Here is a 56,120-nt window from a genome sequence, read left to right as displayed (position 1 = left end):
CATCTGCGGACCGCGGTGTCCGGTGCTTCTCTCCCGACCGCGCCCCCGGTGGCCGGCGAGGTCACTGTCACGGTCCCGTGCGGACATGCCGACGCCCGGGCCGCGAGATGCGGCCCGGGCGTCTGCGGTGTGTGTTCAGTGTTCCTTCGGCGTCCAGAAGTCCAGCAGCGTCCCGACCCCGTGCTCCACGCTCTTCCAGGAGCCGGTGAAGGAGACGATGGCGAGTGCCGCGGTCGGGAAGCCGGTACGGGTCATCCGTGCCAGCGTGTCGCCCTCGGCCCGGCCGGAGAGGGCGTCGGCGAGGGCGTGCATGCCGGGATTGTGTCCGACGACGATGAGGTCGGACACCTCGTCGGACGTCTCGTTGAGCAGGGCGATGAGCTCGCCCAGCGAGGCGTCGTAGAGCCGCTCCTCGTACGAGGTCTTCGGCCGGTGCGGGAGTTCCTGGACGGCGAGCTTCCAGGTCTCGCGGGTGCGGGCGGCGGTGGAGCAGAGGGCCAGGTCGAAGGCGATGCCGGTCTCGGCCAGCTTCAGGCCGACGGCCGGCGCGTCCTTTCGGCCGCGTTCCGCCAGCGGGCGTTCGTGGTCGGACACCGGGGGCCAGTCGGCCTTGGCGTGCCGGAGGAGTGCGATCCTGCGGGTCGTGTCGGCGCTCATGGCTCCCAGCTTCGCATGAAATGTGCGGTGGGGCGCAGGGTGTTGAAGGGGCCTGCCCCCGGGGTCGGGGCGCACCCCGGCGCGCGGGTCAGCCGACGGCGCGCAGCAGCTGCTGGGTGACCTGGACGAGGCCCGAGGCTTCGCCGGTGGCCGCCTGGGCGTCGCCGGAGCCGGCGAGGAGGAGCAGGAGGAGGCCGAAGGCGAGTGCGGGCAGGGCCAGGGCCCACCAGTGCAGCCGGGCGGTCGTGCCGGTGCCGGCCGCGGCGCGGCGGCGACCGCCGGCCGGGGCGGCGAAGGACGGGGTGTGCGTGGGGGCCGACATGGCCGCCTCCGTGGGTGTGCGGGTGGGACTGGCTCGCTGCTTCGAATCTATGGATTCGCGGCAGCGGCTCCCATCCGGGGCGCACCCCAGTCGACCCTGGACCTGGCCCCCTAGGGGATGGTGGGGCTAGCCCCACCCCCACCGGCGGTCAGGCGGCGTCAAGCGGCGTTCCTGGACGTTTCAGGGCGACGCGAGCGTCGCGATGACGGCGATGATCACGGTCACGGCGAGCATCGCGCCGAGCACGAGGCCGAGCTTCTTGTGGCCGTTCTGGGGGTTCGGTTCGAGTACGGGCGACATGCCGTTCAGTTTCGCATGCCGCATTCGTCCTCGATCGTGCGGTCCCGTCCGGCCAGGACGCCGAGGGCGATCTGCGGGACGAGCAGGCCGGCCATCAGCGCGAGGGGCAGGTCCCAGCCTCCGCTGTGCTGGTAGAGGGTGCCGATGAGGAGCGGTCCGGGGATCGAGATGAGGTAGCCGGTGCTCTGGGCGAAGGCGGAGAGCTTGACGACTCCGGCCGGGGACTTGGCGCGCAGCCCGATCAGGGTGATGACGAGGGGGAAGGCGCAGTTGGAGACGCCGAGCAGCAGGGCCCAGGCCCAGGCTCCGGCGGCGGGGGCGAACCAGAGGCCGGCGTAGCCCGCGAAGCCGAAGAGGCCGAGGGTGGCGGCGATGGCGCCCTGGTTCTTCATCCGGCCGGCGAGGCGGGGGATGACGAAGGCCAGGGGGACGCCCATGACCATGGTGACGGCGAGCAGTGCGCCGGCGGCCGACGGGGAGACCCCGGCGTCGCGGAAGATCTGCGGGAGCCAGCCCATGGTGACGTAGGCGCCGGTGGCCTGGAGGCCGAAGTAGCAGGCGAGGGCCCAGGCGGTGCGGCTGCGGACGACGGACGGGCCGGCGTCCTCGCGTACGGCGGCGGGTGCGGCGGCCTTCTCCCGGCGGCTCGCGGCGGCGACGGGCAGCCAGGGCAGTACGGCCGCCAGGGCGAGGACGGCCCAGATCAGCAGCCCGGTGCGCCAGCTGCCGCCGAGGGCGGTGGTCAGCGGGACGGTCGCGGCGGCGGCGAGGGAGGTGCCGGCGGCCAGGGCCATGGAGTAGAGGCCGGTCATGGTGCCGACGCGGTCGGGGAACCAGCGCTTGACGATGACCGGGAGCAGCACGTTGGTCAGGGCTATGCCGGCCAGGGAGAGGGCGCTGGCGGCGAGGAAGCCTGCGGCGCCGGTCGCGAACGGCCGGATCAGCAGGCCCGCGGCGACGGCTGCCATGCCCGCGCAGACGACGGTGGCCGGCCCGAAGCGGCGGGAGAGCCGGGGCGCGGTGACGCCGAAGACGGCGAAGCAGAGGGCGGGGACGGAGGTGATCAGTCCGGCGACGACGCCGCTCATGTGGAGGCCGGTACGGGTCTCCTCGAAGAGGGCGCCGAGGCTGGTGATGGCGGGCCGCAGGTTGAGGGCGGCCAGCACGATGGCGACGATGAGCACCGGACCGAGCCAGCTGGGGGCGGCGTGGGCCGCGTCCGGTCGGGGCTGCCCGGCGGAGCTTCGTACGGTGGCCGGGGGGCGGTTCTGGGTCTGGACGTCTTCGTCGGGCATTGGACCATCATAGAATCATGGGATGATTGATTGTCCAGTCGCTCCGTCGCGCCTCGAGAGGAAACCATGCCGCTGACCTCGCCCCGGAGATCCGCGCTCGTCGACCAGGTGATCGCCCAGCTGCGGAACCAGATCACTTCCGGCGAGTGGCCGGTCGGATCCCGCATCCCCACCGAGCCGGAGCTGGTGGAGCTGCTGGGCGTCGCCCGCAACACCGTACGGGAGGCCGTCCGGGCCCTCGCGCACAACGGGCTCCTCGACATCCGGCAGGGTTCGGGCACCTACGTGATCGCCACGAGCGAGCTGGCCGGGGTGATGCACCGGCGTTTCGCCGGGGCCGACCCGCGCCACATCGCGGAGCTGCGCTCGACGCTGGAATCCTCGGCGGCGCGGCTGGCCGCGGAGCGGCGGACCGAGCGGGACCTCGTGCAGCTGGACGCGCTGCTGGCGCGGCGCGAGGAGGCCTGGGAGGGCGGGGACGCGGAGCTGTTCGTGGCGGCGGACCTGAGCCTGCACATGGCGGTGGTGACGGCCTCGCACAACGAGGTGCTGGTCGAGCTGTACGCGGACCTCGGCGAACTGGTGGCCGACTGGCTGCGGGCGGACGTCGGCACCGAGCTGCGTCCCGCCGACCACGTGGACCACGCGCGGCTGATCGAGGCGATCCGGCGCGGGGACGCGGACGCGGCCGCTTCGGAGGCGGCGGGCTACCCCTTCGTCTGCCTGGGGAAGCAGTAGCGGAAGCCGGAGCGGCGCTCAGGCCCGCCGGTGGCTCACCCAGGCCGAGCGGACTTCCTTCCAGCAGCGGCCGGTGAGCTGCGTACGGCCGGCCGGGCCCAGGGCGACGGCGGCGCCGTCGCCGTCCAGGTCCCACCAGCGGTCGCACTCCACGTGCAGCCGCAGCAGGTCGGTCTCGGGGTAGCCGTTGTGGCAGTACGCCGTCACCTGTGAGCCCTCGATCCCGACGGCGCAGTCGGCGCCGAACAGTTCCGGCGTGGGGGTCGGCGCGGGCCGTACGGGTGGCTCGGCGGGGATCTCGGCGAGGTCGACGACGGCCGGGGCGCCCGCTTCGGGGCCGGGGGCCGGTTCGTGGCCTCCGGGCTGCGCGGCGGCCGGGGGGATCAGCAGTCCGGTCAGGACCACCGAGGTGACCAGCAGCGATACCGCTCGGCTCGGCCTCGCGCGCACGCTCGTACCTCCTCCCCGTAGCCGTCGGGCAGGTCCCGACGTGGTCAGTTTGCAGGCATCTGTCCTGGTTTTCGACTCGGGAAGATCCGGTCAGCCGCCGAAAATCCGATCGAACGGGGCCCGCAGACGAAAACGGCGGTGGCCGCGCCTCCCCGGGGGAAGACGCGGCCACCGCCGTACGGGGCGGGATGCCGGTCAGGCACCCATCGCGTGCAGACCGCCGTCCACGTGGACGATCTCGCCGGTGGTCTTCGGGAACCAGTCCGACAGCAGGGCCACGATGGCCTTGCCCGTCGGCTCCGGGTCGCTCATGTCCCACTCCATCGGGGAGCGCTGGTTCCAGACGTCCGCCAGGCCGGAGAACCCCGGGATGGACTTCGCGGCCATGGAGCCGAGCGGACCGGCCGAGACCAGGTTGCAGCGGATGTTCTGCTTGCCCAGGTCACGGGCGATGTAGCGGCTGGTGGCCTCCAGCGCGGCCTTGGCCGGGCCCATCCAGTCGTACTGCGGCCAGGCGAACTGCGCGTCGAAGGTGAGGCCGACGACCGCACCTCCCCGGCCCTCGGGGAACAGCGGCAGGCAGGCCATGGTCAGCGACTTCAGCGAGAACGCCGAGACGTGCATCGCGGTCGCGACCGACTCGAACGGCGTCTTCAGGAAGTTGCCGCCGAGGGCGTCCTGCGGGGCGAAGCCGATGGAGTGCAGGACGCCGTCGAGGCCGCCGAGCTCGTCGCGGACGAGGCCCTCCAGGCGGTCGAGGTGCTCCTGGTTGGTGACGTCGAGCTCGATCACCTTCACGGGCTTCGGCAGCTTGCGCGCGATGCGCTCGGTCAGCGTCGGGCGCGGCCACGCGGTGAGGATGACCTCGGCGCCCTGCTCCTGGGCCAGCTTGGCGGCGTGGAAGGCGATGGACGACTCCATCAGCACCCCGGTGATGAGGATGCGCTTGCCGTCGAGAATTCCGCTCATGTGATCAGTGACCCATGCCCAATCCGCCGTCAACGGGAATGACGGCTCCGGTGATGTACGCGGCGTCGTCGGACGCCAGGAAGCTCACGGCCGCCGCGATCTCCTCGGGCTGCGCGTAGCGGCCCAGGGGTACCTGGCCGACGATGCCGGCACGCTGCTCGTCGGTGAGCACCTTCGTCATGTCGGTGTCCACGAAGCCGGGCGCGACCACGTTGAAGGTGATGTTGCGCGAGCCCAGCTCACGGGCGAGCGAGCGGGCGAAGCCCACGAGCGCGGCCTTCGAGGCCGCGTAGTTCGCCTGTCCGGCCGATCCCAGCAGTCCGACGACCGAGGAGATCAGGACCACACGGCCCTTCTTGGCGCGGAGCATGCCGCGGTTGGCGCGCTTGACGACACGGAAGGTGCCGGTGAGGTTGGTGTCGACGACGGACGCGAAGTCCTCCTCCGACATCCGCATCAGCAGCGTGTCCTTGGTGATGCCGGCGTTGGCCACCAGCACCTCGACCGCGCCGTGCTTGTCCTCGATCTCCTTGTAGGCCTGCTCCACCTGATCGGAGTCGGTGATGTCGCAGCGCACCGCCAGGACGCCCAGCGAGGTGAGTGCCTCCGGCGGCTCGCCCGACCGGTACGTGATCGCGACCTTGTCGCCGGCCTGCGCGAACGCTCGGGCGATGGCGAGGCCGATGCCCCGGTTTCCTCCGGTGACGAGAACCGAGCGGCTCAACGGATCACCCTTTCGCTAGCAGTCTTGAATAGCGAAAACCTATAGGCCCCGTCCGGCATCCGGAGAATCGGGCTCCGACAGCGCCTTGCGACGGGCTCTGTCGGATCCCTACAGAAGCCGCGCGGACGCCAGGCGGACGGCGTGCGGACGTCGTTCCGAAGTCATGCCGTTCAAGGCCGCCTGCGGTCCGCCTTCGACAGTTCGCCGCACAGCTCGCGCAGCCTCGTGTCGCTGAGCACGCCCCGGTGCGCGAGGGTGTTCCGGCTGTGGACGAGAAGCCTCAGCAGAGCCGCGTCCTCCGCCGACAGGGCGAGGGATCCCAGGATGTGCGCCGAGAGCAGCCGCCCGACCTCCCACTCCAGGAAGGCCTGCTCCGGATGCTCGGACAGGTAGCCGCGGGACGAGGACCGGAACGCGGGATCGAGGACGAGAGCCTCCACCGGCCGGGTCAGATGCGTCATGGCCCGTACGGCCAGGCCGCTGCGGGCGTCCTCTATCCAGGGCAGGATCACGCGCTGCTGCGCCTGGGAGACCAGCGCGTCGAGCCGCGCCCGGGCCTGGGCCCGCGGTCCGGCGTGCCAGGCCGCCGGATGGACGCGCAGCCGCCCCTCCCACGCGGCGACCGCCCCTGTGGCCCACGCCTCACGCAGCCCCACGTCGGGTCTGCGCCGGGCGCCCGTCTGCGTGAGCCCCGCGGGGCAGTCCTCGGCCCTGGGGCCGGGCACGTCGGCGAGGGCGGTGGTCAGGGCTGCGAGCAGCGTGTGATCGGCTCCGTCCCACACCTCCGCGAGGCGTTGCGCCAGGGTGAGGTCCGGTCCGCTGACCTCCACCACCGTCTCGGCGCGGACCGTCCGTACGACCCGGTCGCGCAGGGCATCGCTCTCGTGGCGCGGGCCACCACGGAACCCGGCCGTGCGTGGGGTGACCACCATGGCGGTGTCCGAGCGTCCCACCGCGCCCCACCACCAGCGCACCGAGGTGTTGGCGACGTCCAGTCCCAGTTCGTCGGGAAGCCCGGCCGGCAGATCCCGCAGCCGGGCCGCGACGAACAGCAACGGACGCTCCCCCGGCGGCAGTCCGGCTTCCTTCACCGCGGCCGTCACCGCGTGGAAGACCCGCTGGATTCCGCTCCCGCGACCGGCCGGGGTGTCGCCCTCGGCCCAGGCGCGGATGCCGACGACGAGCTGCCGGCCGGGTTCGGCGGCGACCAGGCGGGACAGTGCCCGGTCCGGTTCGACCGACAGCTCCTTGCCCATGCGCTCCAGGAGGCTCGCCGCCGGACCGGCGTCCTGGAGGGCATCGCGCGTCTCGTGGCGGGGTCCCGGAGCCGTCGTCGTCGGCCAGCCCAGGTCGAAGCCGTCGTCATAGCCCTCCAGGTACGGCAGGTCGTCGTCGGGCCAGAACGCCGGCAGACCGGCTTCGGGCGGTCCCGCGGCCCGGTACGGGTCGACGACGCCGTCGGCCGCTTCCGGTTGCGCCGGCGCGGGTACGTCGAGCACCCGCGACGAGGCGAAGAGAGCCTCCGCGTAGAGCCGGTCGGCGCGCCCCTCGTCCACCAGACGGTCGGGCAGCAGCCACAGGCAGTTCTGCCCCGACGCGAGGTCCGCCGCGACGTCGTGGAGCTGGCCTCGCACCCCCGGGAGATCGGTGAGCTGCCACCGGCGGGGTTCACGGGCCTCCACCTCACCGCTCCTTGGCAGCCCAGGAGCGGACCGCCCGGTAGGTGACCGGCTCCACCGCGAATCCCCCCTCGACCTCGTCGAGCAGGCCGAGGTGGTCGAGCCGGACCAGCCAGCTGCGCGTCTCCTCCAAGGGCAGTTCCACCGCCGCCTCGACGTCGCCCCTGGGGAGGCCCTGGCCTTCCTCGACGTAGGCGGTCCACGCCGCGAGCAGCTCCAGGTCGCGCGGTGCGAGCCCCGACTGCTTGAGGTGGTGCTCGATGTTGGCCGGCTTCTCGATGGTCATCCTTATCCGTTCGAGGGCGCTGTCGAGCGTCGCACCGTGCTGGGCGACATCGGCGACGGCGACCTCCGTCCAGAGGGGCCAGCCGCCGGTGGCCGCGACCAGCCGGTCGCGGTCCTCCCTGGCCACGAACGGACACTCCGACCAGGCACGCAGTGAGTCCGTCGTCCAGCGGTCCGGGCGCAGCATCCGCAAGGAGAACTCCTCGCCCTCCGGGCCGCCGAGCACCTCCCCCACCCGCGCGGCGTCGGCCAGCACGATGGCGGAGCGGTTCTCCTTGCCGCCGCTGCGCCGTTCGGTGTGGGGCACCAGCTTCTCCCCGGCGGGTCCCGCGTGCTTCACGAGCAGCCGGAGCACGTCGCGGAACTCCTCGGCGGGGACGCCTCGCAGGTCGGCCGTCAGGACGTACGGCTTGCGCTGGTTGCGCAGCGTCTTGCCGAGGTCGCTGCCCTGGACGTGCTTGAGGATGACCACACCGCGCGACTGCGCGAACTTCTCGGCGGCCTCCAGCACCTGCTTGGGCCGGTGCAGCTCCGTGACGCCGACCACGCTGACCCCGGGCTGGGCCGCCTCGTGCAGCTGCCCTTCGGTCAGGGGGCTGTAGCGCTGGATCTGCTGTGGGTCCCGGCCGAGGATGCGTCGGGCCGACCGGGGGTTGTAGTCGTAGGGCAGGGTGAACTCGGTCTCCTGAAGCTCCAGTTCCAGTTCCTCGTGGGTGCCCAGCATGTTGACGACATTGGGGCTCCTGACGGCGAACCGGGAGTGGTCGCCGAGCTGGTAGAGCAGTCCGAGGCCCACCATCTCCGTCAGGAAGATCTGCACCTGCTTCACGCTGAGCGGTTCGAAACCCGCCGGCCATGCCTCGCGCGCCAGTTGGAGCAGCTCCCGGGGCGTGTAGTCGCCGCGGTAGCCGTCCTCCAGGCTGCGCAGGGCGATCACCAGGGCGAGGACCCGGTAGCGGTCCTCGAGGTTGATCGTGAAGCGCAGCCGCTCGGCGATGCGCCTGCGGACCGTCTCGGACGCCGCCACCTGCTGGACGTCGGCTTCGGTGATCCGCACCGGTCCGTCCGCGAAGTCGTACGGACGGGCGTGCAGGGTCTCCACCAGTTCCCGGCAGAAGATCTGCACGAGGTTGGCCTGGTAGTTGGTGATGGCGAGGATCCGCCAGACCAGTTCGGGCCGCTCGAAGGTATAGCCGAGAGCCGCGGTCGGCTCGGTGACGAGGCGGATGGCGGCCCCTTGCATGAGTGGTCCCACCAGCACGTCCGGTCCACCGTGCGCGGTCGACACGTTGGACAGGTGACCGAAGCGCTGCACCTGGTGCAGGCCGGCGAAGACGATCTTGAATCGGCGTTCGGTCTGTTCCATGAGCTGCTGAAACTGCATGACGTTGGGGAAGGTCGACTCGCTGCCCAGCTTGTACGCCCGACGCGAGTCCGTGTTCAGGAACGAGTCGGCCTCGTCGGCCAGGACCAGCAGCCGCCGGCTCTCGTCCGCGTCCAGCCAGGCGCGGATGCGCTTGACGACGATGTCCGGACCCGCGCGGTCGGACATCGTCTTGTCGAAGACGTTCTCGCGCTTGAGGGCCTCGACCAGCCTGCTCCAGATCTGCTCCGGTGCCTCCGCGTGTCCGATCTCGGCCTTGAGCAGGTCGAGGTAGACCGCGACGTTCTCGTCCGGCCTGCTGGGAAAGATCTCCGCGACGCGACGCAGGAGCGCCGACTTGCCCAGCTGTCGGCCGCCGTAGAGGAACATCCCGCTGTCCCGGCCCATCACCTCCCCCATCTCCTTGTCCCGCCCGTAGAAGACCTCCTGCGGGACGAGACCGGCGACGAAGGGGGTGTACGGGTTGTACGCGGCCCAGGGCAGGGTGACCCGCTGGAGCGAGCGGAAGGAGCCGGGCGCGCGGACGGCCATCCATCCCAGCACCGCCGGGTCGACGACCAGTGCCTGCTGGGCGTTCTTGCGCGCCGCGACCGCCAGCCCGCGGCGGCCCTCCACCCCCAGCGGATGCAGGTAGAGGATGATGTTGGCGCCGACGTCGGCGTCCTCGAGGTGCGCCAGCGGTCCGTCCGCGGGCTGCTCCTCCCAGATCAGCATGATCGTGTACGACGTCGCGCGAGAGCCGAGAGCCGCCACGTAGCCGGGCCGTTCCGCGACCCGTGCCTTGGCGCGGAACCGGCGCATGCCGTGGCCGCGCATGAGGCGCTCCGAGTTCAGCTGGCTGCTGGTCATCTCCAGGCCGAGCAGCCGCAGGACCTGCAGGATGTGCTGCTGCCAGTGACTGGTACGGCCCGGCTGGGTGCACAGGGCCTTCCAGGACTCCAGGCCCGCCTTGGCCGCCTGGGTCAAGGACGCGTCGCCACCGGCGCTGAACCGGTCGGCCCACCATGTGGCGTCCACACCGTCGCCACCGGCCTTCGGCGCTCCCGGGCCGGTGAGACCCGCCACGAAGTCCACGAGTTCCGACCCGTCGTCCTCCGGACGCTCCGGCAGGGCCTGCCGACTGGTCGCGAGCGCGAGGAACTCCTGCGCCGTGACGGTGTCGCCCTCTTCGATGAGCCGGGCGATCCGCTGGTGGTCCTCGGAGGTGAGCCGGAGGTCCGGATCCGTCCGGAGCCTTTCGAGGTCCTCCCGGAGCCGGTTGGTGGACTCGTGCACCAGGGCCTTGAGTTCGGTTTCCAGGGCCTCCAGGGATTCGAGGGCGAGGCGGTAGCGTCCCGATTCCTCGCCGTCGGCGAATTCCTGGAGCCGGCCGGTGAAGTCCCGCTCGATGTCGGGCGCGAGGTTGAGGTTGAGGGTACGGATCTGCGCCAGCAGGCCGGCGGCGGCGCGGTGCTTGTCGGCAAGCCTCTTGCGCCAGTCCTCGTACGACTGGGCGCAGCGGCGGGCCGCGCCCTCGACCCACTCGGCATAGGGGGAGCCGTAGGCCGTCGGGTCCTTCTCGATCGCTGTGACGAGGGCCTTTGCCAGGTGGAGGTCGCCCACCTCGACGTACCGCGCCAATGCGGTCTCAGGGTCTGCGGGCGCGAGGAGCGCGGCCATCAGACGTGCGGTCCGGGGGTTGTCGAGCGCGGGGCTGCCCGCGCTGTCGCGCGACAGGTCCGGCAGTGCGAGCAGGCAGTCGTCGGGCGGCAGGATCCCGCCGTCGGCCCGTAGCCGCTCGGCCCCGCCCTCGCGGTTCTGCACGTCGCCGGACAGCCACGCGCGCAGCACTCCGAGGGCGGCGCCGCCGACGCCGGGCAGGGGCCGTTCACCGTGCAGGTCCCGCAGGGCGGCGGACAGACCCGTCACCCCCGGCTCGCTTCCGAGGGCGGGGCGGGTGGCCGTACTCGCCGCCGCCGCTTTCATGACGAGTTCGCCGACGGACTTGCAGATGCCGAGCAGCTGGCGGAACGCACCGGCGGTGATCGGCTCCTTGGCCTGCTTCGGCGTACGGAACTGCGCGTCGGTCTCCTCGATGAGACTGCGCACCGCCCCTTCCCGCAGGAGCCGGTCTCCCATCTCGCGGAAGGCGGTGCTCTCACCGCCCTGCTCCGCCCACTGGATGACGCTGTTCAGCGCCTCGTGCAGCCGACCGGAGGGACCGAGAAGGTACTTCAGGACCTGGGAGGCCCGCTGGTACTGGGTCTTGCGGTGCGGCAGGTCGTCGAGGAGGCGCCGGGCGGTCGTGCCGATCTCCTCCCGGCTGCTGAGCTCCTGCTGGCTCGCGTCGGCCTGAAGGGTGCCGGGAACGAACGTACGGCCGTTGCGGACGGCGGCGACCGTGACGTTGAGGAGTTCCTGCCAAGGGGCAGTGAGCCCGGACGGCATGCTGAATCCGCTGACCAGGGGGTGCGCCCAGCGGGCGGTGAGGCCCGTCCGCAAGGCCGCCGCCAAGGCCACGAGGTACGCCTCGCGGTCGTGCGCGACGAGGTCGGCGTCGAAGTCGTGGGCGATCTGCACCGGGGTGGCGTCCGCGACCGAGACGCACGCGTACGCGGCATCGGTGAAGGCGAGGGCCCGCGACCGCACGGCGGGCTCGTCGGACGCGGCCGTCATCCAGTAGGCCTCGGCCATGCGTCCGTCGCGTACGAGCCGTGCCACCGGCGGGGGCTCGCCCGTCTCCCAGGGGGTTCGCGGGTCCCAGTCGGGTGCGCTGACGCCCTCCGGCCACGCCTCGTCGGCCGACCCGGCCCTCTCGGCCGGCTCGACCGCAGGGTCGAGCGTCTGCGCCGCAGCGGCCGGAAGGCTGTGCTCCGGTTCACCGGGGAGGTGGTTCCGCGTCGCCGTGCCGGACTGGACGGGGACCGGGCGGCGCTGCTCGGCGAGGGGGTCGGCCGGAGTCGTCCCGCCACGCCTCGGTTCGGGCACAGCCGGCGGTTCCTCGGTCGTGGGGGCGTCGACCTGCGGCGCCTCCGCGCGCCCGCCACCCATGCCGGACCCGGGCTCGGCCTCGACCGGCGGGCGCTGCGCCGGCGCCTGCGCCTCGTCAGCACCGTCCGTCCCGCCCGCGCGGCTGCCGACGCCCTCCTCGTCCTCCCGATCCTCCTCGGCAGGGCCCGCTTCTGCGGCGTTCCCCCGCGCCGGGACGGCTTCACGGACGTGCCCCGCCTTTTCCAGACCCGCGATCTCGGCCTGGACGCCCTGGAGCAGGCCGTCCAGGCTGGTCGCCTCGTCCTCGCCCTCGGCCAGGTCCAACAGCTCGATGTACGACTGCGCCTTGCGCCGCAGCGTCCTCAGCCGCTCGGCCCGGCTGTCGGCCAGGCGCTTCAACTCGGCTTCGATCTCCGTGTACCCCTGGTCCGGGGTCCACTCGCAGCCCTGTGCGACAAGTCGCCCGACCAGTTCCGCACGTTCGTCGCACCATGCGCTCAAGCCGACGGCCACGTCCTCGGGTGACCGGGGAAGGCGTCCCGCTTCCGCCTCGTCCGCGGCGGCGCGCAGGGCGAGCGCCAGACGCTCACCCAGCGCCTTGAGTCGCGCGAGGGCATCGGCTTGCGTGAACGCGCCGTCGGGCGGGGTCACCATCGGCGGGTCCTCATTCTCTTCAGTCACGTCCACATCGACTTCGGCCTCGAAGGTGCGACCGATTTCGTTGGCCCCGCGCGGCGGTTGCCGGTCCGCGGCGGCACGCAGTTCCTTTTCGTGCTGTCCGGCCAGGGCAGCGACCGGCAGGTGCTCGGCCTCCCGCGTGAGCATGCCGTACAGGGCGCAGCGGGCCAGGGGAGAAGGCAGCACCTCGAACATGGCGGTCAACTGCGTCGGCGTGGGGTCGTCCAGCACTTCCTTCGGGAAGCCGTACTCCCGCTCCAGCAGCCGCATCGCCCAGCCGAGACCGCAGAAGGCCATGCGGGCGAGCTGTGCGTGCTGCGCCTTGGTCAGCCAGACCCGGGTGGCCTTGACCTCGCGCCTGGCCGGGGACTGCGCCTCGGGCGCGGTCCGGTGTACGCAGGCTCTTCCGCGCAGGCAGTGATGGCGTGTCAGCAGCAGGCGGATCTCGGATTCCGTCAACGCCATTGCCCAAGACCGCAGTTCGCCACCCCCCATGTACATGGGGGCGATCATCTCACCTTCCCCCCACAAAGGTCCCTGTTTCATTCCGGTTCACCGGACCCATCGGGCGGCGGGCGACGCCGCGCGGTATTGGACTACGCCCGCACACCCCGCCGTGATTCACTTCCGATGCGAAGGAACCAAGCGGTACGACCCCAGCCAGAGAGAGTGAGGCCGCACGTGGTCCACGGAATCGATCCGTCTTTCACCGCGCTGCCCTTGCGGGCACTCGCCGACGCGGCGCTCGCGCGGGCCCGCGCGCTGGGTGCCGAGCACGCCGACTTCCGGCTGGAGCGGATCCGCAGCGCCTCCTGGCGGCTGCGGGACGCCAAGCCCTCCGGCGGCTCCGACACCACCGACCTCGGCTTCGCGGTCCGCGTGGTGCACGGCGGGAGCTGGGGCTTCGCCTCCGGAGTGGACCTGACCATGGACGCCGCCGCGAAGGTGGCCTCACAGGCCGTCGCCATGGCGAAGCTGTCCGCCCAGGTGATCAAGGCCGCGGGATCGGACGAGCGGGTCGAGCTCGCCGACGAGCCCGTGCACGCCGACAAGACCTGGGTCTCCGCCTACGACGTGGACCCGTTCGAGGTGCCGGACACCGAGAAGGCGGCGCTGCTCGCCGACTGGAGCGCCCGGCTGCTGGCGGCCGACGGCGTCGCGCACGTGGACGCCTCGCTGCTCGCCGTCCACGAGAACAAGTTCTACGCGGACACCGCGGGCACCTCGACCACCCAGCAGCGGGTACGGATCCACCCGCAGCTGACCGCGGTCGCGGTCGACGCCACCACCGGCGAGTTCGACTCCATGCGCACCATCGCCCCGCCCACCGGGCGTGGCTGGGAGTACCTGACCGGCACCGGCTGGGACTGGAACGCCGAGCTGGAGCAGATCCCCGACCTCCTCGCCGAGAAGATGCGGGCGCCGAGTGTGGAGGGCGGGCGCTACGACCTCGTCGTGGACCCGTCCAACCTGTGGCTCACCATCCACGAGTCCATCGGCCACGCCACCGAGCTCGATCGGGCGCTGGGCTACGAGGCGGCGTACGCGGGGACCTCCTTCGCCACCTTCGACCAGCTGGGCAAGCTCAGGTACGGCTCCTCGATCATGAACGTGACGGGTGACCGTACAGCGCCACATGGTCTGGCCACCGTCGGATACGACGACGAAGGTGTCGCGGCCCAGAGCTGGGACCTGGTCAAGGACGGCACGCTGACCGGCTACCAGCTGGACCGGCGGATCGCGAAGCTGACCGGCCTCGGGCGCTCCAACGGCTGCGCCTACGCCGACTCCCCCGGGCACGTGCCCGTCCAGCGGATGGCGAACGTCTCGCTCCAGCCGGATCCGGGCGGGCTGTCCACCGAGGACCTGATCGGGGGCGTCGAGCGCGGGATCTACGTGGTCGGCGACCGCTCCTGGTCGATCGACATGCAGCGCTACAACTTCCAGTTCACCGGGCAGCGGTTCTTCCGCATCGAGAACGGCCGGCTGGCCGGGCAGCTGCGCGACGTCGCCTACCAGGCCACCACCACCGAATTCTGGGGCTCGATGGAGAAGGTCGGCGGCCCGCAGACCTACGTGCTGGGCGGTGCCTTCAACTGCGGCAAGGCCCAGCCCGGCCAGGTGGCGTCCGTCTCGCACGGCTGCCCCTCCGCCCTCTTCCGAGACGTCAACATCCTGAACACCACCCAGGAGGCCGGCCGATGAGCACCCCTTCCGGACGTCGCGGCTCCAAGCCCCACGAGATCGTCGAGCGGGCGCTGGAGCTGTCCACCGCCGACGGCTGCGTCGTCATCGCCGACGAGGAGTCCAGCGCCAATCTGCGCTGGGCCGGCAACGCGCTCACCACCAACGGCGTCACCCGCGGCCGGACCCTGACCGTGATCGCCACGGTCGACGGCAAGGAGGGCACGGCCTCGGGGGTCGTCTCGCGCTCGGCCGTCACCGCCGCCGACCTGGAGCCGCTCGTACGGGCCGCCGAGGCGGCCGCGCGCGGGGCCGGTCCGGCCGAGGACGCCCAGCCGCTGGTCACCGGCACCCCGGCCTCGCCCGATTTCACCGACGCGCCGGCCGAGACCTCCTCGGCGGTCTTCGCGGACTTCGCCCCGGCCCTCGGCGAGGCCTTCGCCCGGGCCCGGGCGGGCGGCCGGGAACTGTACGGCTTCGCCAACCACGAGCTGGTCTCCACCTACGTCGGCACCTCGACGGGCCTGCGGCTGCGCCACGACCAGCCCAAGGGCACGCTGGAACTCAACGCCAAGTCACCGGACCGGCTGCGGTCGGCCTGGGCCGGCCGCTCCACCCGCGACTTCAAGGACGTGGACCCGACCGTGCTGGACGCGGAGCTCGCGGTCCGCCTCGGCTGGGCCGAGCGGAAGATCGACCTTCCGGCGGGACGGTACGAGACCCTGCTGCCGCCGACGGCCGTGGCCGACCTGCTCATCTACCAGATGTGGTCGGCGGCCGCCCGCGACGCGGTGGAGGGCCGTACGGTGTTCTCCAAGCCCGGCGGCGGCACCCGGATCGGCGAGAAGCTGGCCGCGCTGCCCCTGACCCTGCGCAGCGACCCCCACGCACCGGGCCTGGAGTCCGCGCCGTTCGTGATCGCCCACAGCTCGGGCGACGACGCCTCCGTGTTCGACAACGGCCTGCCGGTCCCGGCGACCGAGTGGGTCCGGGACGGCGAGCTGGCGCGGCTGACCACGACGCGGCACACCGCCGAGCTGACCGGGCTCCCGCTGGCCCCGGCGTTCGGAAACCTGATCCTGGACGGGGGCGGCGACAAGTCGTTGGAGGAGATGGTGGCGGGTACCGGGAGGGGCCTGCTGCTGACCTGCCTCTGGTACATCCGGGAGGTCGATCCGGCGACCCTGCTGCTCACCGGTCTGACCCGGGACGGCGTCTATCTGGTGGAGAACGGGCAGGTCACGGGGCAGGTCAACAACTTCCGGTTCAACGAGTCGCCGGTGGACCTGCTGTCGCGGGCCTCGGAGGCCGGCCGGACCGAGAAGACCCTGCCGCGCGAGTGGGGCGACTGGTTCACCCGGGCCGCGATGCCCGCGCTGCGCGTCCCGGACTTCAACATGAGCTCGGTCAGCAAGGGTGTCTGACCCACCTAGACTGAGCATTGCAATTTCAGACATCAAAGGAGTCGAGAGACCGTGACGGACATCGTCGACGAACTGAAGTGGCGTGGGCTCTTCGCCCAGTCCACCGACGAAGAAGCGCTGCGCAAGGCGTTCGCGGACGGTCCTGTCACGTTCTATTGCGGCTACGACCCGACCGCGGCCTCGCTGCACGTCGGGCACCTGGTGCAGGTCCTCACCATGCGCCGGCTCCAGCTGGCCGGGAACCGGCCGCTGGCGCTGGTCGGCGGGGCCACCGGACAGATCGGTGACCCGCGCCCGACCGCCGAGCGCACCCTGAACGACCCGTCGGTCATCGCGGAGTGGGTGAACCGGCTGCGTTCGCAGATCGAGCCGTTCCTGTCCTTCGAGGGCGAGAACGCCGCGGTCATGGTGAACAACCTGGACTGGACGGCGGGCATGTCCGCCATCGAGTTCCTGCGGGACATCGGCAAGCACTTCCGCGTCAACAAGATGCTGACGAAGGACTCGGTCGCCAAGCGGCTGGAGTCCGACCAGGGCATCAGCTACACGGAGTTCAGCTACCAGCTGCTCCAGGGCATGGACTTCCTGGAGCTGTACCGGCGCTACGGCTGCGTGCTCCAGCAAGGCGGATCCGACCAGTGGGGCAACCTGACGGCCGGCCTCGACCTGATCCACAAGGTCGAGCCGGACGCGGTCGTGCACGCGATGGCGACGCCGCTGATGGTCAAGGCGGACGGCACGAAGTTCGGCAAGACCGAGGGCGGGGCCGTCTGGCTCGACCCGGAGATGACCACGCCGTACGCCTTCTACCAGTTCTGGCTGAACGTGGACGACCGGGACATCTCCACCTACATGCGGATCCTGTCCTTCAAGTCCCGCGAGGAGCTGGAGGCGCTGGAGGCGCAGACCGCCGAGCGGCCGCAGGCGCGTGCCGCCCAGCGGGCGCTGGCGGAGGAGCTGACCACGCTGGTGCACGGCGCCGACCAGTGCGCCGCCGTGATCGCCGCGTCGAAGGCGCTGTTCGGCCAGGGCGAGCTGACGGAGCTGGACGAGGCCACGCTGGCCGCGGCCGTGTCCGAGCTGCCGCACGCCCGGGTCACGGAGCTCGGCCCGGTCGTGGACCTGCTCGCCGAGACCGGCCTGGTCGCGAGCAAGTCCGCCGGGCGCCGGACCGTGAAGGAGGGTGGCGCCTACGTGAACAACGTGAAGGTCACGGCCGAGGACGCGGTCCCCGCCAAGGAGGACCTGCTCCACGGGCGCTGGCTGGTGCTGCGCCGCGGCAAGAAGAACCTGGCCGCGGTGGAGATCACCGGCTGAGCGAAGCCTGCGACGCACGGCGAAGGGGCGGGCGAGGACGATGTCGTCCTCGCCCGCCCCTTCGTCGTGGCCGCGCCGGTCCGGCCGGTCAGGCCGTACGTCTTTTGCCTTTCAGCGCCATGTACGCCATGTCGCCCAGCCCGACGATCAGGACCGCTCCGGCCAGCTGCAACAGGTGGCGGATCCAGTCGATGCCCCGGGTCTCGTTGACGCCGATCCACGTGGCGACCGCGTTGCCCAGGACGCCGCCGATGATGCCGAAGATCACGGTCAGCCAGAGCGGCTGGTGCTGTCTGCCCGGGAGGATCGCCCGGGCGATGAGGCCGAGTACCAAACCGACGATGATCGCCCACAACCAATGCATGTCGCCTCCTCAAGGCGCGATGTGCGCATGTCAGGCCAGTCTCGGCCCGGGCGCAACTCCACGCATGTCGGACTCGCCCGTTCAGGGGGCACCCGCTCTCCTGACCGCCGGCGGGGCGGCGTACCGTGGAAGGGCCGGGACCGGGGAGTGTCCGGTGCGGTGGATCGGCGGATCGGGTGGTGGAGCATGCTGCGGACGAAGCGGAACCGGGCCGAGGTCTTCCGGATCACCGGGGCGCGCATGGGCCTCGCGGAGGATGTGCGGGGACGGCAGCGCCGGTACGTGATCTCGATGGTCGTCAGGACCCTGTCGGTCATCGCGACGGTGGTCCTGTGGAACGTGCAGCGCCCCGTGGCGATCGTGACGCTCGTCGTCGGCGCCCTGCTGCCCTACGTCGCCGTGGTCATCGCAAACGCGGGGCGGGAGTCGGCGCCCTCGCTGCCGTCGGCCTTCGTGCCCACCCCTGTGCACCCGGCACTGGAGCCGGGAAACCTCAAGAAAAGCTCAGATCAATCATGAAGTTCCGGTGCACCGTACCGGGTCCTGCGTGACATACTGCCTACGCGCTCCGCATCCCCCGTCGGAGCGACGGACCGACGCCGGGCAGCTCCCCCCGTGGCTGCCCGGCGTCGCCCTTCCGTTTGTAGGGTTGAGGCCGTGAACTCCCCTGATGCGAACGCCCCCGACACCGCTTCCGCCGCCGCCCCCACCTGCTCCGCCAAGGGCTGCCGTGACGCGGCGGTGTGGGTCCTGGCGTGGAACAACCCGAAGCTGCACACGCCGGAGCGGCGCAAGACCTGGCTGGCATGCGAGGAGCACCGCGAACACCTCTCCCAGTTCCTGGGGGTCCGCGGTTTCCTCAAGGACGTCGTGAAGCTCGACGAGTGGGTCCAGCCGGAGGGCTCGGAGCGCCTCTGAACCCCGGTCGGCCGCTCAGCCGACCGGCCGACCGGCCGCTCAGCCCCTCGGCCGCCTCGGCCGCCTCAGCCGCCGATCGCCGACATCGGGCGGTCGGGCTGCAGGAAGGACGGGTCGTCGAGGCCGGATCCGGCCTTCTTGCCCCACATCGCGACCTTCCACAGGCGGGCGATCTCCTCGTCGGGGGCGCCCGAGCGCAGGGCGGCCCTCAGGTCGGACTCCTCGGTGGCGAAGAGGCACGTACGGACCTGGCCGTCGGCCGTGAGCCTCGTACGGTCGCAGGCGCCGCAGAAGGGGCGGGTGACCGACGCGATGACGCCGACGGTGGCAGGGCCGCCGTCGACCACCCAGCGCTCGGCCGGGGCGGAGCCGCGCTCGTCGGCGCCTTCCTCGGTGAGGGTGAAGCGGGTGCGCAGGGACTGCAGGATGTCCCCGGCGGTGATCATGCCGTCGCGCTTCCAGCCGTGCTGGGCGTCGAGGGGCATCTGCTCGATGAAGCGGAGCTCGTACGCGTTCTCCACGGCCCAGGCCAGCAGGTCGGGGGCCTCGTCGTCGTTGAGCCCCGGCATCAGGACGGCATTGACCTTGACCGGGGTCAGGCCGGCCTCGCGGGCGGCGGCCATGCCGTCGATGACGTCCTTGTGGCGGTCGCGGCGGGTGAGGGTCTTGAACACCTCGGGGCGCAGCGTGTCGAGCGAGACGTTCACCCGGTCCAGGCCGGCGGCCTTGAGGGCCTGGGCGGTGCGCTTGAGGCCGATGCCGTTGGTGGTCAGCGACATCTGGGGGCGGGGCTCCAGGGCCGCGCACTGTTCGACGATGCCGACGATGCCGGGCCGCAGCAGCGGCTCTCCGCCGGTGAAGCGGACCTCGGTGATCCCGAGCCGGGTGACGGCGATGCGGATCAACCGGACGATCTCGTCGTCGCTCAGCAGGTCCGACTTGCCCAGCCACTGCAGGCCCTCTTCGGGCATGCAGTACGTACAGCGCAGATTGCACCGGTCGGTGAGCGAGACGCGCAGGTCAGTGGCCACGCGGCCGTAGGTGTCGAGAAGCACTGTGGGCCCCCTCCCCTGTCCGGTTCTGTAGAGGTTGCGCGGCCGCGGATACGCGGATGCGCTGCGTTCGAGCCTACGCGACGCCTGTGACATGTAGGCGGGCCCGAAGGAACGAGACACGGCGTGGCCGCGTCGTAGAGAACTACGACGCGGCCACGCCGGGTGTTCGTCCCAACTCGATGAATCAGATCAGTGCGCCCCTGTTCCGGTGAGGGAGCGCACCTCCAGCTCGGCGAACTTCTCCGGGTCGGCCTTCTCCTTGGACAGGACCGTTCCCAGCCAGCCGAGGAGGAAGCCGAGCGGGATGGAGATGATGCCCGGGTTCTCCAGCGGGAACCAGTAGAAGTCGGCGTCCTTGAACATCGACGTGGGCTTGCCGGAGACGACCGGCGAGAAGAGCACCAGGCCGACCGCCGAGATCAGGCCGCCGTAGATGGACCACAGCGCGCCCTGGGTGGTGAAGCGCTTCCAGAAGAGGCTGTAGAGGATCGTCGGCAGGTTGGCGGAGGCGGCGACCGCGAAGGCGAGGGCGACCAGGCCGGCGACGTTCAGGTCGCGGGCGAGGGCGCCGAGGCCGATGGCGACGGCGCCGATGACCACGGTGGACCAGCGGGCCGCGCGCACCTCCTCCTTCTCGGTGGCCTTGCCCTTGCGGATGACGTTGACGTAGAGGTCGTGCGCGAAGGACGAGGAGGAGGCGAGCGTCAGTCCCGCGACCACCGCGAGGATGGTGGCGAAGGCGACGGCCGAGATGACCGCGAGCAGGATCGCGCCGCCGGTGGAGTCGGCGCCGCCGCCGATCTCCTGGGCGAGCAGCGGGGCCGCGGTGTTGCCTGCCTTGTTGGAGGCCAGGATGTCGGCCCGGTTGAGCAGGGCGGCGGCGCCGAAGCCGAGGGCGATCGTCATCAGGTAGAAGGCGCCGATGATGCCGATGGCCCAGTTCACGGACTTACGGGCGGCCTGGGCCGTGGGCACGGTGTAGAAGCGGATCAGGATGTGCGGCAGGCCCGCGGTGCCCAGGACCAGGGCGATGCCGAGCGAGATGAAGTCCAGCTTCGTCGTCGAATCCATGCCGTATTTCAGGCCCGGCTCAAGGAACTTGACGCCCTGACCGCTGTTCTCGGCGGCCTGGCCCAGCAGCGCGGAGACGTTGAAGTCGAACTTCAGCAGCACCAGGAAGGTGATGAGCAGGGCGCCCGCGATCAGCAGCACCGCCTTGATCATCTGGACCCAGGTGGTGCCCTTCATCCCGCCGATGGTCACGTAGACGATCATCAGTACGCCGACCAGCGCGACGACGGCGACCTTGCCGCCGTCGCTGGTGATGCCGAGGAGCAGCGAGACGAGCACGCCGGCGCCGGCCATCTGGGCGAGCAGGTAGAAGATCGAGACCACGATGGTGGAGGTGCCGGCGGCGGTCCGTACGGGCCGCTGGCGCATCCGGTACGCGAGGACGTCGCCCATCGTGTAGCGGCCGGAGTTGCGCAGCGGCTCGGCGACGAGCAGCAGGGCCACCAGCCAGGCGACGAGGAAGCCGATGGAGTAGAGGAAGCCGTCGTAGCCGAAGAGGGCGATGGCTCCTGCGATGCCGAGGAAGGACGCGGCGGACATGTAGTCACCGGAGATGGCGAGGCCGTTCTGGAAGCCGGTGAACTGGCGGCCGCCGGCGTAGAAGTCGGCGGCGTCCTTGGTCTGGCGGCCGGCCCAGATCGTGATGATGAGGGTGGCGACGACGAACAGGCCGAACAGGGTGATGATCAGCGGCCGGTGGTCGGCGGCTCCGGCGGCGACCGTCAGGTGCGGGACCGTGCTCATTCTCCCGCCTCCATCCGCGTCTTGATGGCCGCGGCCTTCGGGTCGAGCTTGGCGGCGGCGTGGCGCGAGTACAGCCAGGCGATCAGGAAGGTCGTCGCGAACTGGGCGAGTCCGAGGACGAGGGCGACGTTGATGTTGCCGAAGAGCTTGGTCCCCATGAAGCCGCCCGCGTAGCTGGACAGCAGGACGTAGAGCAGGTACCAGGCGATGAAGGCCACGGTGAGGGGGAAGGCGAAGGAGCGGTAGGAAGTGCGCAGTTCGGCGAACTCGGGGCTCTGCTGGACGCGCGTGAACTCTTCGGCCGTGGGACTCGCCGGAGTCGGTCCCGCGCCGCCCTGCGGCGGCGCTGCTTCGGTGGTCACGGGGGACTCTCCTTGTGACGCGGGTGCGGTGGGGACGACGGACAAAACAACCTCCGTGTGGGGGACGGTGGTGCCGATCCCCCTGTCAACGGCACGGCCGACGTGTCAGGACGGTTCAACACCCACTGTGTCTTTGGAAACTCATTCCTCGAACTGATGGCGCTGAGGGGAACAGCGGCGCTAGGTTCCCGTGTCATGAACCCGTCCGGCGCAACCGCGTCAGGGCGGCTTTTTCACGGATGATGTGGAGAACCCATGGCGCATCTGGGGTCACGTTCCGCCCGGAAGCACAGTCGTATCGCCATACCGGTCGGCCTGGCGCTCACCGCCTCGCTCGCCTTCCTGCCCACGGTCGCGGCCTCCGCCGCTCCGCTCGGCAACACGGCGGACCCGGCGGCGGCCTCGCAGCCCAGCACCTCCGGCCCGAAGCTGTCGTACGTGGCGAACCTGAACGCGTACGCCACGGTGACGGCGGCGAAGAAGGCCATCGAGCGGGCCGGCGGAACGGTGGTGACGTCCTATGAGCAGATCGGGGTCGTCGTCGCACATTCTCAGAACCCGGAGTTCGCGAAGCAGCTGCGAACCCAGCGCGGCCTGTTCGTGTCGGTCGGTGCCACTCGTACGGCCCCGCTCCAGACGGTGCAGACCAAGGAAGAGGGCACGACCCAGCAGCTGAGCGCGGCGGACGCCGCCAAGGCCGCGGCGGAGGCCGGGCCGGGGCAGGAGCCGCTGGAGCCCAACCAGTGGGATCTGCGGACGATCAAGGCCGACGAGGCTCACAAGATCAACGATGGCAGCCTCGACGTCACGGTGGGCATCATCGACACGGGTGTCGACGACACCCACCCCGATCTCGCCCCGAACTTCTCCAAGGAGCAGTCGGCCAACTGCGTGGGCGGCGTCGCTGACACATCGGAGGGCGCCTGGCGCCCGTACGCCGACGGCAGCGACCACGGCACGCACGTGGCCGGCACCATCGGCGCCCCGCGCAACGGGATCGGCGTCAGCGGTGTCGCGCCCGGCGTGAAGATCTCCGCGATCAAGGTGAGCGAGCCCGCGACCAGCCTCTTCTTCACCGAAGCGGTCGTCTGCGGCTTCATGTTCGCCGCCGAGAAGGGGATCGAGGTGACCAACAACAGCTACTACGTCGACCCCTGGTACTTCAACTGCAAGACGGACGACGACCAGAAGGCGCTGGTGGAGGCCCTCGCCCGGGCGACCAAGTACGCCGAGCGCAAGGGTGTGCTCAGCGTCGCCGCGGCGGGCAACTCGAACATGGACCTGGCCGCCGACTCGCTCGTCGACGACTCCAGCCCGAACGACACCACCCCGGTGCCGCGCACCATCGACCCGAGCGTCTGCCTGGACCTGCCGACGCAGCTTCCCGGCGTGGTCACGGTCACCTCGACCGGTGACAAGGGTCTGCGGTCGTACTTCTCGAACTTCGGTCTGGGGGTCGCGGACGTGGCCGCCCCCGGCGGCGACAAGTGGCAGGTCCCGGCCACCCCGGACGCCAACGGCCGCGTGCTGTCGACCATCCCGGGCGGCTACGGCTACAAGCAGGGCACCTCGATGGCCGCCCCGCACGTCGCCGGTGTCGCGGCTCTGCTGAAGAGCGCGCACCCGTCGGCGACGCCGTCGCAGCTCCAGGCGATGCTGAAGGGCCAGGCCACGAAGACGGCCTGCCCGACGCAGATCTACAACGCCGCGGGCACGCTGGTCGACGCCACCACCTGCGAGAGCAAGTGGGGTCAGACCGGCTACTACGGCCACGGCGTGGTCGACGCGCTCAAGGCCGTGAAGTAGGACCGTATAGCGTCACATGTGAGATTGCGTCAAGGAATGTGAAGGGGCCGGGCGGGATGTTCTCCGCCCGGCCCCTTCTCTTCGTACGGCGGAACGTCAGGGCGTGATCATCACCTTGAGGGCGCTGCGGTCGTCCATCGCGCGGTAGCCGGCCGGGACCTCGTCCAGGGACACGGCCCGGTCGAAGACGGGCGCCGGATCGATCGCGCCGCTGAGCACGTCCTCCAGCAGCTCCGGGATGTACGCGCGGACCGGTGCCACGCCACCGCGCAGTGTGATGTTGCGGTCGAACATGACGCCGAGGTCGAGACCCGTGCCGCTGCCGTGCGGGACGCCGACGTAGCCGATGGCCCCGCCGTCGCGGGTGATGTTCACTGCCGTCCGCATCGACATCTCGGTGCCGACCGCCTCGATGACCGCGTGGGCGCCCTGGCCGCCGGTGAGCTCGCGAACGGCCGCCTCCGCCGCCTCGCCGCGCTCGGAGACCACGTCGGTGGCTCCGAAGAGCTTGGCGATGTCCGTACGGGCGGCGTGGCGGCCCAGGGCGATGATCCGATCGGCCCCGAGCCGCTTGGCCGCCAGTACGCCGCACAGCCCGACCGCGCCGTCACCGACGACGGCGACCGTGGAGCCCTTGCGCACGCCCGCGCCCAGTGCCGCGTGGTGCCCGGTGCCCATGACGTCGGACAGCGCGAGCAGGCCGGTCAGCAGGTGGTCGTCGGAGACCGCCTCGGCGGGCAGCTTCACCAGCGTGCCGTCGGCGTGCGGGACCCGGACGGCCTCGCCCTGGCCGCCGTCGTGTCCGACGGAGCCCCAGAAGCCGCCGTGCGCGCAGGAGGTGTAGAGGCCTTCGGTGCAGTAGTCGCAGGTGCCGTCGGACCACATGAAGGGGGCGACGACGAGGTCGCCGGCGCGCAGGCCGGAGACGGCGGGGCCGGTCTCCTCGACGACGCCGAGGAACTCGTGGCCGATGCGCTGACCGGGCTGACGCGCGGCCTCGCCCCGGTAGGCCCACAGGTCGCTGCCGCAGATGCAGGCACGGAGAACGCGGACGACGGCGTCCTCGGGGCGCTGGATCGCGGCGTCGGGCACCTCCTCCACGCGTATGTCGTGCGGGGCGTGGATGACGGTGGCGCGCATGGTGGTGCAGTCCTCCGGGTCGAAGTGGTCAGCCGTGGCCTGGTGCGGCGTGGCCGGGTCCGCCTTGTGTGGCTTCCCCACCGTACGCCTGCGGCCCGGCGGTCACGCCCGTGGCCAGGAGGTACTGGGCGGCCACGTAGGTGGCCATGATCCAGAAGTCCGGGCGGGGCAGCTGGGGCCAGGCGGCGACCCCGGTGGCGATGAGCGTGTCGGAGAGCAAGAACAGCGCCCCGCCGGTCCCGGCCCGCAGGCCCAGGGAGCCGGAGCGGAAGGCCATGGCGGTGAGCAGCAGGCTGTACCCGGCGACGGGGATGCGCAGGTCCGCCGGCAGGTCGGCCCACAGCAGGGCGACGGTCCCGACCAGGGCGAGGGCGTACGCGCCGCCGAGCAGCGGGTTCGCGGCCCGCTTGCCGAAGCGGACGAGGTAGCAGACGTGCCCGGCGGCGAAGGAGCCCATGCCCAGGAGGAAGGCGGGCTCGGCGTCGAAGAGCAGGGCGAGGTCTCCGCCCCAGCCGAACAGCAGGGCGGCGACCAGCAGCCGGGGCGCGCGGCGGGCTGCCCCATGGCGGACGACGACGTGGGCGACGAGCAGCGGCATCAGCAGCGGCTTGGCGATGACGTGGCCGAGGTGCCAGTCGGCGAGCAGTGAACCGAGGTCGGCGGCGGTGGCGACGGCGAAGGCGCCGAGCAGGAGCCGGGCCGGGGCGCCGGTTCCCGCGCCCGCGGGGCGGCCCCAGGAGGGCGTACGGGACGCGGTGGCGCTCACGCGGCGTGCTCCGGGGCCGTGTTGGCGGCGGGTGCCGACGGGGCCGACGGGGCCGCCGGAGCCGGGGGCTGCCAGCCGGGGCCGCCGAAGACCCGTCCGGCGCGCTCGCGCCAGCTGGTGGCGGCCCGGACGTCGCGGGCGATGGCGACGTACTCGTGGGTGGCCACGCGCAGCGGGTTGTAGGTGCTGATGTTCTTCGTCAGCCCGAAGACGGGCTTGTCCTCCTCCCCCACCCAGGAGCGGAAGACGCGGTCCCAGATGATCAGGATCCCGCCGAAGTTGCGGTCCAGGTAGCCGCCCTGGGAGGCGTGGTGGACGCGGTGGTGGGAGGGGGTGTTGAAGACGTACTCGATGGGCCGGGGCAGTGTGCCGATGCGCTCGGTGTGGATCCAGAACTGGTAGACGAGGTTGACGGAGTAACAGAAGGCGACGGCGGCCGGGTGGACGCCGAGGGCGATCATCGGCAGGTAGAACGGCCAGGAGGTGGCGCTGGTCCAGGGCTGGCGCAGGGCGGTCGTCAGGTTGAACTTGCGGCTGCTGTGATGGATCACATGGCAGGCCCACAGAATGCGGATGACATGGTGGCCGCGGTGCTGCCAGTAGTAGAGGAAGTCCTGCGCCAGCAGCATCAGCAGGAGGGTCCACCACAGGACGGGAACGCGCAGCGGCGTCAGCTCGTAGACGGCGGTGTAGATCGCGACGACCGGGATCTTCCAGAGGATGTCGAAGCCGATGCTGCCGAGCCCCATGGTGACGCTGGTGACGGCGTCCTTGGTCTCGTACCCCGCGGCGTCCTCGTCGGGATGGATCCGATAGCTCACCAGCTCCACGACGGTGAGCAGCACGAAGGCGGGTATGGACCACAGCACCACATCGGGCAGGTTCGGCATGTCCAGCACCATAGAGGCGCCTTCGGGCCGCCGCTAGAGGTTGTTACCGATCGGTATCCGACGGGGTCACCGCCGAAGTTACCGCTGGTACGCACACAGCTCGCGCGACGCCGGGACCGGCCCCGGCCGGGACGGCTCGCCTCCCTCCGGCGAGCCGTCCCGGCGGGAGGCGCGGGTCACCAGACGCGGACCGAGGCGCCGCGGGCGAAGGCCGGGCTGGTGGCGGTTGGCGGGACTTCGGTCAGGGGGACGGCGATCTCCGAGACCAGGGGCCCGTGCTGGGCGGCCACCGCGTCCAGCAGGGTGAGGTCGAAGCCGTAGACGCGGGCCGCGTTGCCGCCGACCATGGCCGCGACCTCCGCGGGCGGCAGGCCCGCATAGGCGATGCGGAGGCCTTCGCGGGAGAAGGGGGTGGTGCCCTCGTCGTGGGGGAAGTCGCTGCCCCACATGATCTTGTCGAGGCCGATCCGCCCCCTCAGCGGGACCTCGTGGGGGCGCATGAAGCTCGCTCCGACGAAGCAGTTGTCCCGCCAGACCTCGCTCGGCCCCTTGCCCATGGAATCCGCCAGGCCCGCACCGAACTTGGCCTCCGCCGTGGCCGACGCCGCGACCAGGCGGCCGTGGTAGTAGTCCAGCATCTCCAGCACGCCGGGGATCCAGCCCGATCCCTGCTCCGTGAGGACCAGCTTCAGGTCCGGGTGGCGGCGGAAAGCACCGCCGAATATCAAATGCCACAGTGCACGGTGTGAGAACCATGTGGTCTCCACCATGAAGACGGCCCGCGCCGCCGGCTCCTCGCCCAGCGGCGGCGACGCCGAACCCCCGTGGTGGTTGACCGGGACCTCCAGCTCCGCGCAGACCGCCCACAGCGGGTCGTACACGGCCGAGTAGAGCTCCGGGATGCCGCTGCCGGGCGGGGTGCCCGGCAGGAGGATCCCGCCGGTGAGCCCCGCCTCCTTCGCGCGGCGGACCTCCCGGGCGGCCTCGTCCACGTCGTTCAGCAGGATCTGCGCCACGCCCGCCCGCCGCCCGGGGGCCCGCGCGCAGAAGTCGGCCAGCCAGCGGTTGTGCGCCCGCAGCCCCGCCCAGCGCAGTTCGAACTCCGCGGCCGTCGGCACGGGGGCCATCAGCGAGGCGCTCGGGAAGAAGGGCGGGATGGTGTTCGGGAAGAGGACTTCCGCGACGATGCCGTCCGCTTCCAGCTCCGCCAGCCGCCGGGCCGAGTTCCAGTTGAGGTCGGCGGTGTCGGCGAGGAGGTCCTCGTACGGGTTGACGTACGAGGCCGCCCAGGCGTCGAAGGCGTCGTGGTGGCGCTTCTCCAGGTACGGCTTGTAGTCCAGCAGGTCGGCCCCGGCGTGGCAGTCCGCCGAGATGACCGTGTAGCGCTCGGGCACGCCGGTCATCCGGACACCCCCAGCACCGGGAAGTCGTGGCCGGTCAGCCAGTGCCTGCCCGCCTCGCGGGAGCGCGCCCAGGAGGCCTCGACCGCCGCCTGGTCCGCGCTCTGGCCCAGCTCGGCCGGGGTGGGGCCGATCCGGCGGGCGATCGGGGCGAGCCGCTCGGTGTCGAAGCCGAAGACGTCCGCCGCCGCCAGCCCGAGCATGCGCCGGGTCTCGGCGACCGGGATGTCGTGGAAGGTGTTCCTCAGCCAGTTGCGGGTGTCGGGCCAGGTGCCTTCCGGGTGCGGGAAGTCAGAGCCCCACAGGATGTTGTCCACGCCGATCTCGTAGCGCTGGGCGAGTTCCCGGCGCTTGGTGTTCGTCGCGCAGATGAAGACCTGGCGGTCCAGGTACTCGCTCGGCGGGCGCCCCAACTCCTCGAACGGCGACAGTTTCTTGCCGCCGTGCGCGCCGAGGTAGAGCCGGTCCATGAACCACAGCTGGTTCGGGAGCCACCAGCAGCCCGACTCGGCCACGCCGAACTTCAGGCCCGGGTGCCGTTCGAAGACCCCCGACCAGAGCAGGAACCACAGCGGGCGGGCCGGCCACCAGGTCACCTCTGAGACGAAGATGCCGAGGTGGTCCCCGTACTCGTGGCGCGGCGAGGACCCCGAGTGGGTGACGATCGGCATCCGCGTCTCGGCCGCCGCCGCCCAGACGGGGTCGTAGCGGCGGTCGTGGTACGGCGCTTTGTCCACCCACATGGCGGGGATCATCAGCGCGCCCAGCCCGGACTCCTTGGCCCGGTGGATCTCCGCGACCACTTTCGACGGCTCGCCCGTGATGGGGAGCAGGGCGACGCCGCAGTGGCGCTCCGGGTTCCTGGAGACGAACTCCGCCAGCCACCGGTTGTGGGCCTGCGCGCCCGCCATGCCCAACTCGGGGTCCTGGTCGCCGGACAGGCCCAGGCCCACTCCGAAAGGGGCCGCGGTCTGGCTGTCGACGGCGTCCGCGTCGGGGAAGACGACCTCGGCGGCCACGCCGTCGCCGTCGAGTTCCTTCAGTCGCTGTCCGGTGTCCCAGCCGCCCTTGAGGCCTTCCTCGTGGTCGTGGAACCACTTCTGGGCGAAGGCCTCGTTGCGGACGCCGAGACGGGTGGCCTCCTCCCGGCGGGCGTCGCGCTGACCGAGGAACTCGTCGAACTGCCGGTGGAAGCGGGAGTCGAGGTACGGGCGGTACCGCTCCGTGGGGAGGCCGGCGTGGCAGTCGGAGGAGATGATCAGGTACGGATCCGCGTAAGGGTTCGCGGCCGAGTTCACGGCCGGGTCTGCGGACGGGTCTGCGGACGGGTCTTGTGCATGCGTGTCAGGCACGGCGGGCCCCTCAGTCGAGGATGAAGCTTTCCAGGTAGGCGGGGTTGGCGCGGTCGAGCATCGACCGCGACCGGGCGCGGATCTGCCGGTCGCTGTGCTCGCTCGCCGGGAGCATCCAGAAGCGGTCGGCGCGGATGCCGTCGACGACGTGCTCGGCGACCTCCTCGACCGGGGTGAAGTTCACCTCGTGGCCGGCCTGCTTCATCGCGGCCTCGTACTGGTCGAGGCTGCGGTACGGGGACCTGCGCGGCCGCTGCTTCGCGTAGCGCTCGGGCCGGTTGCGGTGGGACTCCCACAGGCCGGTGCGCAGCATGTGCGGTCCGGGGAAGAGGACGGAGGCACCGACGGCCGCGCCCTCCGCCTTGAGGTGGGCGTACAGCGACTCGGTCATGGTGACCACGGCCGCCTTGGTGACGGCGTAGACGGAGGCGGTGGGCAGCGGGGCGATGCCGCCGTCGCCGGAGGAGGTGTTGACGACGTGGCCGGGGAGGCCGTCGGCGATCATGCGGGGGACGAAGGCCTGGATGCCGTGGAAGACGCCCCAGACGTTGACGGAGAAGGCCCACTTCCAGTCGTTGGGCTCGTGCTCCCACATCCGGCCTTCAGCGCCCGAGCCCACGCCCGCGTTGTTGCACAGGACGTGTACGGCGCCGAAGGTGTCGTAGGCGGCGTCGGCGAGGGAGAGGACCGAGTCACGGTCGCCGACGTCGACGAGTTCGGCGAGGACCTCGGCGCCGTCCGCGGCGAGTTCGCCGGCGGCCGCGCGCAGGGCGTCCTCCTCCACGTCGGCGAGGACCACCTTCAGCCCCTCGGCGGCGAAACGGCGCGCCATGGCGAGGCCGATCCCGCCGGCGGCGCCGGTGACGACGGCCACCTGGCCCGGTTCGAGTCGCATGTCAGACGCTCCTCTCGGGCGGCCCGTCCAGGATCTGCATCGGGTCGTCGTAGCGCTGGTGGATGTAGGGGAGCAGGGCCTGGGCGCTGACCCGCTCGACGGCCTTGCCCTTCTGGTCGGTGGTCTTCTCGCCGATGGTGATCTCCACGATCCGGCGGACGGGGAGGTCGGCGACGGGGTCGAACATGGACTCGCGCAGAACAATGTCACCCGTGATGTGTTCGAGTTTTCGGACCTTCTCGTTGCGCGTGCAGTGCACGAGCACCGGGTCCCCGTCGAAGCCCGAACCGTCCACGGCCGGGAGGAACTTGAAGTAGAAGTCCGTCTTCCGGGCCGGCTCGGGCAGCGGCAGCGCGCGGTCCACCGCCCCGCGCACCTCGACGAAGGCGATCCCGTGCCGGGCGAGGGCGGCCCGTACGACGAGTCCGTCGCGCTCGACGGTGACCTCGCCCAGCTTCTTCGGCTCGCCGAAGACCTCACGGCCGCCGATCAGGGCGCGCTCGTGGGTCATCGGCATGACCAGCGGGTACCAGCCCTCGACGCCGCCGTGCCGGGCGGCGACGGCCACCGAGCCGGCGCCGAGCGGGTAGCCGGGCAGGTCGACCTTGCTGATGTTGGCCCGTACGAGGGGCCGTTCGGCGGGCTTGAGCGGCGGAGGAAGGACCGCCGCCACCACGTCCGGGTCGCTCTCCCAGACCGCGACCACCCCGGTGGACCAGATGTCGGGGAGCTGGGAACTCTTCTCGCGCGACGCCGCGATCTCGGCCTCGGTCCGCGCTCCGTACCGTACGCGTGCCATGACTCGCACCACCCTTCAGGGAGCCCCTCCCAGCGGTGGCCGGGGGGCGGTTCTGTAACACAGTTACACCGACGCCGATGAAGGGTAAAGACCCATGCGCCCAATGGAACTGACGTAACGACAGATCGGCGGCCCCGACGCATGGCGAGGAACGCGCTGACCCGCGAGGAGGTGCTGGACGCGGCCGGATCCCTGGTCAAGCGGCACGGTCCGGCCGGCCTCACCATGCGGGGGCTCGCCGCCGAGCTGGGCACGGCCGTGACCTCCATCTACTGGCACGTCGGCAACCGCGAATCGCTGCTCGACGCCCTCGTGGAGCGGACCGTCGAGGAGTTGGGCGAGATCCGGCCGGTCGGCCGGAGCCCTGCCGACCGGATCCTCTCGGTGGCCCGGACGCTGCGCCGCGACCTGGGGACGCGCCCGCACCTGATCGCGATGGTCCACGAGCGCGGGCTCACCGAGCGGATGTTCCTGCCCGCCCAGCAGGCGCTCGTGCACGAGGTGCACGCCGCCGGACTGCGTGGGGCGCGCGCCGCCGACGCGGTGCGCGCCATCCAGTTCCAGATCGTCGGCTTCCTCCTCGTCGAGCGCAATCGCGAACGCTCCCCCGCGCAGTCCCCGGGCGAGGGGGAGCTGTGGGATCCGTCCACCGCCCCGCACGACCCGGCGCTCGCCCGCGCGCTGGCCCGTCCGCCCGACGCGGAGCGGCTGTTCCTGCTGTCCGTGCGGGCCCTGGTCGCGTCCCTGCTGGCGGTGGGCGGGTAACCGGTTGCCGAAGCGCGTGGGCTCGTGATGAGATCTGCCGTGCGGGGGCGGCTCCGCGGCGTGCATCCTTCTCCTTCTTCCAATGAAATCCGCGCGCCCACTCTCCGCTCCCGCTTTTCCGTACGCGGAGGGGAACCACAGCTGTGTCTGCCATCGAGTCCGTCCTGCTGCGCCGGCTCCGTATCGTCTACGTCGACCAGCCGCCCGCCGCCGCCTCACCCGGTACCGAGGGCGTACGGCCCCTGGAGGGCGAGCTCCTGGAGCGCGGCCACGCGCTGAGCCCGGAGCTGCACGCGGCGCTTTCCGTGCTCGCGCCGACCGACCTGGCCGAGGAGCGCCTGCGGCTGCTCGCCGCGGTGGACGAGGTGATGGGCTCCGACCGGGTACACAAGCCGCTCTTCCGCCGCTTCCCCTTCTCCGTGCTGCGTGACACTGAGGGGTGGTATGTCAACCGCGTCTTCGCCCTGCTGCTCCAGGAACCCGCGCAGCCGTGCGTGCTCTGCGGCGAGAACGGTACGGTCCACCCCGTCTCCCCCTGCGCCCATCTCGTGTGCCGCTCCTGCTGGGACGGCGCCGACTACACCGGCTGCCCCGTCTGCCACCGGCGGGTCGACCCGGCCGACCCCTTCCTGCGTCCCGGCCACGACGGCAAGGCAGCCCGAGCGGCCGAGAATCTGCCCGCCGGCCCGCTGCGGTTGCTGCGGCTCGGCACCGACGTGGCGGGCGACTGCGCGGAGCTGCTCGCCACGCTGCTCGCCCGTGTGACCCCGCTCTCCCCCCAGGACCGCGAGGACCTGGCCGTCCTGCTGCCCGCCGCTCCGGCGGACCCCCGGTGGCTGCCCGCGGAGATCCCGGTACGGGAGACCAAGGCGCTGGTCGTCGGATCGCTGCTGCCGCGCGCCACGGAAGTCGCCCCTCTGCTCAGGCTGTTGACCACCGCCACCGATGTACTGCGGCTGCTCGCCGTGCTCTCGGACGGCGAGGCGGGTCTGCTACCGCCGCCCGCCCGGTTCACGAGCCTGGACCGGTCCCTGCGCCGGGAACTGCTCGGCCTGCTCGACGCGTTGCCCACGGAGAACCTGGTCGAGGACGTCCTGCGGCACCCGGTCGCCTGGAAGCGGGCCGCGCGGACCCTGCACCCCTTCGAGCAGCACGCCCGGCACCCGCGGGCCGCGCTGGCCTTCGCCGTGCTGCGTGGCACTGCGGTGTCACCTGTCACACCGTTCGGTGCTGCGCTACTGAAAACCGCCGCCGCACACCCCGACGCCGTACGCGTCGACGGTGACCGGATCCGGCCCACCACCTGGGCCGGCCGGCTTGAGCGGACGCTCGCCCGAGGCGACGCGGCGGCCGCCGCGTCGCTGGCCGGACAGCGCCCGGGGGAACTCGTACGCCGTCTCGACCACCTCCTGCGCCTGCAGCCGGGCGAGGAACTCCTCCCCGAACTGGAGAAAGCGCTCGTGCGCGGGCTGCCCAAGGTGAGCGCGGGCCCGCTGCTGTCCGCGCTCGGCGCCCTGCGCGTCCGCGCCGACGACCGCACCGGCTCCCGCCGGGTCTTCTTCCCGCGCGGGCAGGTCGCCTCCGCCCAGTCGGTGGCCGAGGCGCGCCCGCCACTGCCCGGCCCGCTCGTCACGTCCGTCGTGGCGCTGCTGGAGGGCGAGGTGCTGAACCGGTTCGCGCGGGCCGGCGCCGAGGAGAACCCGTACGACCTGGCCGTCCTCGACTCGGGGCTGGCGGACCTCACCGTGCCGTTCGCAGAGCGTACTGCCGCCCGGTCCCTGGTGGCCGTACCGCGCGGCAGTACGCAGACCCTGCCCGAGGGCGAGATTCTGCGGCTGTTCCTGCACTGGACCGAGCCGCCCGGCAACCGCACCGACCTGGACCTCTCGGTCGCCTTCTTCGACGCCGACTGGAACTTCACCGGACTCTGCGACTACACCAGCCTCACGCACGGGCCGGCCGGGGCCGCCACGCACTCGGGCGACCTCACCTCGGCGCCGGGTCCCGCGGGAGCCACGGAGTACGTCGACCTCGACCTCGCCGCGCTCGCGCGCCACGGGGACGTGTACGCGGCCCCGCTGGTGTTCAGCTTCAACAACGTGCCCTTCGACGAGCTCCCCGACGCCTTCGCGGGCTTCATGGCCCTGCCCTCCGACGGCCCGCGGGGATCCTCGTACGACCCCCGCACCGTGCGCCAGCGCTTCGACCTGGCGGGCGAGTCGCGGGTGTGCATGCCGATGGTGGTGGACCTGGCCGCCCGCCGGGCCCTGTGGACGGACGTCCATCTGCCGCCGTCGGAGGGCTTCCAGAGCATCGCCTCGCACGGGGACGAGCTGGCCGTCGTGGCGTGCGACGTCTGGGAGCACTTCGGTTCCGGGACCCGCACGACCCTGTGGGACCTCGCGGTGTGGCGGGCGGCGGCCCGGACCCGCGAGGTGGCCGTCGTACGCCGGGCACCGGTGCCCGGTCTGCTCGACGAGCTGAGGCTGTACCGGGCGCGGGAAGGTGAGCGGCCGGCCGCTTTCGCCGCCCGCGTCGCCGCCCTGGAGCCTCCGGAGACCCGGCTGCCCTGCGCGGACGCGGACGCGGAGGCAGCCGAACTCGCGGCGGGCAGGCGGGTGTTCCTGGCGCTGGTGCACGCGAGCGTGGCGCCGTCCGGGGCTCGCGGGACGGCGTACCGGCTCTTCCCGGGGACGGCCGAGGCACCCGAACCCTTCGTCCGGGTGAGCGCCGGGGACCTCGTGGCGGAGCTGGCCTGAAAGGGCATCGGGGCAACGGCTGTCAGTCGGGGCCGATATCCTCTGTGACCATGCTCGACGACCGTACGACCGCAGACACGACGTGGCCGACCGCGTACCCACAGGGGTACGCGGTCGTCGACGTGGAGACGACCGGGCTCGCTCGCGACGACCGGATAGTGTCCGCAGCCGTCTACCGGCTCGACGCGCAGGGCAATGTGGAGGACCACTGGTACACCCTGGTCAATCCGCGCCGCGATCCGGGACCGGTCTGGATCCATGGCCTGACCACCGCGATGCTCTCCGACGCGCCGCTCTTCGAGGACATCGCCGAGGAGTTCGCCGGGCGGCTCGCGGACCGTGTGCTCGTCGCGCACAACGCCATCTTCGACTGGCAGATGATCGCCCGGGAGTACGCGCGGGCCTCCGCGGCCGCGCCGGTCCGTCAGCGGCTGTGCACCATCGCCCTGTCGAAGGAGCTCAACCTCCCGCTGCCCAACCACAAGCTGGAGTCGCTCGCGGCGCACTACGGCGTCGTCCAGCAGCGCGCCCACCACGCGCTCGACGACGCCCGGGTGCTGGCGGAGGCCTTCCGTCCGTCGCTGCACGCGGCCGCCCGGGACGGCGTACGGCTGCCCCTGCTGGAGTGCCGTCCGCTGACGGAGTGGTCGGACTCCCCCGCCGCTCCCCGGGTCGGCTACCAGGCCTCGTACGGGGGCGGCGGCAGCTGGCGGGCCTCGCGCAAGCGGCCGCCGTGCCCGCACCCGAACCCGGGGCGGTACGAGGACGGCAAACCGCTCAAGCAGGGCATGCGGATCGCCTTCTCGGGTGACACGTCGGTGGACCGGGAGCTGCTGGAGGACCGGGCGGTGGAAGCGGGGCTGCACGTCGCGACGAGTGTGTCGCGGCTCACCAGCCTGCTGGTGACGAACGACCCGGATTCGGCGACCTCCAAGATGGTCAAGGCCAAGTCCTTCGGCACGCCGGTCGTCGACGAGGCCGGCTTCACCCAGCTCCTGCGGGACGTGGCCGCCGCGGGGGACTGAGCCGCCCGCGCGTTGCTCCGGCCGGGTGCAGGCTGGGCGACTCACCAGGGTTGATCTTGTTCCGGCGCTCCGCCCTGCGGAGCATGCGGCGCATGGCACGTTGTGAGGTCTGCGGAAACGATTACGGCATGTCCTTCGAAGTGCGCGCGCAGGGCGCGGTGCACGTCTTCGACTGCTTCGCCTGCGCCATCCACCGCATGGCGCCCGTCTGCGAGCACTGCCGGGTCCCGATCATCGGACAGGGCGTCGAGGCCGAGGGGCAGTGGTACTGCGGCGGGCACTGCGCCCGCGCCGAGGGGAAGGTGGGCATCGTCGACCACGTCTGACCCCGGAGCCCGATCCGCCCACCCCGATCGCCCACCCCGATCCCCCATTCCGACCCCCCATTCCGATCCCCCGCCCGAGCTCCACCGACCCCGGAGGCCCCACCCGGCCGCCGGGGTCCTCGCCGCTGGGGGTACCGTCGTGGGCGTGTACCGCTTTGTGCTGACCCGGCAGTGGGTGTGCCTCACCCTCATCGCCCTCGCCCTCATCCCCGCGATGATCAAGCTGGGGTTCTGGCAGTTCCACCGCCATGAGCACCGGGTCGCCCAGAACGAGCTGATCGCGAAGAACCTGTACGCGCGGCCGGTACCGATGACCGAGGTCACCTCGCCCGGGCACACCGTCCCGAGGAACGACTACTGGCGCGCCGTCACCGCCACCGGCACCTACGACTCCGCCCACGAGGTGGTCGTACGGATGCGGACCTCGAACGACGACAAGGTCGGCTTCCACGTCGTGACCCCGCTCGTGCTGGGCGACGGCCGGGCCGTGCTGGTCAACCGGGGCTGGGTGGCGGGGGGCGCTGACCCCAGGGCCTACCCGCAGGTGCCGGCCGCGCCCGCCGGCGAGGTGACGGTCACCGGCCGGCTGAAGGCGGACGAGACGAGCGGCGGCAGCGGGATCAAGGACCGCAAGGGGCTGCCCGACCGCCAGGTGATGCTGATCAACAGCGTCCAGCAGACGCGGTACGCGGGCAGGCCCATTCTCGGCGGATACCTGGAACTCACCGCTCCGGTCCCGCCGGAGGGCAGCCCCGAGCCGGTGGGCGAACCGGACCACGACTCGATCGGCGCGCACATGGCGTACGCCGTCCAGTGGTGGCTGTTCGCGTCCGGTGTGCCGGTGGGCTGGGTGATCCTGGTCCGCCGGGAGAAGCGGGACCGCCAGGAGGCCGCGGCGAAGACCGTGTCGCCGGAGCCCGCTTCGGCGTAGCGTGGCCCGTATGGATCTTGGATTGAAGGACCGCGTCTACGTCGTCACCGGAGCCACCCGCGGGCTCGGCTTCGCCACCGCGAGGGAACTGGCCGCCGACGGGGCGAAGGTCGTGTTGACGGGCCGCGACGAGAAGCGGGCGGTGGAAGCCGCCGCCTCGCTCGGCCCGGACGTGGTGGGTGTCGCGGCGGAAAACGCCGACCCCGCGGCGGCGGCCCGGCTCGTGGCCACCGCCAAGGAGCGCTTCGGCCGCTTCGACGGCATCCTCGTCAGCGTCGGCGGCCCGCCCCCGGGCAGCGCGGCGGACAACACCGACGAGCAGTGGACGGCGGCCTTCGAGTCGGTGTTCCTGGGCGCGGTCCGCCTCGCCCGGGCGTCGGCCGCCGAACTGGGCGCGGGCGGGGTCATCGGCTTCGTGCTGTCGGGGTCGGTCCACGAGCCGATCCCGGGCCTGACCATCTCCAACGGCCTGCGGCCGGGGCTGGCGGGCTTCGCGAAGTCCCTGTCGGTGGAGCTGGGCCCGCGCGGGATCCGCGTGGTCGGGCTGCTGCCGGCCCGGATCGACACCGACCGGGTGCGCGAGCTGGACGCGATGTCGGGCGACGTGGACACCGCCCGCGCGGGGCACGAGTCCCGCATCCCGCTGCGGCGGTACGGGACTCCCGAGGAGTTCGGCCGCACGGCGGCGTTCCTGCTCTCCCCTGCGGCGTCCTACCTGACCGGCGTGATGCTCCCGGTCGACGGCGGCTCCCGGCACGGCTTCTGACCCCTGCCCCGGCCGGCCGGCGGCCGACGCCTGGGCGAGGCGGACCGCGCCCAGAGCTCCCTACGCCACGCGCCGGGCGGGGTGGGACGTCACGTACAGCCGGGCCTCCAGGGGGAGTTCGGCCAGGCCCGCCGAGGTGCGGGCGTGGGCCAGGACCGGTCCCGCGAGCGCGGCCAGCGCATCGGCGGGGACGGCGTGCGGCTCCAGTTCCAGCGCGACCCGCAGGATCGGGGAGCCCCGCCGTCCCCGCAGCGCGACCCGACAGCGCGCGACCCCGTCCAGCGCCCCCACCTCGGCCGCCACCGCCGATTCCAGGGCGCGCCCCCGCAGCAGTGCGAAGGCCCCGTCGCCGGTGTCCACCTCCAGCGCGGCCGGCCGCGAGCTGCGAAGCTGCTTCAGCAGCCACCACAGCGCGAGCAGCACGCACAGTGCGAGCCCGGCGAGCAGCGCCCACCACCACCAGCCCTCCGCGTGCCAGTACCGGCTACGGGTCTCGGCCTTGAGCAGCGGCGCGTGCCGGCCGCCCAGCGGCCACGACGCGGCCAGCACCGAGACCCCGGCCGCGAGCAGCACCAGTCCGGCCACCGCCAGCAGGCTCCGGTTCACCACCCCGAGCACGGCGTTCACCTCCTGACCCGGACCCGAGGCCGCGGCGGGTGCGCGAGGCCCAGTTCCTCGATGCCGACGGCGATCACCGCGTCCAGGTCGGCCCGTACGTCGTCCAGTTCGCGGAAGTGCGAGGTGGCCCGTACGCCGATGTGGGAACGGCCCACCTTGACGCGGACCGACCGCACACCGGACACCTCCATGGCCCGGTCGCGCAGCACCAGCTCGGCCGCCTTCCGCCCGAGAGCGGCCCGTACGCCCGCCCCGTCGTCCGCCTCCGGCGGCGGCGTCCGCATCGGCAGCAGTCCGCGCATGCCGGGGGCCAGCGCCAGCAGCAGGAGCAGCGCCCCGGCTGTCGCGAGGATCCCGCCGCCCAGCAGCACGCTCGCGTCGGCCGGGGTGTGGCGCTCCAGTTGGCGGGCCAGTTCCCGCCGCCACCGCATTCCGGGGCGGTCGGCGCGTACCGCCGCCAGGTCGTAGAGGAACAGCCCCGCGACCGCCAGCACCACCAGCGCGGTGAGCCCGGCCGGAATGCGCCGGGCGGACCGCAGCCGGACGGACCGCGGTCGGCCGGACCGCGGTCGGCCGGGAGCCGTCACCGCAGCCGCCGGTCCCGACCGGCGGGGACCGGCCGGGTGAGGGCCTGTGGGGCAGTGGTGGCGTGCAGCCGCTCGATGTCGACGTCGACCTCGGGTACCGCCATCCCGGCGTACTCCTCGACCCGGAGGGCGACCTGGCGGCGTACGGCCGCGCACTGGGCGCCGAGGTCGGAGGGGTAGGCGAGTTCAAGGCTCACATGTACCCGTGCAATGTCATGGTGCACGGTGACGGTCGCGTGCGGCACCTCCCCCACCACGACGGCGAGCGCCTCCCGGGCGGCCTGGGCCGCGATCTTGGCCACGACCCGGTCGGCGATACGGGTGGCCCCCCGGTCGGCGGCCGGCACGCGGGGCGGGGTCGCCCGCGGCGTACCCATCGCCGGCTCACCCACGCCGGTCGTCGCGGCCGCGGGGACGGGGACGGAACAGGTCGCCGGGCTCCAGGTCCCCGTCGAGGAACCGGCCCACGACGAAGCCGATGGCGCCGAGCGACGCCACCAGCAGAAAGGCCCCGAAGCCGCCGAAATAGCCGGCGAACCCCAGCGCCATGCCGGCCAACAGGCCGACGACCGCCATGCTCATTGCGTGGCTCCTCTCGGCTAATGAAGCCGGGACTCCGGTTCCTCGTCCTCCTCGTCGGGCAGCTTGACGTCGCTGACCGCGATGTTGACCTCGACGACCTCCAGGCCGGTCATCCGCTCGACCGCCGAGACGACGTTCTCACGGACCGCCCGGGCCACCTCCCGGATCGACACGCCGTATTCGACGACGATCTCCAGGTCGAGGGCCGTCTGGACCTCGCCGACCTCCGCCTTGACCCCGCGGCTGACACTGCTCCGCGCCCCGCCGGGGACCCGGTCGCGGACGGCGCCGAAGGTACGGGACAGCTGGCTGCCGCTGCCCATGGCGTGGACGCCGACCACCTCGCGGGCCGCGAGTCCGGCGATCTTCTCCACCACCCCGTCGGCGATGGTGGTGCGGCCCCGGTCTGCGGGGTCCTTGGCGGAGCCCCCTGATGCGGATTCGGTCATCGCCCGTCCTTCGGAGAGGAAGCCGTGGGAAGAGGAAGCGCGCTTCGTGGTGTGGAACTCCATCCACCGTAAGCGCGCATCCCCGCCGCCGCGCCGGGACTACGCCGACTGGTTCAGTCGGAGAGCCCCGCCAGGTCGCGCAGGCGCCGCCCCTGCGCCGCGCGCTCGGCGGTGCGCTGGTCGTCGTAGGGCCGGGACGTGGCATCGCGCAGCAGCGCCTTGGTCTCGATCACGGCATCGCGCGGCGGAGCGAGCAGCGCCGTGGTGAGGTCCTGGACGGCGGCGTTGAGTTCGTCCGCCGGAACCACCAGGTTGGCCAGGCCCACCCGCTCGGCCTCCTCGGCATGCACGAAGCGGCCCGTGGCGCAGATCTCCAGCGCGCGGGCGTATCCCACCAGCGCGGTCAGCGGCTGGGTGCCCCCCAGGTCGGGGACCAGGCCCAGGCTGGTCTCGCGCATGGCGAACTGCACGTCGTCCGCGACCACCCGCAGGTCGCACGCGAGCGCGAGCTGGAAGCCGGCGCCGATCGCGTGCCCCTGTACGGCGGCGACGGAGACGATGTCGTTGCGCCGCCACCAGGTGAATGCCTCCTGGTACTCGGCGATGGTGGAGTCGAGCAGTTCGTCGGAACCGCGCGCCAGGTCGAGGAAGGACGGCTCACCCTCGAAACCCTCCGGGGTGAACGCCTGCCGGTCGAGCCCCGCGGAGAAGGACTGGCCCTCACCACGCAGCACGACGACCCGGACGGTGCCCGGCAACGCCTGTCCAGCCTCGGCCAACGCCCGCCAGAGCGCGGGGGACTGAGCGTTTCGCTTGGCCGGATTGGTCAGTGTCACCGTGGCGACCGTGTCGTCGATGGTGAGCCGTACGCCGTCCTTGTCGAGCAGAGCCATCTGGTGCCTCCGGTGTGCAGTCGGCCGCATGCTCGGCCTAAGTGACTGCACAGTAACCACCCGGTCGACCGGATGGCCGGCCGGGGGTCACCGAAGAAACCGTGCCTGGGAACAGATCCGGCACCAGCCTCGGCCTCACGGCCAGGGTCAGGCCGCAGCCGCCTTCTTGCCGCGCGTCGCGCCACCGCGACCACGCAACGTGACTCCGGATTCGCTGAGCATCCGGTGGACGAATCCGTAGGACCGGCCGGTCTCTTCGGCCAGCGCCCGGATACTCGCACCGGAGTCGTACTTCTTCTTCAGGTCTGCCGCGAGCTTGTCGCGCGCGGCGCCGGTTACCCGGCTGCCCTTCTTCAGAGTCTCGGCCACCCGTGCCTCCTCATGGGAAGTGCGCTCTGGACTTCTCATGATCACCCCTCCCCGGCTTCCTGGCCACCCATTCAGCAAGGTCGGTACGACGGCATTTCCCGAGCAGTGGACACCCGAGCAGAACGGAATCTTCTCTTCCGCTGCATGACCTCCGTCACACTTCTCCGCCGCCGAGGGGAATCACCAGGTCAGGGGCCGGACGCCGGAGACAAGCGACCCCGGTCACGCATCCGTGCGGATGCGGCCGGGGTCGTCGAACAGCGCGCGACGGTACGAGACCGTCTCACTCAGATGATGGATCACGCCTGAGCCGAATGATCCATAAGGAACTGGATCACCCTTACCGGATCACCGGGCATCACTCAGGCGAGGGCGACCAGGTCCCGGTAGTCCGGGCCCCACAGGTCCTCGACCCCGTCCGGGAGCAGGATGATCCGCTCGGGCTCCAGCGCCTCCACGGCGCCCTCGTCGTGGGTGACGAGGATGACCGCGCCCTTGTACGTGCGCAGCGCGCCGAGGATCTCCTCGCGGCTGGCCGGGTCGAGGTTGTTCGTGGGCTCGTCGAGGAGCAGCACGTTCGCCGAGGAGACGACCAGCGTGGCCAGGGCCAGGCGGGTCTTCTCACCGCCGGAGAGCACGCCCGCCGGCTTGTCCACGTCGTCGCCGGAGAAGAGGAACGAGCCGAGGGTCTTGCGTACGGAGACCAGGTCCAGGTCGGGCGCGGAGGAGCGCATGTTCTCCAGGACCGTGCGCTCCGGATCGAGCGTCTCGTGCTCCTGGGCGTAGTAGCCGAGCTTGAGGCCGTGGCCGGGGGTGACCTGGCCGGTGTCGGGCTTCTCGGTGCCCGACAGCAGGCGCAGCAGGGTGGTCTTGCCGGCGCCGTTGAGGCCGAGGATGACCACGCGCGAGCCCTTGTCGATGGCGAGGTCGACGTCGGTGAAGATCTCCAGCGAGCCGTACGACTTCGACAGGCCCTCGGCGGTCAGCGGGGTCTTGCCGCAGGGCGCCGGGTCCGGGAAGCGCAGCTTGGCGACCTTGTCGGAGACGCGGACGGCGTCCAGGCCGGACAGCAGCCGCTCGGCCCGCTTGGCCATGTTCTGCGCGGCGACCGTCTTGGTGGCCTTGGCGCGCATCTTGTCGGCCTGCGAGTTCAGGGCCGCGGCCTTCTTCTCGGCGTTCTGGCGCTCGCGCTTGCGGCGCTTCTCGTCGGCCTCGCGCTGCTGCTGGTAGAGCTTCCAGCCCATGTTGTAGACGTCGATCTGGGAGCGGTTGGCGTCGAGGTAGAAGACCTTGTTGACGACCGTCTCGACCAGGTCGACGTCGTGGGAGATCACGATGAAGCCGCCGCGGTAGTTCTTGAGGTAGTCGCGCAGCCAGACGATCGAGTCCGCGTCGAGGTGGTTGGTGGGCTCGTCGAGGAGGAGGGTGTCGGCGTCCGAGAAGAGGATCCGGGCGAGTTCGACACGGCGGCGCTGACCACCGGAGAGGGTGTGCAGCGGCTGGCCGAGCACCCGGTCGGGCAGGCCGAGGGCGGCCGAGATGGTGGCGGCCTCCGCCTCGGCGGCGTATCCGCCCTTGGTCAGGAACTCGGTCTCCTGGCGTTCGTACTGCTTCATGGCCTTGTCGCGGGTGGCACCCGCGCCGGAGGCGATGCGCTCCTCGTTGGCGCGCATCTTCTTGAGCAGTACGTCGAGTCCGCGCGCGGAGAGGATCCGGTCGCTGGCGAGGATGTCGAGGTCGCCGGTGCGCGGGTCCTGCGGCAGGTAGCCGACCTCACCGGAGCGGGCGATGGAGCCGGCGGCGGGCTGTCCCTCGCCCGCGAGGCACTTGGTGAGCGTGGTCTTGCCGGCTCCGTTGCGGCCGACGAGGCCGATGCGGTCACCCTTGGCGACGCGGAAGGAGGCCGACTCGATGAGGACGCGGGCGCCGGCGCGCAGCTCGATGCCGGTGGCGGTGATCACGGAAATACTCCAGGGCGGTGGGGACGGCGGAAGAAGGGGGGCAGGACGCGTTGCTTCTACGCCGCTAATCCGCGAGGAGATTTGCCATGGGACCCATTCTACCGGGGCTGCGCAACTACTTTGTGGGCGCCCGGCGCTCCGGGCGCCCGGCTCCGCGTCCCCCGTTCGGCCCATGGATCACACGGGGCAGCCGGGGGGCGTACCTGGATGAACGGGTTGATACTCACCGCAGGGCCGGACACCCGGCCCTTGTTCCACGCATGGAGGGCGGTGCGGGTATGCAGTTCGACGACAACGCCAATCTGGACACTTCCGAGGTCAAGGACGTGCGCGGCAGCCGCGTCCCGGGCGGGAAGGCCACGATCGGCGGGGGCCTCGTCGGTCTGATCGCACTGGTCATGGCGCTGCTCTTCGGCGTGGGCCCCGAGCAGCTGGGCCTGTCCTCGGGGGACCCCGAGCCGGCCTCCACCGCCTCCTCGGCCGCCCAGGTGCAGCAGACCTGCCGGACCGGGCGGGACGCCAACACCCGCGAGGACTGCCGTCTCGTCGCTGTGGTCAACAGCACCCAGGATTTCTGGAGGCAGGAGTTCCAGCGGCGTCAGGGCCGGTACGGCCCGGCCCAGACCGTGTTCTTCACGAGCCGGGTGGGCACCGCCTGCGGGACGGCCACGTCGGCGGTCGGCCCCTTCTACTGCCCGGCCGACCGGCAGGTCTACCTGGACCTGGCCTTCTTCGGCGAACTGCGCTCGAAGTTCGGCGCGAGCGGCGGCCCCTTCGCCCAGGCGTACGTGATCGCCCACGAGTACGGGCACCACGTCCAGAACCTGACCGGGACGCTCCAGAAGGCCCAGGACGGGCGGCAGGGCGCCGACAGCAACGCCGTCAAGGTCGAGCTCCAGGCCGACTGCTACGCCGGGGTGTGGGCGAACAACGCGACGAGGACCCCGGACGAGTCCACCGGACGGCCGCTGATCTCCAGCCTCACCGACCAGGACATCAGGGACGGCCTGGACGCGGCGGCCGCGGTCGGCGACGACCGGATCCAGGAGAAGCTCCAGGGGCGGGTCACTCCGGAGTCCTGGACCCACGGCTCGGCCGAGCAGCGCCAGCGGTGGTTCTACCAGGGTTACCGGACGGGCGACATGGCCCAGTGCGACACCTTCCGCTGACTGTCGGTGGCGCCTGCCATGCTGTGACGTGGGTCACCGTCACGAGAGGGAGTGATCGTCATGGCAGGCGTTTCGTCCATCTGTCCCGCGCTGCTCTACCGCGATGCGAAGGCGGCCATCAAGCTGCTGACCGAGGCCTTCGGGTTCAGCCAGGTCGCGGTCTACGAGAGTGAGGACGGCTCGGTGATGCACGCCGAGCTGGCGTACGGCAACGGCGTGGTGATGCTGGGGAGCAAGGGCAGAGGCGGGGTATTCGACAAGGTCATGGGCGACGCGGGGCCCGCGGGGGTGTACGTCGTCGTGGACGACGTCGACGCCCACCACCGGCGGGCCGCCGAGCACGGGGTGGAGATCCTGATGGAGCCCACCGACCAGGACTACGGGTCCCGCGACTACATGGCCCGCGACGGCGAGGGCAACGTCTGGAGCTTCGGGACGTACGCGCCGCAGGGCTGACCCCCGCGGCCGGGCCGTCCGTGCGCCTGACCGTGCGGCCGCCGTCGGCTCGGCCGCACGGTGGTCCGTACGGGTGACTACGCGCCGCCCGTGTGGACCTGGAAGGCCGCGCGGCGGACCGCCTTGGCCAGGGCGGGGTCCGGATGGGCGGCGGCCAGCGCGACCAGCACCTGCACCGTGCGCGGGTGGCCGACCGCGCGGACCTCGTCCAGCAGCCGCGGGACGGTGGTGCGCACGGCGGAGTCGAGGTGGCGGGCGAGCAGGTCGGCCTCGCCGTGGTCGGCGATGGCGGCGGCCGTGTCCACCCAGAGCCAGGTCGACTCCTCGCGGGTCAGCACGTCCTGCGCCTCGTCCGGGTCGACCCCGTCGTGCTCGGCGAGCCAGAGCAGGGCGTAGGGCCGCAGCGCGGGGTCGCGCACCGCTGCGCGCACCTCGCGCTCGGCGGGAGCGCCCACCACGCGCAGGGCCTCGAAGGCCAGGCCGCGCAGCAGGGCGTCCTCGCCCCGGGCGGCGTGGAGCAGTTCGCTGACGGCGTGGCCGACGGGCCGGGCGGCGAGCCAGGCCTGGTACTCGGCGCGGGCGGGTCCGGGGGTGAGGCGGGCGCAGCCGTGCAGCATCGCGGCGGCGGACTGCTCGATGTTCCCGGCCGGGCTCTGCGCGGCGACGCAGATCTGCTCCAGCTTGACCCAGACGGCCCAGCTGCCGAGCGGGGTGAGGGTGGCCCGCGCGGGGCCGAGGGTGACGGCGTCCACGGCGGCCAGACCACCGAGCGCCCAGCGCAGCAGCCGGGCGAGGGGAAGCGGCCGTGTCTCGGCGGCGCCTGCCGCGGCCGCGCCCTGCGGGGCGTCCGCCTCGGAGGCGTCTACCGCCGGGGGCTCCGCGTCGTACGGGACCTCGCACCGCTCGTCGCGCAGTTCGGTGACGCGCTGGCCGAGGAGGTCCAGCAGGTCCGGGACGGTCACGGGACCGGCGGACAGCTGGAGCAGCGAGAGGAGTTGAGGCATCGCCTCGACCACCTCGGCGACGGCCGCGGGGGCGATGTCGGCGGGGGCGGGGTGGACGAGCGACCAGGCGTCGAAGAGCGCGACCCAGCCGCGCAGTACGGCGGTGTCGTCGCGGTCCCAGGCGCGCAGCCGCCAGCCGGGCCGGGCGTGGCCGCCGTGCACCTCGACGAGGCCGGCGAGCCGGGCACGGTCCCAGCCGACACGGATCTGACCGGGTGTCAGGCCCAGTTGGGCGGCGGCCCGTTCGGTGTCGGCGAAGGGCAGCGCACCCGCCGGGGCGGGTCGTCCGCCGTCGCCCGCTCCGAGGTGCAGCTCGGCCCAGCGGGCCAGCCGTACCGCGTCGGCGAGGGAGGCGCGAGCCCGGGTCGCCAGGTCTGCCGGGGCGGGGGTGCCCGCCGGAGGCCGGGGGGCCGGCCGGGTTCGCCGGTCGGTCACCGCCTTGCGCGCCGTGGCCACGGAGCGCGGGGAGACGAGTCGGAGTCTGGAGTCGCGAGCCAACTGCTCATCAGGCTTTCGGGACGTCACGGAAGCAGTCTTGCCCGTCACTGGCCGAAAGCCCAAACGGAACCGGTCGTTTCCACAGGTCAGAGGGCGGACGGACCGGGACAATCCACCCACCCCACTCCCTCCCGTACAGCCCCTTCACATGAGAGGGATCAGGAAGCGGCGCATCGCCTCCTCGTAGCGGTCGGGATCGGCGTTCCACATCGCCCCGTGCGGGGCGTCCCGGACGGTCTGCAGGGTGACGAGGTCGGGCCGGGCGGCGGCGAGCCGGCGGGACGGCTCCCAGGGGGCGAGCGTGTCGTCCGGCCCGTGGAAGATCAGGAGGGGGACGCGCAGCTCGCCCGGCTCCGCGCCCGGCGGACGGCGGTCGGCGCGCAGCCCCGCGCGGCCCTCGGCGGCGCGGACCGCGAGCGGAAGGAGCGCGGCCGGGACACGGCGGGAGGCGGCGAGGGCGCGCAGGGTGGCGTGCCAGTCCAGCACGGGCGAATCCAGCACGAGCCCGGAGATCCGGGCGGCCAGGGCCGAGCGCTCGACGGCGTGCAGGGCCATGGTGGCCCCGGTGGACCAGCCGTGCAGGATCACGCGCCGGGCTCCGTAGCGCAGGGCGTAGCGGATGGCGGCGTCCAGGTCCCGCCACTCCGACTCGCCGAGGTGGCCGACTCCGTCGGGAGGGGCCGGGGCGCCGAGGTCGCCCCGGTAGCCGAGGTCGAGGACGGGGAAGCGGTGGCGGTGCAGGAAGGGCATGACCACCATCGGGTGCTCGCGACTGGCGCCGAGCCCGTGCACGGTGATCACCCAGGTGTCCCGGGCGGCGGGCACGAACCAGGCGGGCAGCGGGCCGAGCTCGCCGGGGACGTCCACGTCGGCGTGGTCGAGGCCGAGGGCGGTGCGCGGGTTGCCCAGGTGGACCTGGGGGGTGAGCGTGACACGGGTGCCGGGGTCGAGGCTGCCGTGGGTGACGGCGAGGAGGCGACGTACGACGGTGTCGGGTTCATGGGGGACGTCGGCGAGGACGGGGCCGACCACCGCGTGCACTCCCGGCGCGTCCAGCCCGTAGGTACCGGGGCGCAGGGACGCCGCCGAGCGGGTCAGCACGACCCGTCCCGCGGCGGTGGAGTGGACGCTGAGCCGGGGGCCGCCGCGCAGGGGGCGGCCCGGTTCGGGGCGCAGGGCGACGTCGGCGGCGTACCGGCCGGCCGCGACAGCGGCTGCTCCGGCACCGATCAGGGTCGTGGTGACGGCCGCTGCCGTCACTGTGGCGGTACGCACCGCTCCAGTGTCGAGGCGCGGGGGCGGACGGGCCACCGGAGGAGATCGTTCCGGGCGGGGCGGCGAAGAGGCGGTCCGGAGGTGATCTGGGTCTCCTTCGGGGTCCACCGGGGCGGGCCTCCGCACCGGAGGTCCCGGGTGGAGCGGTTCATTCACCCGGCTTTGACGTGCATTAATCGATGGATCTACGGCAGAATCGGGACGAAGGTCCCGATCGCGCGCCGAGGGGGGACACCATCGCGCCCCACTCAGTTCACCTTCCGTTCATCCAGATTGCCTACGGTCGCCGAGCCACTGACGTCAAACAGAAGCCTGGGTAAATGGAGCACATAACGCTTCTCCTCGGGATCGTGATCATTACCGCTCTCGTGTTCGACTTCACGAACGGTTTCCACGACACGGCCAACGCGATGGCCACCACCATCTCGACCGGCGCCCTCAAGCCCAAGACTGCGGTGGCGATGTCCGCCGTGCTGAACCTCGTCGGCGCCTTCATGTCCGTGGAGGTCGCCAAGACGATTTCCAAGGGCCTGGTCAACGAGGAAGGCATCCAGCCAGAAGTGATCTTCGCCGCCCTGGTCGGCGCGATCCTCTGGAATCTCGTCACCTGGCTGGTCGGACTTCCTTCCAGCTCCTCCCACGCCCTGATGGGCGGCCTGATCGGCGCCGCGGTGGCCTCGGCCGGCATCGGCGCGGTCAACGGCAGCGTCGTCGTCACCAAGGTGCTCATCCCGGCGATCGCCGCTCCGCTCGTGGCCGGCCTGGCCGCGCTGCTGGCAGCCAAGATCACGTACAAGCTCGGCAACAGGGTCGGCGAGAAGACCTCCGCCAAGGGCTACCGCACCGGTCAGATCGCCTCGGCCGGTCTCGTCTCCCTCGCGCACGGCACCAACGACGCGCAGAAGACGATGGGCATCATCACGCTGGCGCTCATCGCCGGGAACGCCCTGCCGGCCGGCGCCAACCCGCCGGTGTGGGTCATCGTCTCCGCCGGTCTGGCCATCGCGATGGGCACCTACCTGGGCGGCTGGCGCATCATCCGCACCATGGGCAAGGGGCTCACCGACCTTCAGCCGCAGCAGGGCTTCGCCGCCCAGACCTCGGCCGCCAGCGTCATCCTGGCCTCCTCCAGCCTCGGCTTCTCCCTCTCCACCACCCACGCGTGCTCCGGTGCGGTCATGGGTGCGGGCCTGGGCCGCAAGGGCGGCGTGGTCCGCTGGTCCACCGCCACCCGGATGTTCATCGCCTGGGGCCTGACCCTGCCGGCCGCCGCTCTGGTCGCCGCCGGTGCCGAGCTGGTCATGCGCAGCGGTGACATCGGCGTCGCGGCCGTCACGGTCTTCCTCGTGGCCTCCTGCGTGGCCATCTGGTTCATCTCGCGCCGTCAGGTCATCGACCACCACAACGTCAACGACGTGGAGCCGGTCACCGGGGACACCGCGGCCGAGCAGCCCGGTGTCGTCACCACGGCCATGGCCATGGTCGCCGTCCCGCCGGCCACCGTCGCGGCCGGTACGACCGCCGCCGTGACCGACGAGGACCTCAGGGCGACCATCCCGGCCGCCACGACCACTCCGGCGGCTCCGGCCGCCGCGGTCTGACCGAGACATACAGAGACCGAGACATTCAGAAAGCGGCAGTATGAAGATCGACTGGGCAGCACTCGGCTCCGTCTTCGGGGTCAGCCTCACCGCCACCGTCGCGCTCGTGGCCCTCTTCACGCTGGGCCTGGTGGGCCTCTCCAAGCACGAGGCCGCCACCGAGCAGGGCGGGGCCGCCACCCTGGCCCGCAGCGGCGCCTACGCCTGCTTCGCGCTCGTCGCGGGGGCCGTCGCGTACGGGATCTACCTGATCGTCAGCTGAGACGCCACAGGTGAAAGCTCCTTCCGGTTCTTCCGGAGGGAGCTTTCGCATGCCCGGCGCGCGTTCTCACGGCCCGCGTTCTCACGGCGGGGCGACGGCGGGGCGACGGCGCGGTGACCGCGGGCCGACGGCGAGTCAGCGCCAGGTCAACGGCAAGTTGACGGGCGTTCTCGGTGCGTGGTGGACTGCCCGAGCCAATACGGCGGCATGGAGAGGAAGTCCGGTGCGAATCCGGCGCGGTCCCGCCACTGTCACCGGGAAGCGCACGCGGTGCGTGCGCCCCGGGAGCCAGGAACTCTCGCCGCCGGACACGTCGAACCAGGGCGCGGACCCTGAGTGAGGACATACCTGCCACCATGCGTGCCGATCGCGTTTTCGCGTACGGCGCCACGGCGGGCCTGATCGGCGACCGGATCCTCGGGGATCCGCGCCGAGGGCACCCCGTGGCCGCCTTCGGACGAGCCGCCGCCGCTGTCGAACGCGCCCTGTGGCGCGACGACCGCGCCCGGGGCGTCCTCCATACCCTGGTGTGCGCGGGGGGCGCGGCCGCCGTCGGCGCGCTGGGCGCCCGCGCCGTGCGCTCCCGGCCCGCGGCCACCCGTATCGCCCTGACCACCGTGGCCACCTGGGCCGTGGTCGGGGGCACCTCGCTCGGCCGGGAGGCCCGCGCCATCGGCGGGGCGCTCGCCGCCGGGGACGCCGAGGTGGCCCGGGAGCGGCTGCCGCACCTGTGCGGGCGCGACCCGCAGGCCCTGGACGAGCAGCAGATGGCGCGCGCCGTCGTGGAATCGGTCGCGGAGAACACCTCCGACGCCGTGGTCGGGGCGCTGGTGTGGGGAGCCGTCGCCGGGGTGCCCGGGCTGTTGGCCTTCCGCGCCGTGAACACCCTCGACGCCATGGTGGGCCACAAGTCGCCCCGCTACCTGCGCTACGGCTGGGCCTCGGCGCGGCTGGACGACCTGGCCGGCTGGCCGGGGGCACGGCTGACGGCGCTCGCCGCCGTGGTCGCCGGCCCCGACCGGCGGGGAGCCGTACGGGCCTGGCGCGCGGACGCCGCCGGGCACCCGAGCCCCAACGCCGGCCCGGTGGAGGCCTCCTTCGCCGGGGCGCTCGGCGTACGGCTGGGCGGGACGCTGGCGTACGGCGGGCGGGTCGAGCACCGGGCCGTGCTGAACGGTGAGGCGGGGCGGCCGGTGGAGGTCGCTGACATCGAGCGGGCGGTGCGGCTGTCGCGGCGGGTGACGTGGCTGGCACTGGCTTCATGTGTGACGTTGCGGTTTGCCATGTCACGGTGCACTCGGAGGGGGCGCGGATGAGCGGTGCGAAGCGCGGCGGCGGACTGCTGGTCGCGGGCACGACGTCGGACGCGGGCAAGAGCGTGGTCACGGCGGGCATCTGCCGCTGGCTGGCGCGCGAAGGCGTGAAGGTGGCCCCGTTCAAGGCGCAGAACATGTCGCTGAACTCGTTCGTGACGCGCGAGGGCGCCGAGATAGGCCGTGCGCAGGCGATGCAGGCCCAGGCGGCCCGCGTGGAGCCGACGGCGCTGATGAACCCGGTACTGCTCAAGCCCGGCAGCGACCGCAGCAGCCAGGTGGTGCTCCTGGGCAAGCCGGTGGGCGAGATGAGTGCGCGCGGCTACCACGGGGGTCGGCAGGAGCAGTTGCTCGGCATCGTCACGGACTGCCTGGAGCAGCTGCGGGGCACGTATGACGCCGTGATCTGCGAGGGGGCGGGAAGTCCGGCCGAGATCAACCTGCGCCGGACCGACATCGTGAACATGGGCATCGCGCGGGCCGCCCGCTTCCCGGTGGTCGTGGTGGGGGACATCGACCGGGGCGGGGTCTTCGCCTCCTTCTTCGGGACGACGGCGTTGCTGTCCCCCGAGGACCAGTCGCTGATCGCGGGGTACCTCGTGAACAAGTTCCGCGGCGACGTCACGCTCCTGGAGCCCGGAATGGAGATGCTGCGCGGCCTGACGGGCCGGGCGACGTACGGGGTGCTGCCCTTCCAGCACGGCCTCGGCATCGACGAGGAGGACGGGCTGCGCGTCTCGCTGCGGGGCGCCGTACGGGAGTCGGTGGTGGCCCCGCCGGTCGGCGAGGACGTGCTGCGGGTCGCCGTGTGCGCGGTGCCGCTGATGTCGAACTTCACCGACGTCGACGCGCTCGCAGCCGAGCCGGGCGTGGTCGTGCGGTTCGTGGACCGGGCCGAGGAACTGGTCGACGCCGACCTGGTCGTCGTACCCGGTACGCGCGGCACCGTGAAGGCGCTGGCCTGGCTGCGGGAGCGGGGCCTCGCGGACGCGCTGGCCGCGCGGGCGGCCGAGGGGCGGCCGGTGCTCGGGATCTGCGGCGGTTTCCAGGTGCTGGGCGAGCGGATCGAGGACGAGGTGGAGTCGCGCGCGGGATCGGTGGACGGCCTCGGCCTGCTGCCCGTACGCGTGCGCTTCGAGCGGGAGAAGACCCTGGCGCGGCCGGTGGGCTCGGCGCTCGGGGAGCCGGTCGAGGGGTACGAGATCCACCACGGCGTGGCCGAAGTCCTGGGCGGCGAACCCTTCTTGGACGGGTGCCGCGTCGGCTCCGTGTGGGGGACGCACTGGCACGGCTCGCTGGAGTCGGACGGCTTCCGCCGGGCGTTCCTGCGGGAGGTCGCGACGGCGGCCGGACGGCGCTTCGTACCGGCGCCGGACACCTCGTTCGGGACGCTGCGCGAGGAACAGCTGGACCTGCTGGGCGACTTGATCGCCGAGCACGCCGATACCGATGCCCTGCTGCGGCTCATCGAGAAGGGCGCCCCGGTGGGGCTGCCCTTCCTGCCGCCGGGCGCCCCGTGACGGGCTGCGGCCGCCGGTCGTCAGCAAGCGACGCACTGTACGAAGGAGTGGACAACGCATGAGTACGCCCTACCCGTTCACCGCGGTGGTCGGCCAGGCCGACCTGCGGCTGGCGCTCCTGCTCAACGCCGTGAGCCCCGCGGTCGGCGGTGTGCTCGTGCGCGGCGAGAAGGGCACCGCCAAGTCCACCGCCGTGCGCGCGCTGACCGCGCTGCTGCCGCAGGTGGACGTCGTGCCCGGCTGCCGGTTCTCGTGCGCGCCCGGAGCGCCGGACCCGGCCTGCCCGGACGGCCCGCACGAGCCCGGTCCCGGCAGCGCCCGGCCCGCCCGCATGGTGGAGCTGCCCGTCGGCGCCTCCGAGGACCGCCTCGTCGGCGCCCTGGACATCGAACGGGCCCTGGCGGAGGGCGTGAAGGCCTTCGAGCCCGGCCTGCTGGCCGACGCGCACCGGGGCATCCTGTACGTCGACGAGGTCAACCTCCTCCACGACCACCTGATCGACGTCCTGTTGGACGCCGCCGCGATGGGCGCCTCGTACGTGGAGCGCGAGGGCGTCTCCGTGCGCCACGCCGCCCGCTTCCTGCTCGTCGGCACGATGAACCCCGAGGAGGGCGAGCTGCGGCCGCAGCTCCTCGACCGGTTCGGGCTGACCGTCGAGGTCGCCGCCTCCCGTGAGCCCGCCCAGCGCGTCGAGGTGGTCCGCCGCCGGCTCGCCTACGAGGACGACCCCGCGGGTTTCGCGACCCGCTGGGCCGGTGACGAACACGACGTGCGCGCCCGGGTCGTGGCCGCGCGTGCCCTGCTCCCGAAGGTCGCCCTCAGCGACAACTCGCTGCTCCAGATCGCCGCGACCTGCGCCGCCTTCGAGGTCGACGGCATGCGCGCCGACATCGTGATGGCGCGGACCGCGACCGCGCTGGCCGCCTGGGCCGGGCGCGGCGACGTCCGCAAGGAGGACGTACGGCAGGCCGCGCTGCTCGCGCTCCCCCACCGGCGGCGCCGCAGTCCGTTCGACGCGCCGGGGCTGGACGAGGACAAGCTCGACCGGATCCTGGACGGGTTCCCCGACGACCAGCCCGGGAACGACCCGGAACCGGAGCCCGACCCGGACACGGACGCGGACCCGGAGCCCGAGGGTCCGGACGACGGCGGTCCCGACGGGGGCGGCGGAGGGGTGCCCCCACAGCGCGGCGGACCCGAGGCGCCGCAGGCTCCCGAGACCCCTTCGCAGACCACGGAGACCACGGAGACCACCGACACCCCGGATTCCGGCGAGGCACCGGAGCCGCAGCCCGCCCAGGGCAACGGCGACGACGGCGGGGCGGGCGGCGCCGAGCAGGCCGCCGTACGGGCCTCCGAGCCGTTTCGGACCAGGATGCTCAGCGTGCCCGGCATCGGCGAGGGCGGCGCGGCCGGACGGCGTTCGCGCGCCCGCACGGCGCACGGCCGGACCACCGGAGCCCAGCGCCCCCGGGGCCAGCTGACGAAGCTGCACCTGGCGGCGACGATCCAGGCCGCAGCGCCCCACCAGCGGGCGCGCGGGCGCAGCGGGCGCGGTCTCGTCGTGCGCAAGGACGACCTGCGGCAGGCGACGCGGGAGGGCCGCGAGGGGAACCTCGTGCTCTTCGTCGTCGACGCCTCCGGCTCGATGGCCGCCCGGCAGCGCATGGGCGCGGTCAAGGGCGCGGTGCTGTCGCTGCTGCTCGACGCCTACCAGCGCCGGGACAAGGTCGGCCTGATCACCTTCCGCGGGGCGGCGGCCGAGCTGGCGCTGCCGCCCACCTCCTCGGTGGACGCGGCCGCGGCCCGGCTGGAGCGGCTGCCCACCGGTGGCCGCACCCCGCTGGCCGCCGGGCTGCTGAAGGCCCACGAGGTGCTGCGGGTCGAGCGGTTGCGGGATCCGTCGCGGCGGCCGCTGCTCGTGGTGGTCACCGACGGGCGGGCCACTTCGGCCGGGGGGCTCAAGGGGGATCCCCGTGAACTCTCGGACCGCGGCGCCCGGCTGCTCCAGGCCGACGGGGTCACCTCGGTCGTCGTCGACTGCGAGAGCGGGCCGGTCCGGCTGGGGCTGGCCGGCGTGCTGGCCGCCGCGCTCGGCGGGCCCGCCGTCACGCTGGACGGGCTGCGGGCCGACTCGCTGGCCGGACTCGTGAAGAACGTACGTACTTCCGTGACATCTCACGCATCACACAGCAATGTCAGCAGCAACAGGAGGGCCGCGTAATGCCGCAGGGACAGCCGTCCGTCGTCCCGGACGACGGACTCACGACGCGCCAGCGCCGTAACCGCCCGCTCGTCTTCGTCCACACCGGCCCCGGCAAGGGCAAGTCCACGGCCGCCTTCGGGCTGGCGCTGCGCGCCTGGAACCAGGGCTGGCCGATCGGGGTGTTCCAGTTCGTCAAGTCGGCGAAGTGGAAGGTCGGCGAGGAGAACGCGCTCAAGGTGCTGGGCGCCTCCGGCGAGGGCGGCTCCGTCGTCTGGCACAAGATGGGCGAGGGCTGGTCCTGGGTCCAGCGCGACGCACAGCTCGACAACGAGCAGGCCGCCAAGGAAGGCTGGGAGCAGGTCAAGCGCGACCTGGCCGCCGAGACGCACAAGCTGTACGTCCTCGACGAGTTCGCGTACCCGATGCACTGGGGCTGGATCGACGTGGACGAGGTGATCGAGGTGCTGCGCAGCCGTCCCGGGACCCAGCACGTGGTGATCACGGGCCGCAACGCGCCGGAGAAGCTCGTGGAGTTCGCGGACCTGGTGACCGAGATGACCAAGGTCAAGCACCCCATGGACGCCGGCCAGAAGGGCCAGAAGGGCATCGAGTGGTGACCTCGTGCACTGTGCCGCGGCTGGTCATCGCCGCGCCGTCCTCCGGCAGCGGCAAGACCACCGTGGCGACGGGCCTGATGGCGGCCTTCGCGGAGCGCGGCCTCGCCGTGTCCCCGCACAAGGCCGGGCCCGACTACATCGACCCCGGCTACCACGCGCTGGCCACCAGTCGGCCGGGGCGCAACCTCGACGCCTTCATGTGCGGGCCGGAGCTGGTCGCTCCGCTGTTCGCGCATGGGGCGGCCGGGTGCGACCTCGCCGTGGTCGAGGGCGTGATGGGCCTCTACGACGGGGCCGCGGGCCGGGGCGAGCTGGCGTCGACGGCGCAGGTGGCGAAGCTGCTGCGGGCGCCGGTGGTGCTGGTGGTGGACGCCTCCTCGCAGTCGCGGTCGGTGGCGGCGCTGGTGCACGGCTTCGCGTCGTTCGACCCCCAGGTGCGGCTGGGCGGCGTGATCCTGAACAAGGTGGGCTCCGACCGGCACGAGGTGATGCTGCGCGAGGCCCTGGAGGAGGCGGGCATGCCGGTGCTCGGCGTACTGCGGCGGGCTCCGCAGGTCGCGACGCCCTCGCGGCACCTGGGCCTGGTCCCGGTGGCCGAGCGGCGCGCCGATGCGCTGGCCGCTGTTTCGGCGTTGGCCGCACAGGTGCGGGCCGGCTGTGACCTGGAGGCCCTGCTGGCCCTGGCACGCACGGCGCCGGCATTGGCCTGCGAGGCCTGGGCTGCGGAGCGTGCCCTGGCGGGCACCCGGGGCTCCGCCCCGAACTCCGCGCCTCAAAGGCCGGACGGGCTGGGGCAGGGCCCCGGTTCACGACCGGTCATCGCCGTCGCGGGCGGGCCGGCGTTCACGTTCTCGTACGCCGAGCACGCGGAGTTGCTCACCGCCGCGGGCGCCGACGTCGTCACCTTCGACCCCCTCCGCGACGAGGCCCTCCCCGACGGGGCCACCGGCCTGGTGATCGGCGGCGGGTTCCCCGAGGTGTACGCGCCCGAGCTGTCCGCCAACGAGCCGCTCCGCAAGGCCGTGGCCGCCTTCGCCGCGGCCGGCGGGCCGGTGGCCGCGGAGTGCGCCGGGCTGCTCTACCTGGCCCGTTCCCTCGACGGGAAGCCGATGTGCGGGGTGCTCGACGCCGACGCGCGGATGTCGGAGCGCCTCACGCTCGGCTACCGCGAGGCGGTGGCGGTGTCGGACAGCGCGCTCGCCGCCAACGGCACCCGGCTGCGCGGGCACG

At 72.2% G+C, this 56,120-nt stretch carries 52 protein-coding genes and 1 riboswitch (1 of these 53 cut by a window edge); of the genes, 22 read left to right on the top strand and 30 right to left on the bottom strand.

Annotation, left to right across the window (positions count from 1 at the left end; all coding sequences use genetic code 11):
* Positions 1–135: 135 nt before the first annotated feature.
* The 4 genes from ACWDYJ_RS02365 to ACWDYJ_RS02350 all read right to left on the bottom strand — a co-directional run bounded on the left by ACWDYJ_RS02365 (position 136) and on the right by ACWDYJ_RS02350 (position 2,574).
* Entirely contained in the window at positions 136–657 is a 522-nt protein-coding gene (locus ACWDYJ_RS02365) for a SixA phosphatase family protein (protein ID WP_451563558.1), read from the bottom strand.
* A gap of 88 nt (positions 658–745) precedes the next feature.
* Entirely contained in the window at positions 746–979 is a 234-nt protein-coding gene (locus ACWDYJ_RS02360) for a hypothetical protein (RefSeq protein ID WP_451563557.1), read from the bottom strand.
* Positions 980–1,159: 180 nt separating this feature from the next.
* On the bottom strand, positions 1,160–1,279 hold the full coding sequence (locus ACWDYJ_RS02355) for an SGM_5486 family transporter-associated protein (RefSeq protein ID WP_451563556.1): 120 nt from the start codon (positions 1,277–1,279) through the stop codon (positions 1,160–1,162).
* Between the two features lie 5 nt (positions 1,280–1,284).
* A complete protein-coding gene (locus ACWDYJ_RS02350) occupies positions 1,285–2,574 on the bottom strand; it encodes a CynX/NimT family MFS transporter (RefSeq protein WP_451563555.1) in 1,290 nt (429 codons plus the stop codon).
* Positions 2,575–2,640: 66 nt separating this feature from the next.
* Between ACWDYJ_RS02350 and ACWDYJ_RS02345 the strand changes: the two genes are divergently transcribed.
* Positions 2,641–3,312 carry a FadR/GntR family transcriptional regulator gene (locus ACWDYJ_RS02345; protein ID WP_451563554.1) on the top strand — a complete coding sequence of 224 codons (672 nt, stop codon included), beginning with the start codon at positions 2,641–2,643 and terminating at the stop codon, positions 3,310–3,312.
* Positions 3,313–3,330: 18 nt separating this feature from the next.
* Here ACWDYJ_RS02345 and ACWDYJ_RS02340 read toward each other — a convergent pair whose 3' ends face one another.
* The 5 genes from ACWDYJ_RS02340 to ACWDYJ_RS02320 all read right to left on the bottom strand — a co-directional run bounded on the left by ACWDYJ_RS02340 (position 3,331) and on the right by ACWDYJ_RS02320 (position 12,916).
* The gene (locus tag ACWDYJ_RS02340) at positions 3,331–3,762 is read right to left on the bottom strand and encodes a hypothetical protein (RefSeq protein ID WP_451563553.1); all 432 of its coding nucleotides are present in this window, start codon (positions 3,760–3,762) and stop codon (positions 3,331–3,333) included.
* 195 nt (positions 3,763–3,957) lie between these two features.
* Positions 3,958–4,731 (bottom strand): enoyl-ACP reductase FabI, encoded by a 774-nt coding sequence (fabI, locus tag ACWDYJ_RS02335; RefSeq protein WP_451563552.1) that lies wholly within the window; start codon positions 4,729–4,731, stop codon positions 3,958–3,960.
* A 4-nt stretch (positions 4,732–4,735) separates the two neighbouring features.
* The gene (gene fabG / locus ACWDYJ_RS02330; protein ID WP_451563551.1) at positions 4,736–5,455 is read right to left on the bottom strand and encodes a 3-oxoacyl-[acyl-carrier-protein] reductase; all 720 of its coding nucleotides are present in this window, start codon (positions 5,453–5,455) and stop codon (positions 4,736–4,738) included.
* Positions 5,456–5,625: 170 nt separating this feature from the next.
* A complete protein-coding gene (locus ACWDYJ_RS02325) occupies positions 5,626–7,137 on the bottom strand; it encodes a hypothetical protein (protein ID WP_451563550.1) in 1,512 nt (503 codons plus the stop codon).
* Position 7,138: 1 nt separating this feature from the next.
* A complete protein-coding gene (locus ACWDYJ_RS02320) occupies positions 7,139–12,916 on the bottom strand; it encodes a hypothetical protein (protein ID WP_451563549.1) in 5,778 nt (1,925 codons plus the stop codon).
* A gap of 216 nt (positions 12,917–13,132) precedes the next feature.
* Between ACWDYJ_RS02320 and ACWDYJ_RS02315 the strand changes: the two genes are divergently transcribed.
* Genes ACWDYJ_RS02315 through tyrS form a run of 3 tightly spaced genes read left to right on the top strand, consistent with a single transcriptional unit; the run spans position 13,133 to position 17,376 of the window.
* The gene (locus ACWDYJ_RS02315) at positions 13,133–14,656 is read left to right on the top strand and encodes a TldD/PmbA family protein (RefSeq protein WP_451563548.1); all 1,524 of its coding nucleotides are present in this window, start codon (positions 13,133–13,135) and stop codon (positions 14,654–14,656) included.
* Positions 14,653–16,059 carry a metallopeptidase TldD-related protein gene (locus ACWDYJ_RS02310; RefSeq protein WP_451563547.1) on the top strand — a complete coding sequence of 469 codons (1,407 nt, stop codon included), beginning with the start codon at positions 14,653–14,655 and terminating at the stop codon, positions 16,057–16,059. The genes ACWDYJ_RS02315 and ACWDYJ_RS02310 overlap by 4 nt, the downstream gene beginning before the upstream one ends.
* 51 nt (positions 16,060–16,110) lie before the next feature.
* Positions 16,111–17,376 (top strand): tyrosine--tRNA ligase, encoded by a 1,266-nt coding sequence (gene tyrS / locus ACWDYJ_RS02305; RefSeq protein ID WP_451563546.1) that lies wholly within the window; start codon positions 16,111–16,113, stop codon positions 17,374–17,376.
* A gap of 88 nt (positions 17,377–17,464) precedes the next feature.
* On the opposite strand, the gene ACWDYJ_RS02300 is transcribed toward tyrS, so the two are convergent.
* Positions 17,465–17,740 carry a GlsB/YeaQ/YmgE family stress response membrane protein gene (locus tag ACWDYJ_RS02300; protein ID WP_451563545.1) on the bottom strand — a complete coding sequence of 92 codons (276 nt, stop codon included), beginning with the start codon at positions 17,738–17,740 and terminating at the stop codon, positions 17,465–17,467.
* 186 nt (positions 17,741–17,926) lie between these two features.
* On the opposite strand from ACWDYJ_RS02300, the gene ACWDYJ_RS02295 reads away from it, so the two are divergent.
* Both ACWDYJ_RS02295 and ACWDYJ_RS02290 read left to right on the top strand, forming a co-directional pair.
* Complete coding sequence (locus ACWDYJ_RS02295; protein ID WP_451563544.1) at positions 17,927–18,259, top strand: DUF3099 domain-containing protein; 333 nt, start codon at positions 17,927–17,929, stop codon at positions 18,257–18,259.
* A gap of 138 nt (positions 18,260–18,397) precedes the next feature.
* Positions 18,398–18,658 carry a hypothetical protein gene (locus ACWDYJ_RS02290; protein WP_451563543.1) on the top strand — a complete coding sequence of 87 codons (261 nt, stop codon included), beginning with the start codon at positions 18,398–18,400 and terminating at the stop codon, positions 18,656–18,658.
* A gap of 65 nt (positions 18,659–18,723) precedes the next feature.
* On the opposite strand, the gene moaA is transcribed toward ACWDYJ_RS02290, so the two are convergent.
* The 3 genes from moaA to ACWDYJ_RS02275 all read right to left on the bottom strand — a co-directional run bounded on the left by moaA (position 18,724) and on the right by ACWDYJ_RS02275 (position 21,890).
* On the bottom strand, positions 18,724–19,713 hold the full coding sequence (gene moaA, locus ACWDYJ_RS02285) for a GTP 3',8-cyclase MoaA (RefSeq protein WP_451563542.1): 990 nt from the start codon (positions 19,711–19,713) through the stop codon (positions 18,724–18,726).
* Positions 19,714–19,902: 189 nt separating this feature from the next.
* Positions 19,903–21,528, bottom strand: coding sequence for a solute symporter family protein (locus tag ACWDYJ_RS02280; RefSeq protein ID WP_451563541.1), 1,626 nt, complete (start codon positions 21,526–21,528; stop codon positions 19,903–19,905).
* Positions 21,525–21,890, bottom strand: coding sequence for a DUF485 domain-containing protein (locus ACWDYJ_RS02275; RefSeq protein ID WP_451563540.1), 366 nt, complete (start codon positions 21,888–21,890; stop codon positions 21,525–21,527). The genes ACWDYJ_RS02280 and ACWDYJ_RS02275 overlap by 4 nt, the downstream gene beginning before the upstream one ends.
* A 255-nt stretch (positions 21,891–22,145) precedes the next feature.
* On the opposite strand from ACWDYJ_RS02275, the gene ACWDYJ_RS02270 reads away from it, so the two are divergent.
* Entirely contained in the window at positions 22,146–23,696 is a 1,551-nt protein-coding gene (locus ACWDYJ_RS02270) for a S8 family serine peptidase (RefSeq protein ID WP_451563539.1), read from the top strand.
* A 96-nt stretch (positions 23,697–23,792) separates the two neighbouring features.
* Here ACWDYJ_RS02270 and ACWDYJ_RS02265 read toward each other — a convergent pair whose 3' ends face one another.
* The 7 genes from ACWDYJ_RS02265 to ACWDYJ_RS02235 all read right to left on the bottom strand — a co-directional run bounded on the left by ACWDYJ_RS02265 (position 23,793) and on the right by ACWDYJ_RS02235 (position 30,938).
* Positions 23,793–24,836 carry a zinc-dependent alcohol dehydrogenase family protein gene (locus ACWDYJ_RS02265; RefSeq protein ID WP_451563583.1) on the bottom strand — a complete coding sequence of 348 codons (1,044 nt, stop codon included), beginning with the start codon at positions 24,834–24,836 and terminating at the stop codon, positions 23,793–23,795.
* Between the two features lie 28 nt (positions 24,837–24,864).
* Positions 24,865–25,602, bottom strand: a complete 738-nt coding sequence (locus tag ACWDYJ_RS02260) for a lysoplasmalogenase (protein WP_451563538.1) — start codon at positions 25,600–25,602, stop codon at positions 24,865–24,867.
* Positions 25,599–26,492: a sterol desaturase family protein gene (locus tag ACWDYJ_RS02255; protein ID WP_451563537.1), complete on the bottom strand. Its 894-nt coding sequence runs from the start codon at positions 26,490–26,492 to the stop codon at positions 25,599–25,601. The genes ACWDYJ_RS02260 and ACWDYJ_RS02255 overlap by 4 nt, the downstream gene beginning before the upstream one ends.
* 176 nt (positions 26,493–26,668) lie before the next feature.
* Entirely contained in the window at positions 26,669–27,895 is a 1,227-nt protein-coding gene (locus tag ACWDYJ_RS02250; protein WP_451563536.1) for an amidohydrolase family protein, read from the bottom strand.
* Complete coding sequence (locus ACWDYJ_RS02245; protein ID WP_451563582.1) at positions 27,892–29,190, bottom strand: amidohydrolase family protein; 1,299 nt, start codon at positions 29,188–29,190, stop codon at positions 27,892–27,894. Before ACWDYJ_RS02245 ends, ACWDYJ_RS02250 begins: the two co-directional genes overlap by 4 nt.
* A 64-nt stretch (positions 29,191–29,254) precedes the next feature.
* Complete coding sequence (locus ACWDYJ_RS02240; RefSeq protein WP_451563535.1) at positions 29,255–30,139, bottom strand: SDR family NAD(P)-dependent oxidoreductase; 885 nt, start codon at positions 30,137–30,139, stop codon at positions 29,255–29,257.
* 1 nt (position 30,140) lies between these two features.
* Positions 30,141–30,938, bottom strand: coding sequence for an acetoacetate decarboxylase family protein (locus ACWDYJ_RS02235; protein WP_451563534.1), 798 nt, complete (start codon positions 30,936–30,938; stop codon positions 30,141–30,143).
* A 141-nt stretch (positions 30,939–31,079) separates the two neighbouring features.
* Between ACWDYJ_RS02235 and ACWDYJ_RS02230 the strand changes: the two genes are divergently transcribed.
* The 6 genes from ACWDYJ_RS02230 (at position 31,080) to ACWDYJ_RS02205 (ending at position 37,510) form a co-directional block, all read left to right on the top strand.
* Entirely contained in the window at positions 31,080–31,703 is a 624-nt protein-coding gene (locus ACWDYJ_RS02230; protein WP_451563533.1) for a TetR/AcrR family transcriptional regulator, read from the top strand.
* 143 nt (positions 31,704–31,846) lie between these two features.
* The gene (locus ACWDYJ_RS02225; RefSeq protein ID WP_451563532.1) at positions 31,847–34,462 is read left to right on the top strand and encodes an MXAN_6230/SCO0854 family RING domain-containing protein; all 2,616 of its coding nucleotides are present in this window, start codon (positions 31,847–31,849) and stop codon (positions 34,460–34,462) included.
* Between the two features lie 50 nt (positions 34,463–34,512).
* Entirely contained in the window at positions 34,513–35,487 is a 975-nt protein-coding gene (locus ACWDYJ_RS02220) for a DEDDh family exonuclease (RefSeq protein WP_451563531.1), read from the top strand.
* 92 nt (positions 35,488–35,579) lie between these two features.
* Positions 35,580–35,813 carry a hypothetical protein gene (locus ACWDYJ_RS02215; protein ID WP_451563530.1) on the top strand — a complete coding sequence of 78 codons (234 nt, stop codon included), beginning with the start codon at positions 35,580–35,582 and terminating at the stop codon, positions 35,811–35,813.
* A gap of 145 nt (positions 35,814–35,958) precedes the next feature.
* Positions 35,959–36,744 carry an SURF1 family cytochrome oxidase biogenesis protein gene (locus ACWDYJ_RS02210; RefSeq protein ID WP_451563529.1) on the top strand — a complete coding sequence of 262 codons (786 nt, stop codon included), beginning with the start codon at positions 35,959–35,961 and terminating at the stop codon, positions 36,742–36,744.
* Between the two features lie 10 nt (positions 36,745–36,754).
* Entirely contained in the window at positions 36,755–37,510 is a 756-nt protein-coding gene (locus ACWDYJ_RS02205; RefSeq protein WP_451563528.1) for an SDR family oxidoreductase, read from the top strand.
* Between the two features lie 60 nt (positions 37,511–37,570).
* On the opposite strand, the gene amaP is transcribed toward ACWDYJ_RS02205, so the two are convergent.
* The 8 genes from amaP to ACWDYJ_RS02165 form a co-directional block, all read right to left on the bottom strand.
* Positions 37,571–38,137 (bottom strand): alkaline shock response membrane anchor protein AmaP, encoded by a 567-nt coding sequence (gene amaP / locus ACWDYJ_RS02200; RefSeq protein ID WP_451563527.1) that lies wholly within the window; start codon positions 38,135–38,137, stop codon positions 37,571–37,573.
* On the bottom strand, positions 38,134–38,715 hold the full coding sequence (locus ACWDYJ_RS02195) for a DUF6286 domain-containing protein (RefSeq protein WP_451563526.1): 582 nt from the start codon (positions 38,713–38,715) through the stop codon (positions 38,134–38,136). The genes amaP and ACWDYJ_RS02195 overlap by 4 nt, the downstream gene beginning before the upstream one ends.
* The gene (locus tag ACWDYJ_RS02190) at positions 38,712–39,092 is read right to left on the bottom strand and encodes a hypothetical protein (RefSeq protein WP_451563525.1); all 381 of its coding nucleotides are present in this window, start codon (positions 39,090–39,092) and stop codon (positions 38,712–38,714) included. The genes ACWDYJ_RS02195 and ACWDYJ_RS02190 overlap by 4 nt, the downstream gene beginning before the upstream one ends.
* A 7-nt stretch (positions 39,093–39,099) precedes the next feature.
* Positions 39,100–39,297, bottom strand: coding sequence for a hypothetical protein (locus ACWDYJ_RS02185; protein WP_451563524.1), 198 nt, complete (start codon positions 39,295–39,297; stop codon positions 39,100–39,102).
* A gap of 17 nt (positions 39,298–39,314) precedes the next feature.
* Positions 39,315–39,746, bottom strand: coding sequence for an Asp23/Gls24 family envelope stress response protein (locus ACWDYJ_RS02180; RefSeq protein WP_451563523.1), 432 nt, complete (start codon positions 39,744–39,746; stop codon positions 39,315–39,317).
* A 113-nt stretch (positions 39,747–39,859) separates the two neighbouring features.
* A complete protein-coding gene (locus tag ACWDYJ_RS02175) occupies positions 39,860–40,639 on the bottom strand; it encodes an enoyl-CoA hydratase/isomerase family protein (protein ID WP_451563522.1) in 780 nt (259 codons plus the stop codon).
* 147 nt (positions 40,640–40,786) lie between these two features.
* Entirely contained in the window at positions 40,787–41,008 is a 222-nt protein-coding gene (locus tag ACWDYJ_RS02170) for a helix-turn-helix domain-containing protein (RefSeq protein ID WP_007263382.1), read from the bottom strand.
* A 362-nt stretch (positions 41,009–41,370) separates the two neighbouring features.
* Positions 41,371–42,969 (bottom strand): ABC-F family ATP-binding cassette domain-containing protein, encoded by a 1,599-nt coding sequence (locus ACWDYJ_RS02165; protein WP_451563521.1) that lies wholly within the window; start codon positions 42,967–42,969, stop codon positions 41,371–41,373.
* A gap of 278 nt (positions 42,970–43,247) precedes the next feature.
* Here ACWDYJ_RS02165 and ypfJ point away from each other — a divergent pair, with 278 nt between their 5' ends.
* Together ypfJ and ACWDYJ_RS02155 are read left to right on the top strand one after the other, a co-directional pair.
* Positions 43,248–44,138, top strand: coding sequence for a KPN_02809 family neutral zinc metallopeptidase (gene ypfJ, locus ACWDYJ_RS02160; protein WP_451563520.1), 891 nt, complete (start codon positions 43,248–43,250; stop codon positions 44,136–44,138).
* Positions 44,139–44,198: 60 nt separating this feature from the next.
* Entirely contained in the window at positions 44,199–44,594 is a 396-nt protein-coding gene (locus ACWDYJ_RS02155) for a VOC family protein (RefSeq protein ID WP_451563519.1), read from the top strand.
* 77 nt (positions 44,595–44,671) lie between these two features.
* Here ACWDYJ_RS02155 and ACWDYJ_RS02150 read toward each other — a convergent pair whose 3' ends face one another.
* Positions 44,672–46,123, bottom strand: coding sequence for a hypothetical protein (locus ACWDYJ_RS02150; protein WP_451563518.1), 1,452 nt, complete (start codon positions 46,121–46,123; stop codon positions 44,672–44,674).
* Positions 46,124–46,240: 117 nt separating this feature from the next.
* Positions 46,241–47,371 carry an alpha/beta hydrolase family protein gene (locus tag ACWDYJ_RS02145; RefSeq protein ID WP_451563517.1) on the bottom strand — a complete coding sequence of 377 codons (1,131 nt, stop codon included), beginning with the start codon at positions 47,369–47,371 and terminating at the stop codon, positions 46,241–46,243.
* Between the two features lie 320 nt (positions 47,372–47,691).
* Between ACWDYJ_RS02145 and ACWDYJ_RS02140 the strand changes: the two genes are divergently transcribed.
* From ACWDYJ_RS02140 to ACWDYJ_RS02110, 7 genes are all read left to right on the top strand, one after another.
* Positions 47,692–48,972 carry an anion permease gene (locus ACWDYJ_RS02140; RefSeq protein ID WP_451563516.1) on the top strand — a complete coding sequence of 427 codons (1,281 nt, stop codon included), beginning with the start codon at positions 47,692–47,694 and terminating at the stop codon, positions 48,970–48,972.
* A gap of 40 nt (positions 48,973–49,012) precedes the next feature.
* On the top strand, positions 49,013–49,234 hold the full coding sequence (locus ACWDYJ_RS02135; protein ID WP_451563515.1) for a hypothetical protein: 222 nt from the start codon (positions 49,013–49,015) through the stop codon (positions 49,232–49,234).
* Positions 49,235–49,399: 165 nt separating this feature from the next.
* Positions 49,400–49,553: riboswitch (cobalamin riboswitch) on the top strand.
* Positions 49,554–49,590: 37 nt separating this feature from the next.
* Entirely contained in the window at positions 49,591–50,550 is a 960-nt protein-coding gene (locus tag ACWDYJ_RS02130; protein WP_451563514.1) for a cobalamin biosynthesis protein, read from the top strand.
* Positions 50,547–52,067, top strand: coding sequence for a cobyric acid synthase (locus ACWDYJ_RS02125; RefSeq protein ID WP_451563513.1), 1,521 nt, complete (start codon positions 50,547–50,549; stop codon positions 52,065–52,067). The genes ACWDYJ_RS02130 and ACWDYJ_RS02125 overlap by 4 nt, the downstream gene beginning before the upstream one ends.
* 58 nt (positions 52,068–52,125) lie before the next feature.
* Positions 52,126–54,291 carry a putative cobaltochelatase gene (locus tag ACWDYJ_RS02120; protein ID WP_451563512.1) on the top strand — a complete coding sequence of 722 codons (2,166 nt, stop codon included), beginning with the start codon at positions 52,126–52,128 and terminating at the stop codon, positions 54,289–54,291.
* Positions 54,291–54,890, top strand: a complete 600-nt coding sequence (gene cobO / locus ACWDYJ_RS02115) for a cob(I)yrinic acid a,c-diamide adenosyltransferase (protein WP_030829610.1) — start codon at positions 54,291–54,293, stop codon at positions 54,888–54,890. Before ACWDYJ_RS02120 ends, cobO begins: the two co-directional genes overlap by 1 nt.
* A protein-coding gene (locus ACWDYJ_RS02110) for a cobyrinate a,c-diamide synthase (protein ID WP_451563511.1) crosses the window boundary here: on the top strand, positions 54,884–56,120 show its 5' portion. 185 nt of this gene lie beyond the right edge of the window; the window shows 1,237 of its 1,422 coding nt (coding positions 1–1,237); its start codon is at positions 54,884–54,886; its stop codon lies beyond the right edge, outside the window. The genes cobO and ACWDYJ_RS02110 overlap by 7 nt, the downstream gene beginning before the upstream one ends.

This window comes from Streptomyces sp. NPDC003042 (assembly GCF_053591315.1).
The sequence above is the reverse complement of the archived record's forward strand: the minus strand, read 5'-3'. Positions and strand labels throughout refer to the sequence as shown.

What these genes read in the sequence shown, in the direction of transcription:
- ACWDYJ_RS02365 (WP_451563558.1), bottom strand. Translation starts at nt 657, where the DNA reads ATGAGCGCCGACACGACCCGCAGGATCGCACTCCTCCGGCACGCCAAG.
- ACWDYJ_RS02360 (WP_451563557.1), bottom strand. Translation starts at nt 979, where the DNA reads ATGTCGGCCCCCACGCACACCCCGTCCTTCGCCGCCCCGGCCGGCGGT.
- ACWDYJ_RS02355 (WP_451563556.1), bottom strand. Translation starts at nt 1,279, where the DNA reads ATGTCGCCCGTACTCGAACCGAACCCCCAGAACGGCCACAAGAAGCTC.
- ACWDYJ_RS02350 (WP_451563555.1), bottom strand. Translation starts at nt 2,574, where the DNA reads ATGCCCGACGAAGACGTCCAGACCCAGAACCGCCCCCCGGCCACCGTA.
- ACWDYJ_RS02345 (WP_451563554.1), top strand. Translation starts at nt 2,641, where the DNA reads ATGCCGCTGACCTCGCCCCGGAGATCCGCGCTCGTCGACCAGGTGATC.
- fabI (WP_451563552.1), bottom strand. Translation starts at nt 4,731, where the DNA reads ATGAGCGGAATTCTCGACGGCAAGCGCATCCTCATCACCGGGGTGCTG.
- ACWDYJ_RS02320 (WP_451563549.1), bottom strand. Translation starts at nt 12,916, where the DNA reads ATGGCGTTGACGGAATCCGAGATCCGCCTGCTGCTGACACGCCATCAC.
- ACWDYJ_RS02310 (WP_451563547.1), top strand. Translation starts at nt 14,653, where the DNA reads ATGAGCACCCCTTCCGGACGTCGCGGCTCCAAGCCCCACGAGATCGTC.
- ACWDYJ_RS02300 (WP_451563545.1), bottom strand. Translation starts at nt 17,740, where the DNA reads ATGCATTGGTTGTGGGCGATCATCGTCGGTTTGGTACTCGGCCTCATC.
- ACWDYJ_RS02295 (WP_451563544.1), top strand. Translation starts at nt 17,927, where the DNA reads ATGCTGCGGACGAAGCGGAACCGGGCCGAGGTCTTCCGGATCACCGGG.
- ACWDYJ_RS02280 (WP_451563541.1), bottom strand. Translation starts at nt 21,528, where the DNA reads ATGAGCACGGTCCCGCACCTGACGGTCGCCGCCGGAGCCGCCGACCAC.
- ACWDYJ_RS02270 (WP_451563539.1), top strand. Translation starts at nt 22,146, where the DNA reads ATGGCGCATCTGGGGTCACGTTCCGCCCGGAAGCACAGTCGTATCGCC.
- ACWDYJ_RS02265 (WP_451563583.1), bottom strand. Translation starts at nt 24,836, where the DNA reads ATGCGCGCCACCGTCATCCACGCCCCGCACGACATACGCGTGGAGGAG.
- ACWDYJ_RS02255 (WP_451563537.1), bottom strand. Translation starts at nt 26,492, where the DNA reads ATGCCGAACCTGCCCGATGTGGTGCTGTGGTCCATACCCGCCTTCGTG.
- ACWDYJ_RS02250 (WP_451563536.1), bottom strand. Translation starts at nt 27,895, where the DNA reads ATGACCGGCGTGCCCGAGCGCTACACGGTCATCTCGGCGGACTGCCAC.
- ACWDYJ_RS02240 (WP_451563535.1), bottom strand. Translation starts at nt 30,139, where the DNA reads ATGCGACTCGAACCGGGCCAGGTGGCCGTCGTCACCGGCGCCGCCGGC.
- ACWDYJ_RS02235 (WP_451563534.1), bottom strand. Translation starts at nt 30,938, where the DNA reads ATGGCACGCGTACGGTACGGAGCGCGGACCGAGGCCGAGATCGCGGCG.
- ACWDYJ_RS02230 (WP_451563533.1), top strand. Translation starts at nt 31,080, where the DNA reads ATGGCGAGGAACGCGCTGACCCGCGAGGAGGTGCTGGACGCGGCCGGA.
- ACWDYJ_RS02220 (WP_451563531.1), top strand. Translation starts at nt 34,513, where the DNA reads ATGCTCGACGACCGTACGACCGCAGACACGACGTGGCCGACCGCGTAC.
- ACWDYJ_RS02215 (WP_451563530.1), top strand. Translation starts at nt 35,580, where the DNA reads ATGGCACGTTGTGAGGTCTGCGGAAACGATTACGGCATGTCCTTCGAA.
- ACWDYJ_RS02205 (WP_451563528.1), top strand. Translation starts at nt 36,755, where the DNA reads ATGGATCTTGGATTGAAGGACCGCGTCTACGTCGTCACCGGAGCCACC.
- ACWDYJ_RS02190 (WP_451563525.1), bottom strand. Translation starts at nt 39,092, where the DNA reads ATGGGTACGCCGCGGGCGACCCCGCCCCGCGTGCCGGCCGCCGACCGG.
- ACWDYJ_RS02185 (WP_451563524.1), bottom strand. Translation starts at nt 39,297, where the DNA reads ATGAGCATGGCGGTCGTCGGCCTGTTGGCCGGCATGGCGCTGGGGTTC.
- ACWDYJ_RS02180 (WP_451563523.1), bottom strand. Translation starts at nt 39,746, where the DNA reads ATGACCGAATCCGCATCAGGGGGCTCCGCCAAGGACCCCGCAGACCGG.
- ACWDYJ_RS02175 (WP_451563522.1), bottom strand. Translation starts at nt 40,639, where the DNA reads ATGGCTCTGCTCGACAAGGACGGCGTACGGCTCACCATCGACGACACG.
- ypfJ (WP_451563520.1), top strand. Translation starts at nt 43,248, where the DNA reads ATGCAGTTCGACGACAACGCCAATCTGGACACTTCCGAGGTCAAGGAC.
- ACWDYJ_RS02155 (WP_451563519.1), top strand. Translation starts at nt 44,199, where the DNA reads ATGGCAGGCGTTTCGTCCATCTGTCCCGCGCTGCTCTACCGCGATGCG.
- ACWDYJ_RS02140 (WP_451563516.1), top strand. Translation starts at nt 47,692, where the DNA reads ATGGAGCACATAACGCTTCTCCTCGGGATCGTGATCATTACCGCTCTC.
- ACWDYJ_RS02135 (WP_451563515.1), top strand. Translation starts at nt 49,013, where the DNA reads ATGAAGATCGACTGGGCAGCACTCGGCTCCGTCTTCGGGGTCAGCCTC.
- ACWDYJ_RS02130 (WP_451563514.1), top strand. Translation starts at nt 49,591, where the DNA reads ATGCGTGCCGATCGCGTTTTCGCGTACGGCGCCACGGCGGGCCTGATC.
- ACWDYJ_RS02125 (WP_451563513.1), top strand. Translation starts at nt 50,547, where the DNA reads ATGAGCGGTGCGAAGCGCGGCGGCGGACTGCTGGTCGCGGGCACGACG.
- ACWDYJ_RS02120 (WP_451563512.1), top strand. Translation starts at nt 52,126, where the DNA reads ATGAGTACGCCCTACCCGTTCACCGCGGTGGTCGGCCAGGCCGACCTG.
- cobO (WP_030829610.1), top strand. Translation starts at nt 54,291, where the DNA reads ATGCCGCAGGGACAGCCGTCCGTCGTCCCGGACGACGGACTCACGACG.